A 57,671-nucleotide genomic window follows, 5' to 3' on the forward strand; every position below is an offset into this window, starting at 1 on the left:
ATCCCGAGGGTAGATTACCTATGTATTACTCACCCGTCTGCCGCTCTACTTGCCCCCGAGGGGACTTTCGCGCTCGACTTGCATGTGTTAGGCACGCCGCCAGCGTTCGTTCTGAGCCAGGATCAAACTCTCAAAACAAACCGATTAAATTTTGTTCAAAAACTATTGAACGAGGACCTACTATCTGGTTTTCAAAGATCAAGTAACCTTAAAAGCAGTACTAAAATATACTTATTTTGCAGTCATTGTCAAGGGATATAAATAATATCTTTTTCTGGAAGCCTGTATATCGATAATTTTCGGTAAGTGACTTGCCGCCTTTGTTGTGACTGGTTTATTTAAAGATCATGTAACCTTGAAGCAGCCCTAATTATACTTATTTTTTGCTCTATGTCAAGATATATAGATAAAAATATTTTAATAATAAAATAAGTCATTATATCCGCATAATTAGAGCTTGTTGTTATTGCTCCGTTCATTACCTTCTTTTACAGTTTCGAAGTATATATCAGCAATATTCTTCCTGCTTCTTGCCGCCGGTATCCTTTTCTCTTTCCGTATCAACATCAATTGTGCTTCAGATAAAACTTCAGATCCTTAAGCACACCCTTTTTAACCTTCCCTTCTATCTTCTCCAGAATGTCTATCTTCATATACCGTAGTTGGGTCAGCCAGATAGGATCGTCTACTTCGACAAAAAGTATGTTATTCCCTATCCTCGCAGGTTTGGTATGACATGCCGTCTTCTCTCCCACAATATCATTCCAGAGGTAGAATATTTTATGAGCGTCTATCTCCCCTTTGATATCATACTCTTTTAGTACATTTTCAAGCGCTTTTTTTATCGAAACAAAGGCCATATTATACACTCGTTACACTTCGTGGTCCTGCAAAAAGGGTCGAAACCACCAATGGCAGAAGGATCAGCAATCTTCATCAGCCTTCTATCCTTGGAAAAACAGGTTTAATTTTATCTATATATGAAATGTCTTCCGTAAAATAAAAAACTTTTTCTGCTTCAAATGATGCTTTCTCAATTTCCCTGCCGATACCAAGAGCATCCCATATGATTTGAGATTTTCCGGGCATAAAAGGATAAAGCAACATTGCCGCTATCCTTAAACCATTCCAGATATTATAGAGCACTGTCTTAATCCTCACATCGCCTTCTTTGGAAAGCTTCCATGGGGCTTCCGTATCAATATATTTATTTAGTATAGACATGATTTCAAAAACATCCTGGAGAGCCTTGTGATAGGCAAAGACTTCCATATCTCTCTGGTATTCCCCTACCAATCGTTCTACATTTTCTTCAACATACTCATCCATTCCGCCTTTCTTTTCAGGTTTCTCGATCTTACCCTGTAAAAATTTTCCTATCATTGTGACACTTCTGCTGGCAAGATTTCCGAAATCATTGGCAAGATCTCCGTTGATCCTGTGAACAAGTGCACTTTTTGAAAAATCACCGTCAAGGCCAAAAGGGACTTCCCTGAACAGAAAAAACCTGAATTCATCTACTCCATAAGTCTTCACGATCTCATGGGGATCTATAACATTACCAAGAGATTTGGACATTTTCTGTCCCTCTATAGTCCACCAGCCGTGTGCAAAAACCCTCTTCGGTGGTTCGATATTGACAGACATTAAAAAACTTGGCCAGTATACGGCATGAAACCGCAAGATATCTTTACCCATAAGCTGAGCATCACATGGCCAGAATTTATTGAAAGTATCCATATCGTCGGGAAAGCCTATGCCTGTTATGTAATTGGTAAGGGCATCAAACCAGACATAGACAATGTGCCTGGGGTCCATAGGAACCGGGATGCCCCAGTTAAAACTTGTCCTGCTTATGCTTAAGTCCCGTAAGCCGCCCTTTACAAAGCTTGCAACCTCATTATACCTGACCTCGGGCATAACAAAGTCCTTGTGCGCATCCATAAGTGCAAGTATCCGTTCCCCATATTTTGACAACCTGAAAAAATAGCTCTCTTCCTTCAATTTTTCCGGCTGCCTTAAACAATCAGGACATTTTCCGTCCTTCAGTTGCATCTCAGTAAAATAACTTTCGCATGGCACACAATACCAGTCTTCATACTCTCCAAGGTATATATCTCCGCTCTCATAGGCTTTCTGAAATATTTGTCTTACAACCTTTCTGTGCCTTTCTTCAGTGGTTCTGATAAAACCGGTGTTGGAGATATTGAGTACTTCCCATAGATCTGTAAACCTGGACACCATCCTATCAGCAAGTTCTTTAGGATGAATTCCCTGTTGCCCGGCTGCCTTTTCAACTTTCTGTCCGTGCTCATCCGTACCGGTCAGAAAAAAGACATCATATCCGCATATCCTTTTATAACGGGCCATAATATCAGCAGCAATGGTTGTGTATGCATGACCGATATGAGGAACATCGTTAATGTAATAGATAGGCGTTGTTATGTAATAATGCTTATTCATGTATATACTCCGTAATGCTTATTTTGTATGTTTAACTTTTTGTATTTACAATGAAAAATATCGAGTTCAATAATATTTGTCGCATATCGTGCACATAACTATCCGGCATTATTCTTCTTGATATCGCTCAGAGATACAGCAACCTCTTTACCGTCGCTAAGCTCAACGGTTATTGTAGAACACAGAGTATTATGTTTTACAACTTTACCTTCTCCTTGCTGGATAGTCACCTTTTTTCCGACCTTCGGGAAATCCTTTTTGCAATTCATATACATATCAAATTCATAAGCAAGACAGCACATGAGCCTTCCGCATATTCCCGAAATTTTCGCAGGGTTTAATGCAAGGCTCTGCTCCTTCACCATTTTTATGGAAACTATTGAAAAAGCGTTTAAGAACCTCCTGCAACAGCATACGTTTCCACAATTCCCGAGGCCTCCGACTATTTTAGCTTCATCTCTCACACCAACCTGTCTTAACTCTATCCGTATCTTGAATTCTTTCGCAAGTTCTTTCACTAATTCCCTGAAATCTACCCTGCTTTCAGAAACAAAATAGTACAGGAGTTTTGTGCCGCCGAACAGGTATTCCGCATACAGCAACTTCATCGGCAGATTCATCTCCAATATCTTTTTTTTACAATAATTAAAAGCATATATTTCTTTCTCTTTTAAAGAGAAGTGCTCCTGAACCTCGTTTTCGGTCGCCTTTCTGGTTGCTTTTTTCAGACCTTGCTTTGTTGTTTCCTGCGGTTCAGTTACAACCTCACACAGACATAAACCTTTTTCAATTTCACCGATAAGGTAATCCCCAATTTTAACATCTTCTGATACTTCCATTTCGATTACGCTTGTTAATACGTCTACTTTTATATAGCAACTCTTCATTTCTGCTCCATTATATCCAGTAACATCGTTTCAATAGCAAGAAGCTTGTTTATATTATACCTCATCATGCCAAAAGTTTCCTGAATTCTTCTGATAGAATTCTCTATCCATTTTGTATTCACGGATTCAGCATTAAGAAGCTCCTTCATATCCCTGTTGATCATCATAGATGCATCTCTGCATTCGCTCATAACTGACATGTCCCTGAAAAGGGAAAGCAGGAAAGACAAAAACATCGTCAAATCTCTATGACTTCTCACTATTCTTTCCGACATCAAGGTGGCATGCATAAAACTTCTGTTTTTTCCGACTATCAGTTCTGCAAGCTTATGCCGCAATAAAAGGTGATCTTGCTCCATCCAGAAAAAACCGCAACCAATACTCCCCTGAGAAACATAAGATAACAACTCGGCATTACTTTCATCCATGTTGGCGGTATCCATAAAGTACTGCTGCAGATGCTCCCTCGGGAGCGGGCTGAAACTAACTCTTGCGCAACGCGACCGTATGGTCAAAGGAACATCCCTTTCCGATGATGTAATAAGAAAAAATATGTTAAAAGGGGGAGGCTCTTCAAGTGTCTTCAGAAGAGCATTCGTAGCCTCATGAGTCATTGCATCGGCCCTGTCAATAAGGATTATTCTTTTATCACTTTCGTAAGGATACTCATATACCTCCCTGCCGATAGTTCTCGATTGGTCTATACCTATGGTATCTTCGTTGTCAAAAATTAAAACATCGGGATGTATACCACGTTCTACTTTATTACAAGGACGACATACCCCGCAGTTATTATGCCCTTCACACAGAATATACTTTGCAAATTCCTTTGCCGTCTTCTTTTTCCCTATGCCCTCCTGACCTGTGAATAAAAAAGCATGAGGTAATTTTTCCTTTTCCAGGGTAGACAAAAAAAACTGTTTCTGCTTCTCGTGACCAAAAATCTCATTAAATCCCATAACTTTTTAAAAGTTCTTCTACTTTATCCTTTATCTTTTTTTGTACCTCTTCAACCTTTGCATCACCTTTGACTACAAAAAATCTCTCAGGTTCTTTTTTTGATAGCTTTATATACGCTGCTTTAACTTTATTGTGGAAAGAAAGCGCTTCGTTTTCAAATCTGTCCATTAAAAAATCACGTTCCGCCTTTCTCCTGAATCCTTCCTCGGCCTCACAATCGAGAAGCACCGTAAGTTTTGGTCTTATCCCTTTTGTAACAAGTCTGTTTAATGTCTGAATAATCCCCTGATCCATGCCTCTTCCATACCCTTGATATGCATATGTTGCATCTGTAAACCTGTCGCATATAACAATCCTGCCATCCTGAAGAGCCGGACCGATCACTTCTTCTACGTGCTGAGCTCTCATAGCCATAAGCACAAGAAGCTCTGAAAGCGGAAATACATGGATATCAGGCTGCAGGATAGACTTTCGCAAGGCCTCACCGAAGGCAGTACCTCCAGGTTCCCGTGTTTTAACAGGTTTATATCCTTTATCCACAAGATAATTATATAAAAGCTCTACCTGGGTTGTCTTGCCGCTACCCTCTACCCCTTCAAATGTTATAAGCATGTGTTTCCTTTACAAAAGCTTACCGCAAGCCCTCTAAATAGAATGGTTTAAGCAGTTCAAACAGCTTGAATGATTTAGATGATTTATTTAACCCTTTCCATATATTGCCCACTTCTCGTATCTATCTTTACAACATCGCCTTCTTCCACAAAAAGCGGGACCTGGATGGTATAACCGGTTTCAAGCAACGCAGGTTTTGTTGCATTCTGCGCAGTATCCCCTTTGGCTCCCGGTTCTGTACTGGTTATCAAAAGGCTCACAAAGTTCTGAATCTCAACACCGATTGTTCTGCCTTGATATATCAGGACTTCAATGACCAGCCCCTCTTTGAGATAATTCTTCGCATCACCCAGTTGTTCCTCATCAATATATAATTGGTCATAGGTGTTAGTATCCATAAAATAGTATTTGTCGCCCTCTTTATACAGGAACTGCATATCCTTTTCTTCAAGTTCAGGCAACTCTACCTTATCTCCGGAACGGAAAGTCCTGTCAAGCACATTACCACTAACAAGGCTTTTTATCCGTGTTCTGACAAAAGCCCCTCCCTTGCCAGGCTTTACATGCTGAAACTCAACTATGACAAACGGCTCATTGTCCATAAGAATTCTTAATCCTTTTCTAAACTCTGCAGTTGAAACTATCATTCTATCCTCCCGTTAATGCAGTGAATAGTAGTTGGTAAATAAATATACATGTTCACTACTCACTAAATACTGATTTGCAGCATTTCCTTCCTGATATTTGTCAGTACCTTTGCTCCGTCATTTGTAATAAGCAGCATATCCTCCAGCCTGACACCGCCGAGTGTAGGCAAATAAATACCCGGCTCGATTGTAATCACCATGTTTTCTTCCAGTATCCCCTCTCCTGTGCTATTAATGGATGGGGCTTCATGAACAGCTATTCCCACACCATGTCCCACTCCGTGCCCGAAAAATCCTCCATATCCAGCATTATCTATAAAGCCCCTGACAATCATATCCAGTTCTTTTACGGACATTCCGGCTTTAGCTTTTTCAAGGGCAAGTTCCCGTGCATCATTTACTATCTTAAAAATCTCCTTAATTTTTCCATTAACTTCTCCTACGGATACCGTGCATGTCTCGTCGCTGCAATAACCATCTACACGTGAGCCAAAATCTATGATAATCGTTTCCCCATCCTTTATCTTCCTGTTTGTCGGAACAGCATGGGGAAGTGCCGCTCTCGGACCTGAAGCCACGATAGTATCAAAAGACGGGCAATCTGCTCCCATGCGCCTCATCGTGTATTCAAGTTCATCGGCAATTTCTTTTTCGGTTTTGTCCGGACAAATCTTTTCAAAAACTTCTACAAATGCATTCGTTGCAATATCAATGGCTTTCCTGATCGCATCAATTTCGCCAGAGTCTTTACATTTTCTTATTTCCTCGATTTCATTTTCCAGAGGAATAAACTCGGTACTTTGTACGGTATCTTTCCATGTATCATACATCTTATATGAAGTATGAAAGCTATCGAATCCCATACGTTTTATCACATATTGATCGCATATCTCTGAAAGTACGTTCTTCTTGCTCGTTAGCTCTACTATTCTTACATCCTTTGTTACTTCCTTTGCATAGGTAATGTACCTGAAATCCGTGATAAGCAACACATCGCCTTTCGTAATAACAAGAGTACCTTCAGAACCCTTAAACCCGGTAAGGTAAAATATATTGTCCATGCCTCTTATGATGCATGCATCTAAGCCTTCTTCGTGAATGATATTATTAATTTTTTCAATCCTGTTCTCTCTCATAACATAATTTACCAGAGCTTCTTTTTTAATATTCTCTTAAATCCCGGCAGGCTGTTACGCTCTTTAAACTCCCTTTTTAATGCAACGATGCGCTTTTTGTAAAAATCGTTTTCAGGCTCTCTTTTTGAAAGCCTTTCATATAACTCTATCGCTTTTTCAATATAACCCTGCTCAAGGTAAATATCCGCAAGGGTGGGAGATAATATCTTACTTTTGTTATCTATATCCATATGGGATAGTTAAATGAATCTCCTTATAAAAATCAAGCTAAATCGTATGCTTCATCACTGACGGTTTGTATCTCCTGAAAAACTTTCAGTTACAAGCCGCTACGGATTAAGAACTTCAATGCCATAAAATACATTAAATAAGGTGCTCGATATTGTCAGACGCCTGATACCTGTCCGGGCGATTATCTCTTTTCCTGTTTCAATTGCTTCTTTCCTTATGTTCAACGCATCATATTTATTAAGGACAATCATACACTTTTCAATATCAATACCTTTTAGAAGGGCGTCTTTGTCAAAGAGCCGCAGAAAAACATCCCGGGTAATCAGGGCATCATTGATTATCCCGGTTGCTTCACAAAAAAGCTTCCATCTGAATACTTTTTCATTAACCCTTCCGTAAAGTCCATCGAGTCCGCATATAACAATAACCTTTTCACAAAAAGGAGGTATGACAGGCTCATAGCTCGCCGGAAATTTAAGCGGCATGCTCTTCGCTCCATCTGCTTCAATAAGAACAACATCGTATATGCTGCCGAGCATCTCAATATCTTCAAAACTTACTGCAGTAAGTTTTCCCTTTTCGTTGTTCCTACCGACTCTGATAAAAGGACTACCTGCTTGAACATCAGGACCTTCGTCAAGTAAAAGATAAGGCTCTTTTACAAAAATCTTTGTTGTCGTTGTAATTGCTACAGTCCGGCCCAGTTTAAGAAATTCTCCGGCCAAATGCTCCATAAGGCTCGTTTTGCCTCCGGAACCGGTAAGGGCAATGTATTTATACGCCGATACAGCTTTTATGAAATCAATTTTTCGAAATTTCCACATTAAGATGGAAAACAAGGGGTAATCATTAATGTGTGTACATTTAAGATTACCCCGACATCATCAGTCTTTATTCATCTGTTTCAAATCATTTCCTTTGTGCATAGATCCTTTATCGGTTGAAGAAGCAGGACCTACCCATACTTCGACTTCGGCGTTGAAACTGTCTTTTACCATCTTTATGCTGCATGTTTTATCATCTTTCACAAAGTTCAGCGTTACATCTTTGAACTTGAAACTATTAACAAACTTCCAGCCGTTTTTAATCATATTTACCTTGAAATAATTTTCAAGTGATTGAAGCTCAACATTGCCGTTCAGATACATCACCCCTACTCTCAGATTAGCAGTTTCATAAATAAAGCTCTTTTCTCTTACAAAATTGAGTTCTTTCGGCAGAGGAATATCAGGAAACCCGTAAAAAGTCTGGTTTAAAGCATTTTGTCCGGATTGCGGAGTTTCATCTTTAACCGGTTTCTGAAAAAGTGTACACCCTGAGAAAACCAGCAATATTATGCAAAATGATAAGACAATCTTTCTCATATACTCCCTCCTTGGTTTTTTCTTTCAAGATAAGCATAGGCACTGTGGTTATGGATACTCTCAAAATTTTCCGCTTCAATGGAAAACCATGTAAAGTTCCCATCGTTCTCCAATAGTTGGGCAACACCCCTTACAACATCCTCCACAAATTTAGGATTGGCAAAGGCCCTTTCCGTTACATATTTCTCATCTTCCCTTTTGAGTATCGTATATATATCGCTGCTTGCGCATCTCTCAACAATACTTATCAAATCCTCCAGCCAGAAAAATTTTCTGAACTTTACTTCCGCCTTTACAATGCCCCTCTGGTTATGAGCTCCATATTCGCTTATTTCCTGTGAACAGGGGCAGAGCGTATTAACCGGAACCGAGGCTGAAACAATAAACTCCTTCATCTCGCCTGAACCGTTCATGTGTCCGACAAAACCACATTGATATTCAAGATAACCCTGAGTCTTTGAAACAGGCGCCTCTTTTTTAACAAAATAAGGAAATTTCACTACAAGATGTGCTGCTTCTGCATTCAGCCGGTCTTTCATCTCCTTTAATATACCGGGAAAATTTTTCATATTTATCATACTTTTATTTTCGTGCAGGATTTCAACAAACCTGCTCATGTGTGTACCTTTATAATTATGCGGAAGATTGACATACATGTCTATTGTAGCAATCGTATGCTGAAAACCGTTTGTCTTGTCAAGTACTACAATCGGGTATTTTACATTCTTTACACCGACTTTATCGATTTCGATCTGACGGAAATCGTACATATTCTGGACATCTATCATTTCATCTTTATTCAGAGTACGCTGCATATGTCTTCTCCGATTCCCACACTCTTACTTCTTTTAATGTTATATCTTTTTTCTTAAGCATTGTTTTTAATTCATTAAATATATACATTGATAAATACTCGGAAGAACCCGATCTCTCCACAAAAAAAGGTATTTCATTTATATACTTATGGTCAAGGGTATCCAGGATGCGTTTGAGGTGATTTTTCAGGATTTTAAAATCTACAAGCATCCCGCCTTTACCAAGATGTTCTCCCGCAAACAGCGCCTCAACCAGAAAATTATGACCATGCAACGCTTCACATTTCCCGTTGTAGTCTTTTATATTGTGAGCTGCAGAAAAAGTATCCTTCACGCAAAGGGTAAACATGGAGATAATTTATATTTTGAGATCTTTCTTGTCAATAAAAACCGATAAAGCAGCGCCCTGCAACTTCCGTTGCAGGGCGTTAATTACAAAACCTCATTTAAAAGATAATAGATGCCGAAGCAAGGCTTCAGCAATTCTTCCGATTAAGACTGTTTTGCTTTTTTTACCGCTTTCCTGATTATTAAGTATCCGTTAGTCGGTCCCGGAACAGCGCCTTCAATCATGAGAACATTCGTATCGCCCCTTACTTCCACGATCTTAAGGTTTTGAACAGTAACCTTTCTGTTTCCCATGTGCCCAGGCATTTTCATGCCCCTCATAGTTCTGCCAGGGGTCATGTTCTGTCCGATAGAGCCACCATGCCTGAAGTATTCATGTGTACCATGAGAAGCTGGTGCGCCGGCAAAACCATGTCTTTTCATTACACCTGCAAAACCTTTTCCTTTCGATGTCCCCGTAATATCCACATAATCACCATTTTCAAACATATCAACCATGATTTGCGAACCAGGATCGTTTGTTTCGCTCTCTTCCGCATTTATCCTGAATTCTCTGATAAACGACATGGGAGATACGTTAGCCTTGCCGAAATGACCTTTCAGAGGCTTTTTAACAAGCTTTTCCTTTTTAATTTCATCGAAGCCAACCTGAAGGGCATTATATCCTTCCTTATCTTCTGTCTTCTTCTGAATTATTACGCATGGTCCTGCTTTAATAACCGTGACAGGTACTACGCTGCCATCTTCAAGGAACATCTGCGACATTCCAATTTTTTTTCCGAGAAGTCCAATTCCCATATATACACCTCCAAAAATGCCTAAAAATATAGTAAATAACAGTCACAAAGTCAAGGCAAATATAAGATTTTATCCGCTAAACTTGCCCTTAATATCAATGATGTCCGGCGATATTGAAAAAAATCCAACCGGATAATGGTCAAACATTATACTGCCATTAATCCTAATCTCATTCAATGCTTCTTTATCTGGCCCGTATATTTTTATATGGACGCTCTGATGTAAGGCTGTTAAAAATATATCCGGGATTATTTTCCGGTATTTCCAATTAATTTTCAAATAAAACCCCGCTTTGCATGCGGGGCTCTTCACTTACTATATTGACGATGTTTATAAAACAGAAGGAATTATCCTGTTTTTTTGTTTTTTTCCATTGCAGCCTTTATGAGTTCCCCAAGACTGCCGAGGCTGCTGTCGGTTTTTTCATCTTTTACGATCTTGTCCCTGTATTTGTTAAGCTCTTCCTGCTCTAATTTCTCCGACACACCGCTTCTACTCAGTGTTATCCTGTTACGTGCACTATTTACTTCTTTTACAATCACCTGCATGGCTGTTCCAACAGGAAACATTTTGTTATGATTACTTCCGCGAGGAGTTCCCATCTCCGAGTTTGGTATAAAACCTGTCGCCCCATCGAGCAGTCTTACGATCACACCTGACGGCAGAGCCTTTTCAACTACACTGTCAAGTATATCGCTTACTTGAGGCATGTCAACGTTTTCACGTTTCAGCCTTGACTCCATTGAAAGTGATATTCTTTTATTCTTCGGATCAACATCATGTACATAAACATCCACAACCTGACCCTCTTCAACAACTTCTTTGGGATGTTTAATCCGCCTTCCTGCTCCAAGCCTCGAGATATGAATTAACCCATCTATCCCCGGTTCAAGATTCACAAAAGCACCGAAAGGCGTTAGCCGCACAATTGTACCATGAACCTGACTATCAACAGGATATTTCTCCGCTACACTTAAAAAAGGGTCCAACTGAGTCGCCTTCAGGCTTAAGGTAAGCCGGTTTTTTCCCCAGTCAATGCCTATGATTTTTACTGTTACTTTCTGTCCAACAGACAGCACATCTTCAGTGTTCTCGGTTCTGCCCCATCCGATCTCGCTTAACGGAATAAGCCCATCAATACCGCCAAGATCGATAAAAGCACCGAATTTTAGGATAGAGCGGATTGTTCCTTCAACTTCCATTCCTACTTCAAGTGTCTGCCTAACCTTTTCAAGTTCAATCTCCCGCTCTTCTTCTAAAAGGGCTCTTCTTGAAAGTATGATATTGCGGCCATCCTCTCCGTACTCTACAACTTTAAAAGAAAAAACCTGTCCAAGATAAGCTTCTTTTTCTCGGCTTCCCTTCAGATCCATTTGAGAGAAAGGGCAAAAACATCGTGCCTTTCCGATATGTACCTCAAAACCTCCCTTTAACTCACCGGTTACTTTTCCGCTTACAGGCAAATTGGCATCATATGCGTCGTGGATACCACCAAGATTGAGGATAGAAAGACCGTGCTTCATGGTTGTAAGCCTTTTCACACCGTTTTGAAAAGACGCAAAAAAAGCTTCGATCTCATCGCCTATTTGGATTGAATAATTCCCTTTTTCATCTTTGAACTCTTTCAGATCTATGGCGCCTTCGCTTTTCCCGTCCATATCAACATAAACAAAATCCCCCGAAATACTTACTACCTTCGATACAACCTTTTGACCGGGATCAAGACGTCCGGGAAGCTTGCTGGTTTTTTCAAATAACAAGGCAAAACTCTCTTCCTCTTCAGTATTCTCGATTGTATCCCCCTCTTTCTGAGGGTTCATTTCAATTTTTTCTTCCGACATAATCTTTACCTCTTTGTCAATCAATTGGCATCATTGCGTTTTTTGATTTCAGACTATTTGTGGTGTGTCATCATCATGATACAGACCAATATTATACCTTTTATTTCTTGTTATGTCCATCATCCTGTTAACCCTTGGTAAAATATTTCCAACTTTTTTAGTTTTACACCTGCTCGCAAAGCAAATAAAAACGCATATAAAAAAGCTATTAAATAGAAGCATGTGCAGACCATGTAAATTCGTCTATTGTAACATACTAATAATATTGTCATTTATTTTAGAGTTTCTCAATAAGAAGTCAGGTGCCGGGAGGTCCTGTTTCTTTGATTAACACTGTATATATTGGGTTTTTCACTTGCCTAATCAGTAATCAATTTAGTTATAATGTTTGGTATATCATCAGGTTGCAATCTGATTTCTACAACTTATAAACATGTTTTTCACATTTATTGTTGATAACTTAAGCAACTCATTAGATTTAATGAAGTTTGATGATTCATTAAATGTAAATGCAGTCATTGTGTGTTTTTTAATGGTGTTTGAATTTTATCTTTGAACCAACTCTGATATTACATTGATCAGCCTTTCCTGCATTAATTTCCAGCACATACATGGCCGGCGACCATGAGGTTACGGTCTTCTCATCAAGAGGTTTTGCGGATCGATATATGCCGGTCACCTCAAGTTTTGAATTTATAAACACCATATCGAGAGTTATATAAGTATTTTTCATCCAGAAAAACTGCACGCTGTCTTCTTTGAAAACAAACAACATACCTGCATCAGGGGCAAGTGATTTTCTATACATTAAGCCGCTTTCATGTTCTTCGGGCGTTACGGCAAGTTCAGCCCTGACACTGCATAGTCTTTGCATTCCTTTGGTATAAAAGGTGATAGTCCTATCGTCTGCCGATACGTAATTACACAAAAAAAATATTTCGAAAAAACCAAAAAAAATAAGGCTTATTATTGTTCTGTTGCTTGAACAACCCGGTACTTTATATACAATCCTGAACACTGTCTGCCTGTTATTACCTTTTTGCATACTTATGTTTCAATACCTCAACAACTCCAGGCATTATCGATATGATAATGATAGCAAGTATCACGAGACTGAAATTATTTCTCACAATGGCCAAATTGCCGAAATAATAACCTGCGAAAACACAAATGGCTATCCAGGCAATACCGCCTATGACATTGTAACTTATGAATTTCCAGTATGTCATATTGCCTATTCCTGCAACAAAAGGCGCAAAGGTTCTGATAATCGGAATAAATCTTGCTATGATGATTGTTTTACCACCGTACTTTTCGTAGAATTGATGCGTACGGTCAAGATATTCTTTTTTAAGAAAACGCACATGTTCCTTATGAAAAATCTTTGGCCCGATAAAATGACCTATCCAGTAGTTTACGGTATCTCCTCCAACTGCAGAAGCAGAACAAAGAAGGAACAGCCATAGCACATCCAGCGAGCCGATGGCGGCAAACGTTCCGGCAGCAAACAAAAGAGAATCTCCCGGCAATAATGGGGCAACTACCAATCCGGTTTCACAAAAAATTATAATGAAAAGGATCAGATATGTCCAAAGACCGTAATCTTTTATAATAGCACCAAGATGCACATCAATATGTAAAATAAATTCCACTATGTACTTAATCAATTCCATATGAGTTCCCTTTTTTATTTTCCAGATTCAATACTGTAAAATGGCTTCCAATATTAAAATTCCATAATCCAGGCATTAAGGTTTAATATCGCCTGTATACTACAATGATAACGGTCTGGAGTCAACACAATGCCGTTCATCGCAGCAATTACTTTGCACAATCTGAAGTCCGAAGAAAATTGCTGTCCGGATTCTAAAGACGTTGACGGAAATCTTAGTTCTTGGTATAAATGTACTGCACTGCTTCAACAACATGCCTTTTACATGGAGGTCTGCCTGACAAAGTACGGAGAAAAGGTAACTCTCAAGACATATCTTGATATGGCATATTTCTCCCTTGCCATGTCTTTTGTAGAAGAATCGGCAAAGGCCTTTGGACTTGGCGCTCCCGAAGTGATAAAGCTTGGACTTGCCTGTGAAGAGATTTTTGTATATCTCTCCGAATCGGATCAAAAGAATAGTGCTATTGCCATAGAAGCAGAAAACGGCGTCTATTATACGGGCATAAGGTTCCTTTTCGATGGCAGGAATTTTGACCCCCATGCCTTTAATCTCACTGCAAAAATATCCCTTGATTCCGAGGCAGACCTGAAGCAGATGGGCCTTATCATTGCCGCAAGATCGGTTGAGAGACTCTATATACTCCATGACACCAGGGAAGGTTTCGGCGTAGGACTTATTAAGGAAAAATCATATCCCGGTGTTACAGAACACATAGACGTTCCCGTAAAGCCGCTCACTAATTACCACATTGCTTCACCTGACAGCGAGTCTCTTAAGTTATTCGTCCGTCATACTCTTTCACACTACCCGAGCCGCCTTTTTCCTGCTGGTTTCTTTTACCCCGGCAAAATAGCAGATATGGTCACAAGCGGCCGTTATCATGTCCTTGTTGCCTCTGATGGTCAGGAAATTGCAGCTGGCGGAATAGTATGGCAGATTGCAGGCGCCGGCATGATAGAAATTTACGGACCCTACCTCTTCAACCAGCCTGAGGAATTCCATATGGCAGAAGCCCTGGTTGATCATCTTCTCATGGCCGTTGCAAAAATAGATGCAGTCTGCCTGGTGGATGTATTTGCAACACCTGAATTGCCGAAGGGCTACTTCGAATTATTGGGATCGCTGGAATTCTTTCTGCCTGACGGTAAAAAGCAATCATGGCCTTTCTACTATCGCCATCATAAGGAGGATCCAGGTTCACAGGTATGGGCACACCCTGATCTTTTACCTTTTCTGGACGAAACATACAAACGCCTCTTTTTTGCCCGTAATATACTGCAAACAAATTACGAAGGAGAGAAACGCCCTCCCCATGCTGTGCTTTTCCCACGTTTTGACAGGTCTCAGAATCTCGTCAGGCTTCGCGCTGTTTGGGACGGCACAGACTTTTCGGATATCCTTAGCCGGCACATACAGATATTCAAGACTGAGGGCATACTTAACATCCTATTCGAGATCGATCTTGGGCATGCGTGGCAGGCAAACCTGGCTCCAGTCTTGATGGAGCATAACTTTGTACCGAAAATGATTCTTCCTTATGCCGGTGCAGGAGACATGGTCGTCTTCCAGTATGCAGGCGAAGTATAGACCATGTTTGATGTTCCGTTAAACAGTCTTGTCCCTGCATACATCAAGGAATTTGAACCCTATATTCCGAGTAAACCCGATCAGGAACTGATGAAGCTCTATGGTTGCGACCATCTGTATCGCCTGAACAATAATGAAAATCCCTTGGGGCCGCCGGCTGCTTCTCAGGATATTATCAGGCGTTTCTGGCCTCCCAAGTCCGGTCTTTATCCCAGCGGCGATTCTTATTATATGCGGATGAAGCTTGCGGAAAAATATAACCTTAATCCTGATCAGTTTCTCTTCGGCAATGGGGCTAACGAAGTCATTGCTTTTGTCATCAAAGCCTTCTGCCAGGAAGGCGATAATATTATAACTGCCGACAAGACTTTTGCCGTCTATGAATGGGTAGCCACGTTTTCCGGTTTCGAAGCCCGTCTTGTACCTCTTAAAGATTTCGGATTTGACGACGAAGGTATGCTCGAAAGGATCGATGGGCGCACAAAGATACTTTTTGTCTGTAATCCTAACAATCCAACAGGGACTTACTGGAATGAATCTAAGCTGCGCCGCTTTCTTGATACAATAGCAGGCCGTCAGATTGTGGTTGTTGATGAGGCCTATTGTGAATTTGTTGAAAACCCGGATTTTCCCGATGGAATGAAACTGCTTAACGAATACCCGGACCTTGTAATCTTCCGTACCTTTTCAAAGATGTATGGTCTCGCCGGCCTGCGAATCGGTTATCTCGCAGGAAACATGGAAGTTGTGGATATTATAAGGCGTACATGCGTGGTCTATTCAGTGAATACGGTGGCACAGGATGCAGCCCTGGCAGCAGTTAACGATGACAACCATATCCGGGCTACACGCGACCTTGTAAGGATAGAGAAAAGCTACCTGAAAACGGCATTAGAGCCGTTAAATCTCCAGATTCAATCCGAAGAGGGGTGCTTCATGATGATTAAACTGCCCATGAGCGATACCCTTGCATACAGGAAGTTTATGTCGCAGGGTGTCATGATTCGCAGCATGACAGGCTTCAGATTCCCGAACTGGATACGCGTCAGCATCGGAAAACACGAAGCCATGGAAGCCTTTGTTACAGCCCTGAAACATATCCTTTCATAAGGTTGACACTATGACAAATAAGCAGGAATATCTTCAGATCGGCAAAACAACACCGAGAGCAGATGCCTTCACCAAGGTAACGGGGAAGGAAAAATATGCAGCCGACTACTACGGAGAAACATTCCTCTGGGCCGGTGTAAAAAGAGCCGGTGTTCCCCATGCAGTGCTGAAAAGCATCAATACTCAAAAGGCTCAAAACATCCCCGGCGTGGCTGCAGTCCTGACCTACAGGGATATCCCCGGCATAAATAGAATCGGGATAATCCGTAAAGACCAGCCTGTTCTTGCAGATATAAAAATATGCCATTGCGGCGAACCCTTAGCGCTTGTGCTTGCAGAAAACAAAGATGTCCTGATGCAGGCTATTCAGGACATCTCTTTTGACTATGAGTTACTGCCTGGAATATTTGACGCAGAGGAAGCTCTTGGCGGCAAGGCTCCCAGGGTACATGAAGACAACTCTGAAGGAAATTTAATAAAGGCTGTATCAGTGGAAACCGGGCTAGGGGCCGACGCCATAAAGGGGTGCGACGCAACAGTTGAAGGTATCTTCAATATGCCAATTCAGGAACATGCCTATCTGGAGACGGAGGCAGGCTGGGCATATCAGGGGGCTGACGGAGGAATCGTCATTGTCGCCTCAACTCAGACACCTTTCCGCGATCGTTTTGAAATTGCACCTGTTCTCGGCATTGATATGGAAAAGATTAGGGTCATAGCGCCTTATCTCGGCGGCGCCTTTGGCGGAAAGGACGGCATTACCGTACAATGTCTTCTGGGTCTTGCCATACTCCATTCACAGGGCAGGCCGGTAAAAATGTGGTGGAGTCGTGAAGAAAGCTTTCTGGCAGGCGTAAAACGCCTTTCAGCAAGGATGCATTACAGACTTGGCGCAAATTTTGCCGGTGAACTCCAGGCCCTTGAGTGCAGGCTTTATTACAACGGCGGTGCCTATGCCTCTCTCGGAGGTGAGATTATGACCCTCGGAGCAGAGCATGCAGGTTCAGCTTACCGCATACCCAATGTAAGCATTAAAGGCTGGTGCGTATATACAAATAATCCTGTCGGCGGACCTTTCCGAGGATTCGGTGTACCTCAGGTAACAGCGGCTATGGAACAGATGATGGACATACTTGCCGGAAAACTCAATATGGACCCTCTTGCGCTGCGCCTTAAAAATGTTGTGGCAAGGGGAGAAAGAAATTGTCTTGGCGTTACCCTTACCCATTCTGTGGGTGCGGCACAGTGTCTCGAAACCATACGACATCATCCTCTATGGAAGGATAAGCATCAATGGAAGAAAGACGCCGGGCCTCATAAAATAAGAGGGGTGGGTATTGCCTGTATGGGCCATGCCATGGGTTATCCGCCGGTTGTACCGGATCAGGCAACCGCGAAGATTGAGATTACCGACAACGGCAAGATAAGGGTCTATGCAGGTGTCGCAGACATGGGGCAGGGTAACGCAAGCACCTATGTACAGATTGCAGGTCACATCCTGAGACAGGACCCGTCCGTGATGGAACTGGTTCTGCCGGATACAGCCCGTACATTACCCTCGGGCTCCTCATCGGCAAGCCGCACCACCTATACATACGGCAATGCTCTTGTAGGAGCGGCACACACCTTAAAAAAACACATATCCCGACAGGCGTCAGCCCTGATTGAGGGGTCTACGGCAGATGAATTTATGCTTGAACCCGGGTGCATAATCCACATTCCATCAGAAAGAAGTATCCCTCTCATCGATATAGCCCGTCTTTTAGATGATTCGGAACGGGTTTGTACGGATTCTTTCAGGATGCCCGTTGCTCAGGAAAAACTCGACATCATATATATGGGTCCTCATTTAATATATTCCTACGGAGCCCATCTCGCATACGTGGAAATTGATACATTGACAGGCAGCATTGAAGTTAAAACATATCTTGCCGCCACAGATGCAGGCAAGGTGCTTAATCCCCAGGCATATGAGCAACAGATTCAGGGCGCCATTGCCCAGGGCATAGGCTACGCGCTGACTGAGGCTTTTCAAATCCGGGACGGCCTGATTATGACTGAAAATCTTGCAACATACACCATCCCAACATCAATGGATGTACCTGAAATTATATCCATCCCTGTGGAAATAGAAGAAGAATCAGGGCCTTTCGGCATGAAAGGGGTTGGCGAGATAGCTATGAGCGGCCCTGTACCTGTCATAGCAAATGCCATAGCGGACGGATGCGGGATAAGGATCTTCAGCGCACCCTTCACAGGTGAAAAGATCCTGACCATGCTGATTGATAATAAAAACAACAGGTGCTCCCATTGAAGATATCTTTTATCCTCAACAATCAAAATATTGCAATTGAGGCAGACCCGCGGACAAGGGTAATAGATATTCTGCGTGAAGACGTGCATATGACAGGCACAAAAGAGGGATGCGGTGCAGGAGATTGCGGGGCATGTACGATCCTTGTGGACGGTAAAAACATGCTCGCCTGCCTAATGCTTGCTCCGCAGCTTGAGGGTCGGCATATTATAACCATAGAAGGAATGGGAACACAGGAGAACATGCACCCCCTGCAGAAGGCATTTATAGAATACGGCGCCGTACAGTGCGGATTCTGCACCCCAGGTATGGTCATGGCAGCAGCAGGTCTTCTTACAACAAATCCGCAGCCTGATAGAACAGAAATACAGGAGTCCTTAAGCGGCAATCTTTGCCGTTGTACCGGTTACCTCAAGATTGTGGAAGCCGTAGAAGAAGCAGCACGAAAAATTAATACCCGGGGACAAGATTCGGTACAGGGAATTTCATTTGAACCGCTCAATCAGCTCAAACCGTTTGAAGTGGAGAAGGGTAAGTGTCAAACCGATGCAACAGCGTTTCTGCCCGAAACATACGATGAGGTCTGGCACATGCTTGAAGGTAAGCCGGATGCACTTCTATATGCCGGCGGCACAGACCTCCTTGTAAAATTAAGAGCTTCTCATACATTGCACAATACTGCCCTTGTATGTCTGGAGCGAATAGAAGAGCTTAAGAACGTATATGAAAGCGCAGGCCAATTATTTATCGGGGCTTGCTGCACACACAGTCAGCTGCTTTTAAACCCCATTATTCAACAAAAGTTCCCCGTACTCATAAAGGCTTTAAAATCATTGGGTTCGCCTCCAATTAGAAACATGGGTACAATTGGCGGCAATATCTGCACAGCTTCCCCGGCAGGCGATACCCTGCCGCCGTTATACGTACTGGATGCTGAAGTGGAAATACGCTCTGAAAGTCAATCCCGTCGCATCCCGATAAAGGATTTTATCATCGGTCCCGGAAAAACAGCACTGAAAAAAGGTGAGATATTATACGGTCTATGGCTGGAAAGCAACAACAACTATAACATTCATCACTATGAAAAGGTAGGGCAACGCCGGTCTCTCGCAATATCTATTGCAAGCCTTGCAGCTCTTTTAAAGACTAATGAAACAGGAATTGTGAAAAAAGCCAGATTTGCCTGGGGAAGTGTAGGCCCCACAGTTGTAACATCTGAAGATGCAGAAGCATCCCTTATTGGGAAGCCTTTAACTGAAGAGACGCTGAAGGCTTTAATACCCTTTATTGAAAAGGCTCTCACCCCGATTGACGATATACGGGCAAGCGCAGCATACAGGCGGGTTGTTGCAGGAAATCTGCTGCTCCGCATCTCCGGATAAAGAATGGAGCAAAAACAAGGACTATTTACAAAAGAGTTCATTGCTTTAAATACCATTTTCCTGTTCGCTGCTGCTGTGATGGCCGTATTTTTTCAGTTTCAGAACTATCTTCAGTCATTAGGCATTGCCTTTGCCTGGTTCGGATTTATCATGGGAGCAGATTCTCTGGCAAGTTTTGTTCTCCAGCCTTTTCTCTCTGTATATCTGAACGCTAAAAATTCCAGGAAATGGCTGTTTATAAGCATATCCGGAATGGCTGTTATGCTGTTTTCCTACAAATTTGCTTTAGACCTTCCGTCGCTCATTGCAGTCCGCATACTGCACGGCGCTGCCTTTGTATGCCTTATGTCTGCAATCGTGGCAATGATGGTCAACTATATACCTTCAGAAAAAAGCGGACAGGCCTTCGGGCTCGTATCCGTCGTAAGGCTCGTTCCTTACTCGATAGTACCGCCTCTATTAACAGCAACAAATAAAACACCGGCAGATTTTCAGGCAACCTTGATATACAGCTCAATCCTCATGATCTTTTCCTTATCTCTTGCGTATCAGATTAAACCTTCTCAGTCAGTCGGTCAGGACTGCCACAGCGATCAACATGGCATAAACATGAAGAGATTGTTCGACAATATAAAAGATAGAAAAATTGCTGTTCTATTTGCTGTTAATCTTTTATTGTACAGTGCATATACGATTATCTTTTTTTTCATAAAAGAATACGGTCACAGAAAAGGCATAGAAAACCCCGGTTATTTCTTCACAATTGCAACAGTTGTTATGATAGGAATCAGACTGATTGGCGGGACATTTTTTGACAGGCTTAATAAAGCAACCATTACAGGACTCTCTATGGCCGGACTTGCAGTCTGTTATGCACTGGTTGCTCATATATTCAGCGAAGGCATGTTTTATGTCCTTGCCTTTTTCATCGGCCTCGGATGGGGTATAGTAATGCCTCTTCTTAACGCATTGATCTTTGATTTTTCCCCTCCTGCCTTCAGAGCAACTAATCTTAATCTCTCCCTTGTAGTAATGCAGGGCGGATTTTTTATCGGACCCTTCATCGGGGGCATTATAATAGGCCGTTGGGGCTACAATACTATTTTCTACCTCTGTGCTTTGCTGAGCTTTTTTGCTGCTGCACTTATGCATATAACCATGAAAAGGAGATCCTTATGACACAGGAGGGACTTCAAATTGACCTGATAGAATCCAACCAGTCTTTTATGATCGACGCCTTCCGGCCCGAAGACGCCCCTGGTGTGGCAAGGCTTTTCAGGGCAGTCTATGGCGAAGGGTATCCGGTGAAACTCGTATATAATCCGGACTTGCTCATCAATGCCTTTAATACCCTTGAAAATATACCTGTCGTGGCCCGGACATCGAAGGGCGATCTGGTGGCATATGAAGCAATTTACCGCTCCTGCCCAAACCCGCTAGTCTATGAAGCCGGCCAGGGTCTGGTGCTGCCTGCATACCGGCAACACAATATTATTAACAAAATAAATCAATATGTTTGTGAAGTTATGGCCCCGGGGATGGATATTGATGCTGTTTTCGGGGAAGCTGTCTGCAATAACATTTATATGCAGAAGTCATGGCAGGTCTTTGCTAACATTACAACTGCCCTTGAAGTTGACCTTATGCCCGCCGAGACATATGTGAAAGAACACAGTGCGTCCGGAAGGGTTGCCTGTCTGCTTATGTTCAGGAATTATCGTTCCAGGCCCCAAACTGTTTATGTACCGACTGTGTATAAAGATGCGCTGGAATACATATACACACAGATAGATGATAAACGAACCCTTATGACCGCACCAGAAAAACCGGGAGGAGGATTGTCTACAGAGATTAAAAAACAGGTTTTCGACTCTGCAAAAGTAGTACGTCTGACAGTGCATGAAGCTGGTGAAGATTTCCCAGAGGCATTCGACAAAGAGCTAATTGACATAACAGATCAGGGCATCGTTGTTGTACAGGTCTGGCTAAAGCTCTCCTGGCCATGGGTCGGCGGCATTGTAGAACACCTTAGAACAAGAGGCTATTTCCTCGGAGGTGTATTGCCCGGATGGTTCGGTACAGATGGCCTTCTCATGCAGAAGATTATGGGAAAACCCAATTGGGAAGGCATCCAGCTTTACAGTGAACATGCAAAGGAAATTATGAGAATCGTAAAGGACGACTGGTCTTCTCAAACAATTAATAAATGAAAGGGGTAAGCATTGAAAAGTTACAGAAAAGAATTGTGGTTCAACATTCCTGAAAGGCGGGGCTTCATAAACATTACCGGGCAAGTAGCAGAGTGTATCCGGGAAAGCGGGATAACAGAAGGATTAATACTCATAAATGCGATGCATATTACAGCCTCTGTTTTTATTAATGACGATGAATCCGGCCTCCATCACGACCTTGATCGCTGGCTTGAAGGATTGGCTCCACATGAGCCGGTCTCTCAGTACCGGCATAACGTTGGTGAAGATAATGCCGATGCCCACCTTAAGCGGTCGGTTATGGGAAGAGAGACAGTTGTGGCCGTCACGAAAGGAAAATTGGACTTCGGACCCTGGGAACAGATTTTTTATGGTGAGTTTGATGGAAGACGGAAAAAACGTGTCCTCATCAAGATTATAGGAGAGTAAAAACGGCAGGCAGCTTTATAGGGGTAGTCGGCCAGTATTTCTTCAATGGTGTAGCCTGCCCCGATCTGCCCCACAATCATACCGACGGTGACACGCATTCCGAGGATGCACGCCTTGCCTCCCATCATATCCGGCTGCTGGGTGATATGATCCAGTGTTACCATTACACCCTCCTTTATTAAAACTCATTGAAATTGTAGACGAATAAGAATATTATTTCAGGAACTATCATGGTTGTTGTTCAGCCCTGTTGTAAACTTTCAACAAGGACCCCGATGTCTTTTTCGGAAGATATGAATATTCTTTTTTCCAGAGCAAACTGTCTGGCCTCTTTTGTAAAACCGGCTTTCGAAACATACCAGTATGTATCTGCCAGAGGTAAAGCCTTTTTTAAGAATCTTTCTATTTCTTTCAGCCCAGCAGCCTTGCCTTTCCATTTTACCTCAACTGCCCATTTGCCCTTTTTAGTGATGGCAAGTATATCGATCTCTATTTTCCCATCTGTCGAGATGTATCGCTTGAGCTTTGTAAAACCCGGCAGGATGATCCTTTCTGTTAAACCAAACAATGCCCCATCTATTTCCTGCCCTGAGAATTGCTTCATAATATTCATTACGGATTCTTCCTTCATTCTTCCAAGCTCTTCCGATACGCGCTGATATTTTTTATCCAACTCTTCTATTATCGACATAAGGTCTTTCTCTTTAGGAAAATCAGAAACCTCGACGCCGTTCTGCACATAGGCAACCCAGTATTTCAGTATAGGATCAAAGTAATAATATTTTCGTTCCTTTTCAAAGAGAAGTCCGATATCCTGGAGTGCTTTCAGATTGATTCGTATGGGCCCCTGGCTCATCTTCAATGCTCTTGCCAGTTCTGACTGCGTCATGGGGGTATCGTTTGTCGCTACAATATCCAGTAACGATTTTAATACTCCATATCCCCTCGCCCTCTGGAGAGAAACGTTATAAAGGTACGTGCAGTATGAGTGAATAAGGCCGCCCGGTGAAAGCACCTCCGAGATAAAGGCACGTTTAACAAGCATATCTGACAGAACCTCCCCTCTATCCAGAAAAAGGATAGCCTTCCTGAGTATCCGGACGAGGTAGAAGGGATTACCTGTACTGTAATAATGGAAGAGACCTGTGAGCCTGTTATCAACATCGGGAATGAATTTATTGATAAGTTCGCCGGATTCTTCCCGTGTATACGGTTTTATGGGAAGATGAGAGAACTGATTGAACAATGGGCTTGCACTGTCCCTTGTGATATTCTCCATCTCTGAAATAATCGAACCGCTGATACAATAAGTAACGTGGTCTACCCTGTCCTTTACACTGCGAAAGATTTTCAAGATGTTTTTCATCTGATCGAAGTTGGTAAGATTTACTATTTCCTGGAACTCGTCGAGAGAAACGATAACTCTCTTCCCGGTAAAGCGGGCAAGTGTGCCTGAGAAGTTGAAACATTCCTGGAGGAGTCTCTGTCTGTCCGGTTTGGCCTTTTCAAGTTCAGCAGTTACGGGCATGAGGGCATCCCTTAATTCCTTGTCCTGTATCTCGAAGATAAGGGAAGGCAGGTGAAGGTATGTAACGGGGAGCCTGCTGCCCTTGGTGTAATACCAGTAAACGTGCCATCCGATGAATTTAAGGGCAAAGTCCTCCGGTGTCTCCGATATTTCTTCTAGGTTAATATAAACAGGGAGAACACCTTCGTCATCCATATGCCTTTTCATGAACTCTTTGATGAGCATGGTTTTCCCGATACGTCTCAGCCCCGATATATGGACATCAACGGGTTTACCGGAAAAAAGGTGCTCGTCCATCAGGGAAAGCTCGTTCTTTCTCCCTGAAAATATTTCCTGATCATCTTTCCTGTAAAAATATTCAAGCATATATCACCCATTTAGGATTAATGTCATATGGGTTAATTTAATATATATTAATGAAGTTTGTCAATAAAGAAAAAAACAGGTTCTTTTCCGGTATTATCCCCAAAAAACCACTCATAACCCTAATTGATCGCTTATGCCTTTCATGGCATTTACGCAAATCTCCACAAATTCATCCAGCGGTATTCCGATTTTTTCACATTCCATAATATTGTCCCTGTTAACAGATGCTGCGAAAGCTTTTTCCTTCATCCTTTTTGTTACGGATTTAGGTTTTACACTTGTAATCTTCTTGTCCGGATACACGAGGGTTGTCGCAATAATAAGGCCTGTGAGGGTTTCTCCTGCTGCAAGGGCATGCTGTAATTCCGTGTGCCGTTCTTTACCCGTCAGCGCTTCGTTATGCATCACTATGGCTTCTACGATTTCAGGATCAATACCTTTTTCATTAAGGATTTTTTCAGTTTCGATACCATGGACACTTAAATCACCATTGACAAGCTCTATATCAAGGTCATGCAGCAGTCCCGCAAGACCCCATTTTTCTTCATCTCTGCCCAATCTATTTGCCAGCGCCCTCATCACCGCCTCAGAGGCATAACTGTGGCTCAGCATCTTTTCATTTTTTACATATTTATTGAGTAACTCAATTGCCTCATTTCTTGACATAGTCATATTTATTCCTCCAATGCGGTATTTTTATTTTTTATAAATTGCACTTTCTATTAATTATAATATGAAGATAAAGCTTTGACCTTACCGGCCCACCCCGATATCGGTGTTATAAACGCTCAGGTGCAAACATTTTCTTCAATTTCTTATGCACCAAGCGCCTTTAACGCCTTCGGTATTGTATCCGCCGGGCTGATTTTGTAAAAAGCTTCAATAATAAGCCCTTTTTCATCAATGAGAAAAGATGAGCGAATAATACCGTATGACTTTTTGCCGTACATATTCTTCTCGCCCCAGATGCCGTATGCCTCGGCAACCTCATGGTCTGGATCTGAAAGAAGGTCATATTCCAGCCCGTTCTTTTCTGCGAACCGTTTCTGTGCTGATGGTAAATCAGGGCTGATCCCTAAGGGCACAACGTTTATTTCCGACAGACGCATCCCGGCGTCTCTTACGCTCGCGGCCTGGACAGTTCAGCCAGAAGTACCTGCTTTAGGATAAAAGAATATGAGCACCTTCCTGCCTGAAAAATCCGACAGTTTTCTTATGATATTGTCCTGGTTCGGCAATTCAATAAATGGGGCCTTATCGCCTGCTTTAAGTTTTATCATGGATTTCCTCCTATCAGTATAAAAGGTTAGCGTTTAAGCCTTGTTTCTCTATACATTTTTCTCTGTTTCCGGCAGCTTTCCTACCGCAGCCATATAAATGACCGTTTCCTCAATACCGTCAAGTCCCAGAAATCCGTTCACTTCATCATCAAAGAATGCGCCGACGGCACAAACACCAAAACCAAGGGCTTCCCCGGCAAGATAAAGATTCTGGGCAATATGTCCTGCGTCAAGATAGATATAACGGTATGCCCTCTCCCGGTATTTCCATTTTGCCCTGGCGAGTACAGCAGACCATATAAATGTAACCTGTGCGCCGGCAACCATGTCCTGCCCGAGGGCCGCCTCGGCAAGCCCCTTTGAAAAATTACCCTTTCTGATTAGTTCAAGATCGAATTCGGCAGGTCTGAAGTGGTATATACCTGATTCAAGGCGATCCGCAGAACGGACATTAAGGTATGTCTCTACAGGAAAAAGTCCGCCTGCAGATGGGGCAGCTCTGAAAAGCGTATCTCCCCAACGGGTGGTAATGCCCTGAGTTGCCCATAGAAGGACGGCAAGAGCCTCGAGGTCTAATACATCCCGTGAATTATAATCTCTTCTCGACCTTCTTCGGGCAATAAGTTTCCATATGTCTTTCTCACCCTTTGTGACCGGTTTTGGCAGAACAATTCTTGCAAGGGGATTATCATAGTGTTTGTAAGTATCCGGTACCGCATTCCAGTCGAGTGTGTGGCCCTTCAAACTCTCCCGGGTATACTTCGTTTCCTCCTGGAATCTGGCCCCTATACCCACTATTTTTTCTTTCGGATCTGTTCCGTTCATATTTTATATCCATATACGATGATAAAATCCATCCACGGCTGCAAATGTTTTTAATGCCATCGGGCGTATTCCTTCAATTAAAAGTAATTATATATTATTCAAAGGAATTTCAACAGTTTTTGATGGAGATTGGCGGGGCTGTTCTTTCAGGTTTTAAAAGTATTGAAATATTGAAGGATATCCCGCAATCCTACCCTTGAAGTTCTTTATGTCCATTTCCCAAAGCCGCGGTCCTGCAAATAACATTCCCTCTTATTTGCAGTTGGAAGCTAAATTTTATGGCAGCTTTCGGGATATCGGAAGCGGCGGATTTTCTCCCTTTCGAAATTCAAAAATCAAGGGCTTGGGGTCATAAGGATTTGAGCCCATTGACACAATATATGTTTTTATTTTAAGACAGCAAATATTTTGCCGCAACAGTTGCGGCAATTTTTTAAATCTTTGTAAAGCCAATACAGATAAGGGATTGATAAAATGTACCTTCGAGATAGTTTTTTATAATAATTGCTAAAAGTGATAAAAACTGGGATCAAAGTTTTTGTCAGAATTGATTTTTATGATCCTGTTGCTTGCAGAGGGTTAGGTATATTATGTCTACGAGTCATTAAATTAATCAAAGCATTGTCATATTAAAAGCCCAGGTCTTTTTTAAGCTTTCGTGACCTGTCCGGATTTTGTTTTTCCTTTTTGCTGCCAATGTGGACAGATAATCCTTGCGGTCCTGCTCAATTTCTTTGAGATGTGTTGGTTTTACTCCCCGTACCCTCATTTATGTTGTGGTTGTCTATAAAATTACCCTGGACAATTACATTGAGTTCGGTATTATGGATAACACCGGAAAGGGTAAGATTTGAAGACCCGACCCCGGAGATTCCTTTTTCATGGCACTCAACTGGTTTACCACTTTCATCGAAAACCTTCCCATAATCAAATATGTGTGCCTTTGCGTGGAGCCTTCCTTTTGTATAAACCTTTACTTTAAGCTTTTTGTCTTCAATCATACGGACGAGCGTCTTAACAAGCATCTCTCCATCATCCGTTTGATCCATGAGTTCCACGCTTGCGCGGATATTTTTGGCGGTCTCTGCCGCCATGCGCTTTGTCTCCGTCCGCTTTGGATATCTTTCGGCATCAACAGCCTCAGTGACAAGTTCAAGCCTTCGGTAGCCTTCTGCAAGCTGTTCAAGGTTTTCCCTGTTTGTGGTATTCCCGATAAGCAGGCGTAATACTCTCACCCTGTCAAGCTTTTCTACAATACTTGTCAGACCTGAAAGAAAGAAATACCCTACTGCAAACCATGCCGATTCGGTGGATAAGAGGATGCGGTTGATATGATTAGCTAATTTCTCATGACGATTGTCGATAATGTCGTGGGCAGGCATATTTTATTCCTTGAAGAGTTCCGGATAATTTTCCTTCAGCCAATCTTCAATATCTTCATGGAGTCTTTTTGCCAATACGAGCATCTCGCTTGCCTCCTGGTCTGAGACAGCCAATGCACGCTCGTAACCACCAATGTTTCGTTTTTTCCGAAACTTGTCAAATTGAGCAATGAGAGAATTATCTGCCTTAATTGTATAGCGAAGCGACTGAATGACTCTGTAATGGTGGGCTTCACGGGCTGATCGGTATCCGCTTGCTGCAAGCGCTGCAGTGGCCATTTGTAGGGCTGCATTATATGCTATTGCCAGTTTCCAATGGGAACTTAGTCCTTCTGTTTTGCAATCTTCCAGGTCACGGTCAGCAACCCCAAAAAGATCATTTATCTCGTCAGGGCTTGTCTTATGGGCAACTACCCAGCCTTTATTGAGCCAATCTTTCAAGCTCATTCTTATCTCCAATCAAAAATATCATTGGACCATTCAATACCGATTTTAAGAAATGCTTATTCTCTGCAATTTTAGACCGGATTTCGCCTACAGGATACACAGTAGGATTTATCTCCCTGCCGATAACATTTTGTGCCTCTTGAAAGGCATTCACAACCTCTCCAAATGTCACACCACCGATAATAAGGACATCAACATCGCTTCCTCCTTTCTCTTTACCGTCTGCAAAAGAACCATAGATAAAGGCAACGGGAATACGATCAGCAATAGGGGCCAGGGCGCTCCGGAGAGCGTCTCCAATACCAACGGTTTTTATGACTATACTTTTCAGTTCGTTGAAGACAGGACATTCTCTGTTTGCCTGAAAATAGACTTGCCTGCCCTGTGCTTTTCGTAGGATAATCCCGGCATCGGAAAGCTGTTTTAATTCTCGTTGTATAGGACCTAAGCCAATCCCTGTTAATTGAACAATTTGACGTAAATAAAACGTTTCTTCAGGACGGCTGAAAAACAACGAGAGAATCCCCCGCCTTGCTTTGCCGAATAACACAGATGATAAGCGATTGTTTTTTATCATTGTAATCATATCGGTTACAATTGTAACCTTTTCGGGTACAGCTTGCAATATATTTTGTTTTGACTTCTCATTAATAACTCATCATTTTTCATTCTTAACTGCTTTTATACACTCCCTGCCTTTTTCAGCCGGTATTCGACAAGGTTGATAACCGCTTCATAAACTGAGCTTCAATGTTGGGTCTGACTATGTATCACGGGAAACGGTGGAAACAGTTTCCACCACCAATCAAATCTCTGAAAATCCAGTACTGACGATGCTTCACACGATATAACTTTAAAACTTCCTCATGAGATACAGGCTGCCATACGGGAGGGAAAAGTAACCTGTGGGAGCTGAAGGGTTCAAACTATTTTTTATTTGTTCTTAATAGTAGTAGAGCACCTAATCCGAAAAGCTAATTATAGATGATAAAAGATTTAAACACAGTTTCACCTCAAAGGTCTTCAATTGCAAAGTCAAGTTTGCGGGACAGCAATGTGCTGAATGGCTTCTATCTTGGTTTTGCGGCGGTTTGAGGATTTGCGGACACAGTGTCCGCAAATTATCTGAGGAGGGTTTTAGTGGACACAGAAAGTATAAGATTTTTACATACTCTTACCTCTTATTTGTCCGGAACATACAATTGACTTGCGCTTCGCTTAAGGGCCTTGTTTTCATAATTCTTTGTTTGTTCCTTCTTGTCCGCAAAGCATTGTCTGTATTGGTTTTACGGCGATTTGAGGATTTGCTGTAACTGTTACAGCAAATTGCCTGAAGGGGTTTTTAAGGTGGCGGGAAGTCCTAACTTTTTTGTCGGAATTCAAAATTCAAGGGCAGACCCCGTTATTTCTTTTCTAGACATCAGACTATTTACTTTTGTCTGTTTTTTCAACACGTGCTTTCTCTATCCCAAACAATTACATTGTAATCCGTTTATCATCATATCGAGTTGTTTCCAGATTGCCGGGTTTTCCTTGCATAGACTTATCGGCATTTCAGCATTCTGTTGCCTGATTCTATTGATTATGGTCTGGAAAGCAGCAACACGTTTCTTTTCCGGATACCGAAGTTTGGTCCCATCGCTTACAAGCCCATCATTAATTCGTAATAAAGTAGATTCCGGAAAGCGCGATCCAATATGGTTGACCAGGCCCTTGGACGGTCTGTATTCCCCTATAGTAATACGTGTCGGCTGCACATATTGGAAGATGGTATCCACAAGACCGATGTAGTCCTCCTGCCACCCTTCGTAAATGATTATCGGGTCAATACGCAAACGTATCTCGTATCCTGCCTTCTGTAATCGTTGCGCTGCCAACAAACGTGCTTCAGGCGGCGCTGTTCGATGTTCAAGGTGACGATAAACCTTATCGGTATTGACACTGAAGGACATAATGGATTTTCCGCCGTGAGGTAATCGAAGCAATCCTTCAACGTTATTGCCCTTGGTGAGAAAGAGCAGTCTTGTTCGTGCGGTGTGTTCAGCTACAAACGGTATAAGTCTTTCAGCAAATCCGGTAATATCCTCCACCGCCAAGGGATCACAGAGTTCGCCAAGATTGAGTACCCGCAAGGTTTCTGGTATATCGCTTTTATCAAAGGCCACTGTCTCTTTGAATATTTTTTCATAATTCACGAAATGGGTCGAAATAGGATTCGTACGGAACGTCAAATAAAGATAACAATACTCGCACCAGAAATTGCAGTTGTTGTATGCTGTCAGCTTGTAGAACTTTGCACACCGTCCAATAGGGTGTTGAAATTGCTCGATAAAAGGACTGGTCCGATTGCGAAGCAGGAGCACCCCTCTTTCGGCCAAGAGTTTTTCGATACCCTTCTCCCCGTTGGGAGACGGTGCTTTATCAATCCACCTGAGCGGAATATGTGACCGTTCGGCAATTTCTTCAGCCCTTTTCTTATCGCATTTGTCACGGAGAGCCCAGAGCTGAGAAACCAGCGAGGTTTTGTCGTGATTATGCAAAAGGCTTTGCTGAGAGTAATTCATTATCATTAATCCTTGTCTTCCTGGAGCGGCTGTAAAGCTTCATTCCTTCAAAACCTTTAAGCAGCTTCTCAACGGTCTTTGAATAATCGCTGTTATTATAGCAGCAAAAGAACTCCTTCATGGCTGTTAACTTCAGATTCTTTCTGGATATATGCCCATTTTCTGCTGTTATGTCATAGAGCCGCTTTGTAAACAACACCATGTCTTTTGATGCTTCGAGGGGTCGTGTGTCGAAAAGGAATCCTTCGGCAAATTCATGCTTCAAAAACCGCTCCCTTGCTTTATACATAGTCTCATTCATAAGCAGAATACCGTCTTCATGCCTTGTTCCATAGATAAGCCTGTACTTTGGCAAGTGTCCATATTTCTGTCGAACCGGATAATTGCAGACCATCAGAAAATATTCGTTCATTTGTTTCATGTAAGATTCCACAATTTTCTGTTCTTTTTCAGCAAATGAAAAGCTCGAATCGGACACTATGTCTTTCCAGTAATCTCCACCGGCTATTACATCCATTTGTTCTACTGACATGCCTTCCGCGCCACAAAAATTTTCTTCGTCGTGACCTTCCTCGGAATCAAAGCTTTGCGTGTCCATTTTGAGAGCCACTAGACCGCACCTGATGAATGCTGTACTATTGAAATTCAACAACACCTCAACGCTCGTATTATGTTCGGCAATTGCTCTGTAAATCTCGGAAAGTTCTGAAAATGGTAGTTCTTTTATGCCATACGGGTCAACATACAGAAAGATTGTGCTTGATCTTGCCATTGACCTGATGTCATCAAGATAGTTCCTGAAATCAATCTGTTTTGCCTCAGCAAAGGCGCTGAATGGTTCCAGATTCTTTTGAAGTTTGGCGAAAAGTTTCTTTTGTTTTTCCAGAAACAGACCTTTGATATCAACACGCTTGTTGTACAAACCTTCCATATGTCCGGCAATAATCAGCGGTGAACCGTCCGAGCCATCCTCGAACCTTCCTGGACCGGCGCAGCAGTCTATGATACGAATCGGTTTATGCAGAAATTTGACTTTTTCGAGATAAGGCGTCAAGTAATTGCCAAGAATAAAATCTTTGTATTTTGACCATGCTCGTTTTTGTTTAAAAAAATCATCAGACATGATCGTTCCCCCCTTCACTATCATCCTTTTCTGTGGAACGGTTATATAATGCAGAAACGAGGGTATCAACTTGGGCTTCGAGGACCGAGACGTCCGTAGCGTGATCAGCTTTCTTTGCCTCCAAGATGCAGTCTACAAGTTTAATAATAGGTGCCTGTTCTTCGGGCATCGCGATAGGGACGGGAAGTTTCTTCCAGTCGTCTGGGTAGAGTTGAACATTGTTGCGGCGGTTAATACGCAGAAAATTTTGAGCCATGCTCGAATTCAGCACGCCAAGCAGATACTTAATGGGGAATGCACGGCTTGTTAGTTCCAATTTCTCACGTCCAGGCAAGTCTGATCGTACTGGCTTTTCGTCATCATAGCGTGCCGTTTTTTTCAACGAATTATTACGAATGCCCTCCAAGAGATGCCAAGGCAAACAAACAAATATTCCGTGGTTACAGTATAGTCTTTGGCAATCCAGAGCCGCACGAATGTCTCCAACCATCGGCAACATTATTTTCTCAGTATGCTCATATAGCTCTACGAATGTTTTTCTTCGAAACATTTGCGGAGCCCGAACCGTATCCCACTCTAAGAACTTATGTTTTCCAAGAAACCACCGGTTAAGGTCTTTTCCTTCAACAAAGGGTTTGAGATGTATATTATCTTTTTCATCGCTTAAGAGATCTGAAAGCTTGAAAGCGTTCTGTGCCACTTTCTCGTTGGCATTTACTACCATGCCAACACTAATATAGCAGATATTGGACAAGTTCATTGCTGGAGCATCGAAACGGGAGTTTCGCATGTCTTCTGGAAAAAACACCCGGTAATTCAGCTTGCTCTGCTCATCTGACGGAAGCATATTCACTGCACCAAATTCTGGATCATGAATCCGTCGTTCCGGCTTCCATTGCTCACCATTGGCCTTCTGGAAGAAATAGGTAAGATTATGAACACCAGCGTCAAAGACCTTTATTTTGCTCAGAAAATCAAGGCGAAGTATTCTGCTGTTTTTGAGGAACCATTCCTGGGACTTCTGCGCGTATTTTGAGTGGCAGTAGGCATCGGATACTATCAGTGAGGTTATTCCGCATGATTTAAGAAGTTTAAAACCTCGTTCCATAAAAGGAATGAAAAGGTCCCATTTCTCCCAGAGTGTATCGTACTGACCGCTCTTTGTGATTTGCTGCCGTATGGAGAGATGTTCTTCACCTGAATCGGCCCGGACATACGGCGGATTTCCTATCACTACATCAAACCCGTCCGTTATCCCGAACATCCATTCCGGGTCAAAAAAAGGCGCTGATGCATTCTGATCGTAGGGATCAAAACATACAATCAGTTGAGCAGTTGTTTTATCCAGTCCGTCATCAACAAGGAGTTTTGAAATTTCTTCTCGCAATGTCCTGTCTTTTTTCTGCCAGTTAATCTTGTCTCTCCGTGTCTTTGCGGAAAAATATTTATGGCGTATTGACTTAAGGTCCTTTTCCAGTTGTACAATTTTTTGATTTTTCAGCAAATTCTGGCCGAGTTTTTCCAGACCTATCAACGTATTTGCCGCCACGAACTTGGTCTCAAGGTTCGGCAAAGCCCTGATGCCGAGGTTTTCTTTGCCAGGCTGTTTCTTTTGGTCTATAACAAGTGAGATAAAAAAGCGAAGTTTCGCGATCTGTACGGCTATAGGCTGGATGTCAACGCCATAGATGCAGTTCTCTATTAGGTACAACTTCCTGCCGTAATCAAGTTCATTGCTCCCGAAAGCGTCTTCAATATCTTGCCTATTCTGTTCAAGCCCGGCAATAACCTGCTCCCGCGCAGCAGTATCGGTAATTCCCTGGGCTTCTTCTATCAGTTTGTCTACCTTGTAAATCTGCCTTTGTTCCCACTGCTTATTGCTCGGGTCGAGCTTGTGGAGAATATGAACCATTTTGTGGAGCACGCCCATAGGAAAAGCCCCTGAACCGCAGGCGGGGTCGAGGATTTTGCATTTGTCGATAGTATCAATGAGTGTCTTTGTGTCAGCTTCATTAAAAACATGCTCTTTTTCGGTATATTCAAAGAGCAGATCTATGCTGGCCTGTAAATCTTCTTCCGTCATGGAAGATTCCTCTAAAAGGTGCCCTTTTAGATATGCCTTCAGTGATTCATCGACCATGTAGTTGACTATTTCTCGCGGCGTATAAAAAGAGCCGGTCTGTTTGCGGGCCGTGGTCTGAGTTTCAGGGTTATAGCTGGCAAGCAGGTTTTCAAAGACCTTTCCCAGAAGTTCGGGGTCAAGGGCGACCTCCTCTTCTATGGGCGTATTTTCTTCGACTGTAAACTTGTAGCCTGAGAGGATTTCAACAAGACCCTTTGTTGTGTATTTTTTGTTTTTTGTGCCGTATATTTCGTTTAAATCTGCTTCATGTTCTTCGGAAAAAAATAGAGTGTCGGGCACAATGGCCTGTTTCCGTGGGTTTCGTGAAAACCCATCGACATAAAGGATCTTGCCTTCATCATCCGGTTTGTCAAGACAGTCAAAAAGACCGCCGTTGAGAAACGGCACATCTTTAAAAAGGCTCAACGCCTCGGCTTCGTCCACCTTGAAAAGATCAACATAGCGGAAGAGGTTTTTAACACCATATTCGGACCTGTTTTGAGGAAAAGCCCCCTGTTTTGTAAAAGCGCGTTCATCCATTTTTTGGTTCAGCGTACCAAAGAAAAGGTTTTGGAGAATTGCCTGATAATAAGAGCATGATGTTTTGTTCTTGGCAAATTCCTTCAGGATTTTTTCAAGCTCGGTTTTATTGAAAATAGCCTCCGGCACCAATCCCTTTTCTTTAATGAACCAGATAAAGATTATTCGGGTGATAAGCCGGATCAGGCTTGTGGCATTGCGAATGTTTTCGTCCTTTTCCAGGTCATCAGGGAAAGAAACCTGTTTCATGGCATAGAAATACCAGTTTGAAAGTTCCCGATAGAAACTTTTGTTCAGCGTGGAAACATTGAATACTTTTTGCCAGTATTTGTACAGTCCTGAAAATGAAGTGATCGCGTCCTTACCTGAGCGGGCGATTTGCATATCGAGCAAAATCCTCATATGGCCGCTATGAGTTTTTTCAATGCTCACATCCTTGAGCATTGTTACCTTACCGACACTTTCGCCTTCTCTCCATTCCTGTTTGTATTTCATCCGCTCGCTGTTGGCAAAGGCGATGCAATTGCCGTATTTGAAGACTACAGTAACGGGGGTGTAGTGAAAGGTGCGGTTGAATGCCCGTGTTATTTCAGCTAACTGGCTTCTCGTAGGCAATAAATCACCGTCCCGTTGTTTGAGCGTAACACCGAAAATGACAAGGCCGTCGTAGTCTTTGTCAATTTTCTTCAGCATGGAAGTGGTCCACTCTTTTTTGAAAAGCTGATTTTGTCCTTCAAAGATAGCGTCATCCACCATGCCCAGTACATACACATCGTCTATGAGCTTGTGAGCATGGTTGTCAGGCTTGTATTTATCGCCGAGAATAGCCGCTGGGCTTGCCGGTTCGTCGGCAATATAGTTTACCGGTACCTGCAAATCCTCAAAAAGATTCTTGAGAGCCTGTATGAACGAATCTTCTTTGAATGTGCTCAGTCTTCTCATTTTAGCTCACAATAAACCAGGTTATTAAATCGACATTGTCTTTATCAAACTTTTGGGATTGATTACCCTCTGTTTTTATTTTCTGCACAGCTTCCTTACCACCTGATTTCAATTTATTGATCAGATCAAGGGCGGCCTGTCCCATTTTTTGTTTTACGCTGCCGTCCTCCTGCAATTCTTCTTCTACTGACTGTTTTTTCAACCACAGGCCCAGAGCGTCCGAAAGCCGTTGAATTGCTTCAGGTTCGCCGTGGTCAACGGCCTTGCTCACAAAACGGTCGTTTTCTTTGTGTTTTGCGATAGCATCCAGAACTTCTTTCTGATTAAGGAAAACTGCTTCGCCCTGATAATTAACATAAATCAGTTCATAGCCCCTATATTTGAAATTCTCAGCCCTGGGCGGTTTGCTCGGGTAGCCCATCAAGGCAATAAGCCCATCCTGGGGGCAGAATTCCTTTTGAGCCTGAAATCCGGTGTAAACTCCTTTAGGCATCTCCTTGAAGGCACGTTCATTTTTATTCAATTCTTCAAATAACTCTTGCCTGTAAGCTTCCAGCGACAGATCATCAAAACCCAATCCCTGTTTGTTTGCTTCAATATCATCCCATGTGGATTCCATCTGCTCCAGCATACGCGCTTTCTGCCTTTGTTCCAGATTCTCATCTTCAGCCATTCGCCTGAATGAATCTGAAAATTCGAGATGTACCTCAGAGCCTGCAAGTTTCATCTGTGCCATACGTTTTTCAATCCTTCCCTGCAGATTAAGGTAAGTATTTATGTTATTTGAAGGCCAGAAGTTAATGCAGAATATTTTTTCATTCGGAGAGCCAAGGCGGTCTATACGTCCGAAGCGCTGAATGACACGCACAGGATTCCAGTGGATATCGTAGTTCACTACAAAATCACAATCCTGTAGGTTCTGCCCTTCACTTAGCACATCGGTGGCAATAAGGATGTCAATCGGATTTTGAAGTTTGCTGTATGTTTTCTTATCATTATCGGCAATCCATTCCTGCCATTCATTAAATTGCTCAATAAGCGTCATATCCGGTCTGCCAGGTTCAAATGCCCATTCCTTTTCACGGAACAGTTTTGTGAAAGGCGCAAAACGTTCGAGTATAGGCTCAAATTGTTTTGTTTCCCCTTCTTCATCCCATACTCTGGATGCATCGCCGCTTACCACAGCAATTTTACTGAATCCTCGAGCCTTAAGCTGATCAAAAAGATAATAGGCGGTATCTTTGTACACCGTAAATATGAGTACCTTCTGATTGGCCTTGTTTTCCCCGTTTTTTTGCTTTCTGCTGATCCGGTCTATAAGTACTTCCAGCTTATCGTCTTCACTTAGATGATTTGAAGGTTTCTTAAGTTCTTTTTCAATCTTGCGTTCAAACTGAATCAGGTTGGATTGTAAGAGCTGCAAGGCTTCAATGTCGGCTTTCAGGTCCCGCTTGTATTTTTCAATATTGCCTGATTTGTCTATATCGGACAATCGAATCAGCCGCTTCTTTCCAAGAGTGAATTCCTCGACTTCTTCCGCAAGATCGTCATCATCAAAAAGCTTAAGCTGACCGTCATCCATTCCGGCATCTTTTTTAGTTTGTTCATACTGTTTGATTCTATCAAGGGCATTTTGATGATGTGCCAGAATTTTCTCTACTGTTGATTTAAAGGAATACCAGGATGACTCAAGCCGTTTAACAAGAAGAATGTACATCATTTTTACCAGGAAGTAATCGCGCTGCTTCTCGTCATGCAGAATCTCCACCTCTTCTTCCTGCTCAACATAGAAAGACGGCTGATAGCCTGAAAGCATCGGCGGAAAATGGTCAAACAACTCTTCAAAACTTTCAAAATTGCCTATCTGCTTTGGCGTAATAAATATATTTTCAGGTTTCGTCTTGGGAGGAAATTCCAGACCGTTCTGATGACCTTCGATCATCTTTCTGGTTCTCGCTACGGTAAGGGAATCTGTGAGTTTGAAGAAATTGGCAGGAAGTTTTCTGATAAATTCACCGATCCTGGGATTGACATCCTGAGCCCATTCATTGAAGGCTTTTTGCGCTGTTCTGAAAGTATAATCAAGATTCTTTATATCCAGCGTTTCTTCAAAACCTTTTACATCTCCCCCTGTAATTAGCTTGAACTGGTTTCTAATGTCTATTAACGAATTATTGATGGGTGTAGCAGAGAGCATCAATACTTTGGTGTCTTCGTTTCGGGAAAGGATTTCCTCCACAAGGAACTTGTATCGCTTGGATTTGTCGTTTCTTAAGTGATGGCTTTCATCGATGACAAAAAGCTTCGGTTTCTCATTAACAAATAATTTATCAGCCCTGTCATGATATTTATCCATTAGCTCTGGCGTAAGGTCGGTATGAAATCGTATGAAGTATTCAAAATGATCTTTTTCAAACCTGGAATTCTGATGTTTGAGATATGCCCGCCAGTTGTTCTGAAGTTTCTTAGGGCAGATCAAAACAATCTCATGTCCCTGTAACTGGTAGAATTTCATTACTGCCAAAGCGCTCCATGTCTTACCAAGACCGACGGCATCTGCAAGGATGGCTCCATTGAATTTTTGGAGCATTTTAATCAGGCTCAGAACACCTTTTTGCTGAAACTCATATAAGGACTTATACACAACAGTATTTTCAAGCCTGCCGATTTTCCGGTTAAATTCCGGATTATCCTTCTCCATCATAAGCTCTTCACCGAAAAGCTCGAAGAGCACCTTGAAATACAACTGTTTAGGCGTGTATTCCTTAAATATTTTCTTTATTTCATCAATAAGATATTCTTTGAAAGGAATTCTTTGAGTTTTGCCGCCCTCGGTAATTATGATTTTGTCGTTGTGTGCCTGCGGTTTTTTCCAGAGCAGATCAAACCATTCAATCAGTTCTTTGTATTGCAGGTCCGAACCGAAACCGGCAATGTTTAATTCTACATTGTTTGTCTTTTTCAGACCTGCACCTGCTTCTGTAAGATTTGAACTGCCGGAAATATAGTAATTCTTTTGAGGGTCTTTTACGTCGTTTTTGAATAAGTAAGCCTTAGCATGGCAGAAATTCGGCTCCAGTGTTTTTGCTGCCACTTTTTCCAATTCGAGAAAAGATACGGCTTCTTTAGCCAGTTGGCTCAATTTCAAGGAAGCTTCAATGTTTATGTTTTCGTTGAGCAGGTTTAAAGCTCTGTCTTTGTCAGAGTCAAAGTTAACAATATCGCCCAGGATGAAACGATATTCATTGATTTTATCTTTTGTGGTTCTTGAAAGAAAAGCCAATGCTGCAACAGTGAAGTATCCTGTAACAATAGATAGATTACCTGTTTGCGTATATTTGGCAATCCATTCATGGACCTTAGGATTATCGTTTTCGTTGTCTAATAACATGGTTTAATTTCCTTGTCTTTCGTCTTCAAAAACATGAATTATGGGGACGTAATTGCAAGTATGGTGTTCCTGTGAGTATTAACGAGATGTTATTCCCTGATTTCATAACTTCTAAATCCATCCATTCCCCCTAAAGTACAGATCATAAGCTACAGCGATCAGCAAATCTTGTATATTTAGCAGCTTTTCTTCACAACTTTTTTGCTGTATACAGAATGTTAACTCTTTAATTCCTTAAATACAAACAGTTTTTTTTAATTTCCACGGGGTGTTATTGGAATCCGGAAGAGTTATCGGAAAATCAACTTCAGCAAGTCGTTTACATTCTTTAGGAATCATCGCCTGAACCTATCATAATATTTGGCTTCCTTTTTTACCGTTTTCTTTCTCTGCGCTTTGCTCGGAGGGCAGGGTTTCTGCTATGGCCTTTCCATCTTCATCCTTGCCAGTAAAATCCCTTTGAACATCAGGAGCTATGATGGCATATATAGGGAAGAAGGCCTTATTCTGAAAGATATTTGCAAGGCCTTGTCTAATAATTCGTTGTTCTGTCTCGATATCAACGTAGCCTTTCGGGTAATAATGTCCTCTCTTGATATGCACCTTGTCAAAATTGTAACCCATGCGTATTGACATCTTATGTAATAATTCTGCAAGAAGATCTTCTTTTTTTGAAGTCCAATTTGTCCAACCTTCTTTATCCTCTGTCTTCAATGTTGCCGCTACATTGAGGTGATCTCCGTATTCCCTCTATGCTTCAAAAACAGCTTTTGTTTTTTTATCATCCTGTGAAAATTCGATATCAATTTTATTGAGAGCTTCAACGTGAATTGGGGATAAACCCGCTGCCCTTGTGGCCATTAAACTTCGAAAAACATCCAATTTTCTCTTTTCCAATTCACACTTTTTGTTGAGCCAGGAGCTGATCTGTAATGCAATTATTGGAGCAAGTAAAATGGCTAATATGTTTACCATTACCAGAAAAATATTCATTTTTTCACCTCAATAATGTTGTTCGTCTCACAAAGGATATTCGTTCGACTACATTATTATTACTCATGCTCCTTGCCTTCCTCATTCACACCGTCCTCCGAATCCCATATCTCACGGTAGGTGTTCACATACCCGACGGTGGCCTCGGGATTTATCTGGAAGTAATAACGGCAAACTTTTTTGTAGAGACTAAGTATAGCGGGATCGAAGCAGAAATCGAGGAGGCCATCAAGTAGATGTTCAATACGCTCATCTTCGAGGCATAGCCCTTCAACAACTGCATTGACTTCATCGGTATACTGCTGCTCGGCTTTGCGAGCAAGCCGATCACGTGTCGCCGCCAAATCTCTAATGGCTTGGAAGGTATCCTTCATAAACCTTCTTTACTTATTACCACGTTTATTACCACGTTTTCACCCTCTATTACCACGTTTTTCCCATAGAGCTTTTCGCCCTGTTCCTTTACATGCGAGCTTGCCTTCGTCACGTTGCCGGTTAAGCACCACGCGGATCATATCCCGGCTGATTGAAGGGCACGCACGCTCAACGTCGGCTATTCCGAAAGCACTCGGCATACGCTCTATTGCGTGCTCAATTAATGCCGTTTTCGCACCGCGGGCTTTCGTGGTGGCTCCAACCCGGTCCTCAAATTCACGGTAGGCCCTTATCAGGATGCTGAGAGAATACTCCCACCATGGTTTCAGGCGATGTCTTCCCTCGTGCCATCCCTCAGAAGAGGATCGAAGAATTTCATAATACGTTTCCTTCGACTCTTCAATTAATCGTTCTATGCTGATATAACGGCCTACCGTATAATCAGTCTGGTGCAAGAGAAGGACATTGAGAAGCCTTGAAACCCTTCCGTTGCCATCCATGAAAGGGTGGATACAGAGAAAATCGAGAACGAATGCCGGAATCAGCAGCAGGGGACTGATATGCCCTTGAGCGTAAAGACTGCTGAACCTCTCGCATAGTTCTTTCATATAAAGGGGCGTTTCACGAGCCTGGACCGGGATAAACCTCGTAATCCATCGGCCGTCGGGGAGCCTTTCTTCGATGGTATTGTCCCGCGTCTTATATACGCCGCCGGTGACAGCAGCCTGGGCATATATTTCCCGATGAAACAGCTTCACTGTTTCTTCACTCAATGGAAACCGTTCCGGATCAATATGAATCTGAGACAATATATTACGGTAACCCAGTATCTCCGCCTCAGAGCGATCCCTCGGCTGCACTGGATGGAGCATGATTTCTTTAAACCGAGATGGCGAGACACTCACGCCTTCTATGCGGTTCGACGATTCTGTGCTCTCTACTACGGCAACCTGGCGAAGCGACTCAAGTACTTGTGGGGTCTGATGACGATACAGGTCCTGTCTTCCCTTTAATTCTCCTAGAGTTTGTAAAAGCCCTCCCATTTCTATAGGTATTGCCTGCTGTTCCAGAAAAGAACGGTCAAGTGATCTCATGTCTCAAAACCCCCGTAAGGCTTTGCTGTTTCTTTCACTTCCATGGGCCCGGCCATTTTTCAGAATCTCTTCTTTGTGAAACATAACCCCACCCGAGTCCTTGCGGCGTGTCCGGCGGGGAGCAGATAAATTGTCAGAAATTTTGCCATCTCGTCCTATTCCCCTATGGTATCAAAAAAACCGTGGTACAATTTCCAGAATGGTATCATAGAAATAGCCGGGCTTATTGTCTGTTCAGTATCATAGGTGATGATGTATCCCTTCTCCATGTTCAGTTTCTTCATTGCAGTAATCAGTCCGCCTGTTTCCCGGTCCAGATTGGACTGTCCTATTTCGTATCCGACCTGAATCCCTGTCAGGGTTTTGCCGGTCTTGACAACAAAATCACATTCCTTGTTCTCGTGAAAGAAGAATATTTCACGGAAGCCATTCTTTACGAGCTCTGTATAAACAAGGTTTTCGAGAAGCTTGCCTTTATTGTCGGAGAACTTGAAGGAGACGGTATTCAAAAAGCTGTTGTCAACAGCATAAATTTTCTTCCTGGCCTTTGACTGGGCCTTCAGAGAAAAGGAAAGGCTCTTCACCTCATCCACAAGAAAGCTCTCTTCCAGATATCCCACGAATTCTCTGACCGTATTCTCGTTGCTCTGCACCGCTTTAGCAAGGCTGTTATAGGAATAAAGTCCCGATACATTCGATATGAGATAATGAGCCAGTTCCTTGAACGCCCGCGTATCCCGTATGCTGTGGTTGCCGAGGCAATCCTTCAGGATAATCGTTTCATAATAGCTCAAAAGAATTTCTCTCTTAAGCTCATGATTCGGCGTTTTGTATACCTCGGGAAAGGAGCCGTAAAGTAGGACATCGTCGAGAAGACTCAGCACTTTCGGCCTGTTGCCAAGAAGGTCTCTCAAGGAGACTATTCCGCTGTTGCTCAACATTTCCTGAAACGAAAAAGGGTAAACATAGTCTGTTATATACCTTCCTGACAGAAGCTTTGCATAATCACCCTTGAGCAAGAGCGAGTTGGAGCCTGTTATGAATATCTTTGTGAAGGCACCGGCATCATACTGGCTCTTTATGAACTTTTCCCACCCCTGAACATTCTGAATTTCATCAAGGAACAGACAGGAAACCTTCTCTCCTGTGATTTTCTCAGCCGTCTCTACAACCCTGTAAAGTTCCTTGGCATCTTTCCACGCCTCGGAATAGAAAGGGTCATCAAGATTGACATAAACGATGGATAACGGATCAATAGTCTCAGCAAGATGGTTAATGAGAAGTTTGAAAAGCGATGATTTGCCGCTCCTGCGCACGCCAAGGAGGATTTGGATTTCTTTGAGTTTCAGCTTGCTTAAAACAGAGGAAAGAACTTTCCTGTTTATAAGATCAGGATACGGCTCATTTTTCCAGTGTCTGTTTTGGAGTATTAGCGCCTTGTCCATTTACTATCCGTAATAAGTATTATTGTAATACTTTACTAACTTAAATTAGTAAAAGCAATATATTTTTCAAGGAAACGAGTAGCACCATACTAATCCTCATATGCCCTTGGGTTCTCCCGAACTTCCATCGGTTGAACGACAGCATTAACGCTGAGTGTGTAATGAGCAACTTTTACAACCTCATGCCAATTGAGCCGGGCCGGGTCTTGATCGGAAACCGTCTCCACCCGCATGGGCTCGTTGAAGAGCGGCCCAGTGAGAATCTGTCCTTCGCTAATTGTTTGAGTTCCGCTCACTATTAATTATTCTCCTGATCGTTGCCGTCGGTTTCCTCTCCAGGTTCGCCAAACTCCTTGTCCATATGCAGCTCACGTTTCTTCTTCATCCAGCCGTGCATAATAGCAGGACACAACTACTCAAAAAGGGGTGCCATTTTCTCCCAATCCACTGAAGAAGTTATCCATAGTTCGGCACCGCCATCCGGCCTCAGTTTCAATTTTGAACCGATTTTTTCCTTTTGTTGTATCCAAAATATTAGCTCTTTAATTACATAAATACAAACAGTTTTTTTAATTTCCACGGGGTTTTATGAGAATCCGGAAGAGTTGTCGTTTTCAATGGACGGTATCATTCAATATAGTATTTTTCATCACTTTAAAACATTCATGAAATTGTTGAACAATCTATCAATATCCTCTTTTCTCGCTATTACGTTTACCCATTCTTTCGGAATTGCTTCGACACCATAATAAATTCCAGCAAGACCGCCTGTGACTATTCCTGTGGTATCAGTGTCATCACCGAGGTTTACGGCTTTGAGAACTGCTTCGGTAAATGTGTGTGAATTCAAAAGGCACCAGATGCTTGCTTCAAGCGTGTGAATCACATATCCGCCTGATTGAATTTTCTCTTCCGGGAGTTGATGAATGTTCCCTGAGAGGATACGTTCAAAATGTGCAAGCTCACGGAAACACTGTGGTTGATTGTAGTACTCTTCTGTCTGCACTATGGCATAATGGTATGCTTCTTCCGGATCATTGCCTTTTAGTAGTGCCGATACCATAAGGCAATAGAAACCACAGGCTATTTGTGAGCGGACATGGCGATGGGTGAGAGAGGAGGCTCGATGGGCATATTCAAGGATCTCTGAAACGGGTGAATTGGCAAAATATAACCCGACAGGCAATATATGCATGAGTGACCCGTTCCCGTTATCACCGTCCGAGGTTCCTCCAGCTTCTTCCGGAGGTATCCCTCTCATCATCCGCTTGATGCCTGCATGCGTTGCCCCACCTACATCGAAGGTTTCACCCCAGGGTGTCCAGTACGCTTCATTGAGCCACTGGATAAAGAGTTGTCCCATACGGTTTGTATCAAAACCATCGAGGAGGCTTTCTGTGGTACAGAGCATAAGAGATGAATCATCGGACCATGATCCTGGAGGGAGGTTGAAGGTACCGTAACCTCTCATGCCGGTTACAGGGTCCATTTTTCTTACTTCTCTGCTTTTGAATTCTACTGGTACACCGAGAGCATCACCGATGACAGCGCCCCAGAGACCTCCGAGTATCCTTTCTTTAAAAGATATTTCTGTCATGCTTATTCTCCTTGTTTCCAATTCATCACCATATGCCGTTGGATCGGGCTTTCCGGCGATGGATGACGGGATTCAGGATCATTCCTGCGGAGGTGCTGAATAATCTCAAAAACCGTTGATTTGGAAGCAATTCCATGGCGCATGAGGTAGCATCCGACAACAGTGCCAGTGCGTCCCTTCCCTCCCAGGCAGTGAACATAGGCAGGTTTTTTGTTTTCTATGGCCAGGTCGATTTCATTGAGAATGGTCTCCATTTCTTCCTTAGAGGGGATGTCCATATCTTCGATGGGACGTCTCACACAGGTGATATCTACACCTTTTTCCTGTGCGTATTTATTGAGAAGAGGCTGGTAAGGAACGAAAAGACCTCTGTACCGGACATGCTCTGCCTCTTCCATAAGGTTGATAATATACCGGATACCAATGGATACAAGACCTCGTAATTTCTTCTCCATTTCAATAGGACTTATATCGCCGGGATAGTAACCGGCAAGGAATTTACCCGGTACTACCCAATAGGAACGGGCAAAGGGAACAGCAGGGGAGTCTTTGGTGTTTTTAGTCATGGTGTTTTTCCCTTCAGCATTTTAAGGGTTGAGGTAGTGTTTATTATCATATACTCCTTATTTTCGTGTCTCTATTCTCCGCTTCAGATTCCAGTTCATTTATTTTAAATGTATATTGCGGCATGATAACCCTCCCTTACAAATGAGTATATCATGTGTCAGTGACAACAGTATGTCACCAATGTAAAACCCAATAATAAAATCAGGCTTAGCCTAAACCTCCTGTGCTTGCTCTATGGCATAATGTATTTTACAAAAATCATATATACCTTAACAATTTACATTCATCATGATACAATTCTGTTATGAAGCCAATAAAAAAAGGAGCAAATCCTGCGGGTATTTCTGAAAAAGTTATTCGGCTTCTTGAGATTTATACCCTTATTGCCCAGAAGCAGTTTCCTTCTATAGATTTTCTGATGGAACGTTTTCAGGTTTCCAAGAGAACTGTGTTTCGTTACCTTGAGCTTATAAATATCATTGACCCGATTGAATATGACAAGGAAAGAAATGGCTATACATTTACTGAGGGAGACCGGATAAAGAAACTTATTCTTACCGATGAAGAGTTCCAGACCCTCCTTGTGGCGGGGGAATCGGTATCTCACCTCGGGGCAATCTTCAAAGAGAATTTTCAGAAACTCGTCATGAGGATGTTTACTCACGGCGGCAAGGTACCTTTCAAAAAAGATAAACCGGCGATCATCGTAAAGTCCCCGGATGCCTTATTCAGCGCCAAAATCGGAAGCATTCTGGGAGCACTTCTACCATGCATTGAAGAAAAAAGGGCAGTTGACATCAGCTATAAGGCCCGGCTCTCAAAAGAGGTAACGAAGCGCACAGTTGACCCGTACGTTGTTGTTCTCTATGATGGCATCTGGATTCTTGTCGGTTTCTGCCACCTGAGAAAGACGATACGGAGTTTCGCCCTTGACAGGATAATAGATATACAGGAGCGTAATCTCTATTTTACCTCTCAGCCGGATTTTGATCTTAAGGCACATCTCTCCAGTCCCTGGGGAATCATAGACGGCAAAGAAGCGACAGTAACAGTCAGGTTCAAGAGAGAGATAGCAGATTATATTCTCAGGAAAGACAAGTGGCATTCTTCAGAAAAGAGAACGATTCTCCCTGACGGTGCTGTAGAACTCTCATTTACCGTTGCAGGTGTGGACGAAATTAAACGGTGGATTTACTCCTGGCTTCCCCATGTCGAGGTCATCAAACCGGTTTGGTTCAGAAAACAGATTCAGAAAGAACTTTCCGCCTCGGTAAAAGATCACCTTATGTAGCCTTTCTATTTGCATTCTTGTTTTAACAAAAAACCTACGATTTAAAATTAATAACCCTTTAACTTAATGCTGAAAGACTGGATCTAAAATATCCTTTTAAATTTAGCGGCTTTTTATGAAATTAATCAGCACCTTATCCTACCGGCTTTCCTGCGATGGAAGCCTCCTGGTGGAAGGGCCAAACTTTACTTAATATTTCCATACTCGATCATCGAGTGCAAAAGGTCTCGGATCACCGACGGTGATTTTTACAAAATCAGGATGCTTAACATTGATGACAAAATTGTGCTCTCCGGGGATAACCGCTGAAGGTACGCGGAGCAAGGCCGAGGCATTACTTTCTGCCCATTTTGTTCCAATGTCTCTTGTGAAATCCGGGGGAGGGGAAGTGTTCCATCCCGTCGCCAGATCGTCAATATATATTTCTATTGCCTTTATGGCATCAGGAATCAGGACAGATATCGCCATAAGGGACTTGCTGATTGTGATATCGCGCCTCGTAAAATGGATAAATAATTCCAGAACCGCTAAAGAGAGGGTCTCGCTTGCGTAAACAACCGGTATCCCCACATGATTCCAGCGCCCGCCCCCCAAACGTGCGCCGTCTCCTGAAAGGGCATTTGGAAGGTGCTTCTTTTTTATTACACGCCAGGCCTGAATCAAGAAATGATACCGTACTCTATACGGGTCAACAGTTCTTCAACTTCACGGGTCCCCGCATCGGTCTGGAGCATTTCGAAAGGGACTACCCCGCCAAGGCCATGCTGTGCACTGTTTAACCATTCCAAGGCGTCTCCCTTGTTCTCAAACACCTCTTCTGCCAAGGCTATAATACGGGCAAAACGATAAAGTCTATCGCTTTCTACAGGGGAAAGCCTTCCTTTTGAGATTATATTTTCTGAGGCTTTTCGCTTTCTCGCAATCGTACGGAGGCTTGTCCCAATGATAAGTGCAAGAGTTTCATCTGTAAGATTGAACTCTTTCTTTATATGATACATTACCCTCGAAGGCATTCCTTTTTTTATCAAGGCATCGAAGTCGATAGGGTTCTGGATCTTCTCCCCTAATTCCTTTTCCCCTCCAAGAATCGCTGCTACTGTTCCCATAACTACCTCCTTGTCATCTGACATATATTATACATGTCAATTGGCATATTGTCAAAGATATTTTGGAAATTGACTTCTATCGGAAAATACACGGCGCCAAATATATCATCTACCTTTTATCATATCCGGGAACCTAAAAATCAGAATATCTCTAAATATCAAGTATTATTGAATGCGGGTCGGAAAGAGTCATCAAAAACAAGAACGTTGAAGAGATATTATGGAAATAAGACCCAGTTTTTCAGTATTAACCCGACTTTTTTATTTCCCGATGACATATTGTTGTCACCACTAACCTTTATAATATAACAGTAAGAAACATAGTAAAGGGGGTTCGTATGGAAGGATATGTAAAAGATTTTGTAATGAACATTAAACCGGGTGAGATGCAGGTACATGAGAATCTTGCCATAGTGCCGTTATGTATGAAAGGAAACGGAGGCCCGTCATACATCACCTTAAAGGAAGGACTTGAGAAAGGCACTCTCATTGTTACCGAGGTTACCGAAGGCGGCTCTGTCCCGGAATTAAAAGTTATCAACAAAGGTGACATACCAGTCCTTTTACTCGATGGCGAAGAACTGTCCGGGGCCAAACAGAACAGAGTACTCAATACGACAGTTCTCATTGACGGCAACAGTGAAACAGTCATCCCGGTAAGTTGTACCGAACACGGCAGGTGGTCTTATACCTCACATGAATTCAGGGACTCTGATGTGATGATGGCATATAATATAAAGAGGAAGAAGGCCGGGTCCATTATCAGAAATCTCCGCGAATCCGGACAATTCAGATCAAACCAGGGTGAAGTCTGGGATGACATTCAGGATATGGCTGTCAATGCGAAAGTTCATTCACCTACCGGGGCTATGAAGGATGTCTTCGAATCAAAAGAACGCGAACTTGATGATTACCTCAAAGCCGTCACTCTCATGCCTGACCAGAAAGGGATGATGGTCATGATCAACGGTGCCTTGATGGGGTTTGACATCCTCTCTCTCGGCTCCGCTTACAAATTGCTCCATCCGAAACTTCTCAAGAGCTTTGCCATAGAGGCACTTCTCGACAGGAGGAAAAGGGCAATAGTGCCACTCGTTGCCATCGCAAATGGATTCCTCCAGGATGTCCTGTCCTGCTCAGATACGAAACATAAATCAGTCGGTCTCGGATGGGATTACCGGTTCGAAGGTAAAGAGAAGGTCGGTTCTGCTCTCGTCCATGAAGACAAGGTTATACACATGGCCTTTTTCACCCTTGCAGAAAGCGAGAAAATAGAAAGCATGTCCGGATTTAAACAGAGAAGAAGCTACAGAACAAAATGACACAACGCATAGTAACAATTCCTATATTATAAGCATCATGCGGCGTTGCTGAGGATGGCGCCATCTTTGACAGGGGTGGCGCCATCAAGGGGCGGGTTCACGGAAGCAAGTAAAGATACAACTCAAGAGGATAAAAAGGGGATTAATATATGCCAAAAGCACCATCTTGCAATGTTATGGAAGATTATAATGAGGATGAAGTGGAAGAATCCATACAACACCCAAATTATGCAGCTCCGCCATCACGCCGATTAATTGTTAAACGCAATGGCCACAGTATTACCCGACAGATTCCCAAACCGGTTGTATTGATTGACACTCGCGAGAAATCACCTTTCGATTTCAGCAGGTTTCATAACTGGATCAGGGAAGAGAGAAGACAGAGACTTAATATAGGTGATTATAGTATAGAAGGAATGGAAAACCTGGTTGCCCTGGAACGCAAATCTCTCAGTGATCTGATAACAACTTTAATACAGCAGCGGCCAAGGTTTTTCAAGATGTGCGAACAGTTGGCACGATATCGCTGGCGTGCGCTATTGGTCGAAGCAAGTTACGAGGATATCAAGTCGCCCTACAGTGCGGAGTATTGTACACTGGCCCACCCCAACGCTATTTCAGGTACTCTTGATGCCTTAGAATCCCGCTTTGGCATCCCGATTATTTATACCTCTCTGTACCGGCCGCTGGCTGAAGAAAAAGCAGCAAGCTGGTTATCAAAACACTTCACATACTGGTATTTAGAAGAAAACGGATTTGGTCGGGTTCTGCAGGAAGGAGACTTGTAGCAGCCTGATGATATTTTGTTGGTTATCAAATCATCTATTTTACAAATTCTTCAATAAAAGCAGTGTATAAAAAGGTTTTTTCAACCGGAATTAGGCACATAGAATCAATACGCCTCTCCTCTAGGGACGATGCTGACTACAGCAATGATATGCTGCTCCGGCAGAATACTGAATATGATCCGGTAGTCGCCAACCCTCAAACGATAAAAGCCACGAAGCTGTCCCGTCAGAGGCTTAACCTGGCTGTGTTCAACAGGGTGATTCTTCTCTGAAAGCTCCAGCAATCCTGCTTTAATCCGGTCTCTTAAACTCTTGTCCAGATGTTCGTAATACCGTTGTGCCTTTGAAGATAACTTAACTGTCCAGTTCAAGAATCCCCTTGCCTCCCCCAGACTTAATCTCTTCCAGTCCCTCCCTGCATTCTTCGATAAATCCCGGTAATTTTAACAGCTCAAGAGTTTCTTTGTGACGTGTAATATATTCGTCTGCCATCTCCGTAAATATATCTGCGAGAGAAATATTTTCATATCCTGCAATTGCACGGATCAGTCTTATACGTTCTTCCGGTATGCGAATGGTTGTTGCTGTTTTTGCCATATATGCACCTCCTCTTTTGATATGTATTATATAATCATGATAGCATAATATCAATACATTATGGTGTTATGGTGCTTTTATGCCAGCCAAAGCAAATTAATGCGAATAAAAAAGTAATATGGAAACGGAGCAAATCACAAACTGCCTTCTCCGATGGGTAACTTGCTTTCGGGCTTCATCTATCCGCGTCCTTGCGTCCGCAAGACTTATTTCCGGGTATGTACCCAAGGCAAACAATTTTTCTTTACCGTCAAAACGATACTTCAAACGCCATAGCTTACCGCCCCGAGGAGTTATCAAAAGAAAAAGGCCATTACCGTCAAATAACCTATAAACCTTGTCTGTGGGCTGTGCAGCATTGATATTCTTTCCAGATAAGGGGCTAATCCTTTTAGGAATTGGCTTTTACCTCCTTTCTTGGGGTAACTGTTTTTTATGCTTGGGGTAACAGTGAAAAAGTTATCCCGCATATAAGCCGGATTTCTATTGTTCTTACAGCACTTCTTTAAACTAACATCAACAAAAAACCCGCTATTTCTAACGGGTTTTTGTACTTCCTTGAATTGTGTTTGATTCTTAAATGGTGGAGGCGGCGGGAATCGAACCCGCGTCCAAAAAAGAAGGCACCAGAGAGCCTACATGCTTAGTCAGTGTTCTAAGTCTCAGATGATGAAACACCCGCTGACAGGTTTTTCATCATCCCAGCCTATTAATTTCGCCACCCCGCATAGGCATCCAGAGAGACTATCCTGCTTGTATCACACCATACACGGACTTGAAGCAGGCAGAAAGTCCGGATGATGTAGCCGCTCTAAGCGGCTAGTGCGTACTCAAAAGAGTCTGCAGTTGTGTTTAGTTTCCGCTTATTTGCGGGTAAGCAGTAACCCGGCATGCCTCTATGATCCTCACTTCCCTGTCGAAGCCAATCGCCCCCTTTATATATTGTTCATAAATCAATAGCCGGGGTCCAGAGCAACCGAACATTCTTAATCCGAAATAGAAAATCATCTCGACCTCAGTTCCCTTTCAGCGACCCTTTTTTCGTCTTTCCTCTTTATGCTTTCCCTCTTGTCGTATAAGGTTTTACCCTTAGCAAGTGCAAGCTCCAACTTTACCATATTCCTGTTGTTAAAATACATGGACAAAGGCACCAGCGTAAAGCCCCTCTCCTTTACTTTCCCGAAAAGCTTCGAGATTTCCCTCTTGTGCAGCAGCAGCTTCCGTTCTCTTTTCGGTTCATGGTTGTATATGTTCCCGCATGAATATGGACTTATATGGGCATTTACCAGAAAAAGCTCACCATCTTTTATCTTTGCATAACTGTCCTTCAGGTTCGCCTTACCCTCGCGCAGAGATTTTACTTCTGTTCCTGTCAGAACAAGGCCTGTCTCAAATTTGTCCTCAATATGGAACTCATGGTAAGCTTTTCTATTAGTACATATTGTCTTCATGCATGTAAGTATAGCACAGATTGGTCTGATTTTGTAGGTACTATATAAGTCAAACACATTTATGACAATAATCTCTTAATTTCCTTAGAGAATAAATGCTAAACACATTGACAAGCAGTTTTCCTTTGCTATACTTCATAGCATATTAAATGTACCGGAAGGAGGTCAATGGTATGGATCCCGTTGAACCTGTTAAGTTAAGGATCTTAACGTTGAGAGATCTTGATGAAGTGTCAAAGATTGACTACTCCCTGCTTGGTATAAAAAGAATAGAATACTGGGAACAGAAACTCGAAAGAGCAGAGACCTCAGGTGTACCCTCGCTGGCAGCAGAGATTGACGGCAATTTAGTCGGTTTTATTTCGGGAAAAGTAAGCACATGGGAATGTGGAACACCGGATAATACAGCGTGGATAGATGCTTTCGGTGTAGCAAAGAAATATCAGAAAAGGGGGATTGCCCAGCTTCTTTTTAAAGAAATGTTTTCTATATTCAAGAAGGTAGGGGTAAACAATATATATATTTTTGTCAGTTGGAAAGATTGGGATTTACTTAAATTCTTTGAAAAGATGAAATTCCGCATGGGAGATATGATAAACCTGGAGTTAAAGCTTTAGCGTAAGCCAGCCAATCTATTATAAATAAAGTGTTTATAACTTTTTAGAACCTGTATTGGTTATAGCAGAAAAAGTAATGCTCAAATCATCAAGGAATCACCGGCTATAATATATTATCCCATATTTTCCATTAAGATTAAGTATCGGCGTCGTGTTTATCCCCGGCAAACACGCTCATTGCGCTTAAGACGGCAAAATTTGCTCGCATCCGGGATCATGGACTACCGGCATCCTGCTTTCTCGTACAATATCAACACCTTCAATAATACTTTTCCACAAATCATGTTCATAACATGTTTAAAAGTTACGTAAACCTGCCTGTAACATCTTAGAATGATTCGATGTTATACCATACCTCCCTATGTTGCCTGTTGTAGAAATATCCTTGAAATTACAGGCTTTATAATTTTGTCATACAAAATAAACCCCCTTGTACCCATAGTGGTATTTGTTTTGAAATATCGCAAAGTTATAGATAATCTAATTTTCACAAAGCGCACAATAGCATCAGGTAAGGCTTTACAGGATGGCAAAAGAAAGGGGCTAAATAAAGATTTATTTTATAAGGACATGACAAACTCTTTTCCGGGACTCACGTCGCTAAATACTTCACATTTGTCTGAAAAGATGCAGGTAGTTGCGGCTGACAGTAAGAAGTTCGGGTCTTTCTTTGAGCTTCAGCATACCCCGTCCTGTAATTGAACGGCTCACTTTGTCTATTCTTGCAACATTTACAATAGTTCCCCGGTGTATCTGCCAGAATTGACCGGGATCGAGTTCCTGTACCAGCTCTTTAATGCTTTTTTTAATAAGGGATTCCCCTTCTTTCGTCATTACCAGTGTATATTTATCCTCGGCACTGAAATAGTCCACCTCATCCACCGGTATGAGACGGATTGTATCTTTATGCTGCGTTCTGATCCAGCGCAGAAATTCCATGCCCCTTCTGTCCGGCAGCCTTGAGATAATTTGCTCAACAACGTCGGCAAGCCCATCCGGTGGTTCAACGGAGGCATTCAGTTGATTCTTGAGGCGCTCAACGGTCTGAACCAGCCTGTCCTTTGACACAGGCTTAAGGAGATAATCAACAGCCTCCCGCTCAAACGCTTCTACTGCATACTGGTCATAGGCAGTTACAAATACAATGCGGCAGATGTTTGCGATCTTTTTTGCCACCTCCATGCCTGAAAGACCCGGCATTTTGATATCAAGGAAGGCGATCTGTGGTTTCATTGATTCCACCAAAGCAAGGGTTTCATTGCCGTTTTTGGCCTCGCCGCAGATCACAAGCTCAGGCCAAACCTCCGATAATATCGATCTGAGATATACCCTCAACTCTTTTTCATCATCGGCAATGATAGCTTTATACGTCATGCTTCGGCACCTCGATGATAGCCTTTACGCCATTCGGTTTGTTCTCTTCTAATATTAAACGACCTGCCTGGCCATAAAGCAGCCTGATGCGCTCACTCACATTTCTGATGCCTACCCCGGCTTCATTTCCGGATGAAAACCCGGCTCCTGTGTCCAGTACCTCTATCCTTATCAGGTTATTTTCTTCCACAGCTTTAATCGATATTTTTCCGCCCTCAATGCTCGGTTCAAGGCCGTGCTTTATTGCATTCTCAACCAGAGGCTGAAGCAGCATAGGGGGCAAGGGATATTCTCTGATTTCATCGGGAACATCAATCACAAAACTCAGCCTCTCACCCATCCTGATTTGCTGGATATTTAGATAGGCCTTAATACTGCTTATTTCCTGATCCAGCGTAGTTGTCTCAGGCAGCGTCCTTGATAGAGATGTGCGAAGATAACTGATTAGGTCCATCAGCATGGACTTACCCTTGGCCGGCTCTGTATCTATAAGGCTTAAAACATTGGAAAGGGTGTTGAAGAGGAAATGTGGCTCAATCTGTGCCTGGAGCAGCTTCAGGTTGTACTCAAGAACCGCCTTTTCGCTTGCGAGACGATTGAACTTTTCTTTTTCCACAGCTTCCCTGATGGATTTTAACCGCGCACTGGAATAAAAGAAATAGCAGGCTGTGCCACCAAAAAAAAGGGCCATGACAAAGGTCTTGAGAACATGGGTGTCGTCCGTACTTATCATGAAAGGGAAAAAGCGTCGGAGTATAAAATGACCCACATAGGAACCTACTATCATTCCACCGACAACACTGGCTATTAGTATGAGAATTATTGATAAGGCCTTGTCCAGTTCCGGATTGATGAGCCTGAACAGCAAAACGGCGAGAGTGCAGATTGATATCCCAAAGGACAGGGACATGACAAGATTAACAAGAAACGGTTTTGAGATGCCGATTATGCTGAGAAATGCAGCGATCACAAGGGATATGATGATTGTATAAAGATAATCCAGGAGTATGTGCCTGACATCATGACGGTCTTTAATGCGGGGTGCCGTTAGATCAATATTTGGCTTGGTGATCATTCCTTCCTCAAAACGTATACTTTATCCCCATCATCAACTGATAATCGAGGATACTTCCGAACTCCGTATTTTTACCGCCTCCATTTATGGAGCCCACAGAAAAAAGTTCCATATGATTACCAAGATAGTATGTCACAAGCGTGGTAAATTGACAAGAGGCATCGTCGAGGTTTTGAGTCCACCGCAAAGTCAAGTCAATAACGTTTTTGATATTGTTCTGAACATACTGGAACAGGAGGTAATTCCTTCGCAGAAACTTAAGTCCCGTATTGGCTGTTTGACCAAGTGTCATTTGCGAGAGTCCTGTCATCATGTTGCCTGAACCCAGAGAATTTCCCGCACTGCGTCTCAAGGCGTAATAGGTGTCCGCCTGAGCATCGTTGTATCCCTGGCCGTTGTATGCATATTCAAGCGTCAGGGTTCCCTTTGAGTCAAAGGTGTAGGAACCTCCTGCAAGGAGGACCGGTTTTAGAGCAATGCTGTCCTTATAGATCTGCTGCATGGACGATCCAAAGAAAGAGCGGTCTCTTTCCGGATAGAGGGACCTGCTGCCCTCAGTTATCGCGCCCTCTGCATAAAGAAGAACAGCATCCGTTAATGTCCATCCACCCATAAAGCCTATCGTACTCCCGGTATGTTCCTTATGAGAGAGGATCAGAGAGGCATAATTTTCCCTGCCTGTATAGTCGATCTTTGCAGCATAAATTTTTTCAAAGGGGTCGGGGCCTACAGGCTTGTTGCGTCCCTCTTCAATATTGGCAATAAAGGAGAATGTCCAGGAGCTCTCGGGAATCCAGACAAACCGGGCAAAATCAGAACCCGGCACTTCGAGATAGGGGTTGCGGCGGCCATTGTCAGGAAAGAATGGATTCGAGGGAGAAAAAAGAAAAGAGGGTCCCCACTGAAGATTTTCCCGTCCATAGGAGACGAAGAGGTTTTCCCGGACCTTCACCCGGGCCAGCCACTCATTGACATACCAGTCGTCATCCCACTTCGATCCCTGCTCACGCATACCGGCGCCTGTCCAGGCGCTGTATTCAAGCCTCATTCTCGGTTTGGCCATAAGCTCCAGAGAATCCCTGTTGAACCTCAGATCGGGCCTCAGTTCCATATCACCAAGATAACGGGGCAACTGCAGGAAGTTATTCCCCGGATTTTGTGTAGAATAGGAAGGCTCCTGGATAATTCCATATGTGAGAATTCTGAATTCCAAGGCAAATTGTTCGGCAAAGGTTTTCCCGGTTTTGGCAGATTCTGTATCTGCATCGGCGAATCCTGACCCCGGCCATATCAAAACTGCCATTAATACTAAGGCTACCGTAAGAAAATGCGTCTTATTTGATATATGAAGTCTCATCCTGTCAGTCCTATTTCACCAGAAGGTTCAGATTGAACATCGAGTCAGGAATTTTTTTGAAAGAAACTTTCCGAAAGCTCATGGTGGTTACATCCTCCTTTATAATGGCGCTCGTAATTACCATTCTGGAGATAAAGGGGCGAGCCTCGCCCTCGATGCTGATGCTGTTGTTGTATTCAAAGGCAGCGGTCTTGAACATCTTCCCTGATACGGTATAGAATTCAGCCTTTACTCCAACAAGACGTTCTTTGGATATCCAGTATTTGATGCTGTCATAAGTGGCCTTTTTATCGATTGCCGTAAGGTCAAAGAGATAGCATGGTTCCTTGTTTACCGTGCCCTCCGAGGTATGACTGATCTTGTAGTCACCGGCATAATTCGTTGAAGCTATATCACCATTAGCAGCACCACCCAGGAGTTTCTGTCTCGGAGAGATGGGGACAGCTTTCGAGAGACCAGGTTTTGCAAACCACATATTGCGATCCACCATAAGCATCTTCTGCCCTTTTACATTCGCCGGGGCGAGAAATTCTGCCAGAGAATTGAAGCTGCGGGCACTGACCCTGATGGTTCTTTGCTGCTCACGACCGGATTCTATGGAATTCATGGCAATCTCCCACTCTATACCGTCTGCATTGCCGCGGGCCTCATCGGATTTTTTGAGTATCTCCTCAGGGGTCATGGCATATGTTGCTGGAAAGCCAAAACCTAAGGAAATTGCTAAGACACATGCCAAAATTACCACGTATTTTCTAACCTGTTTACAATTCATCTTTATTCTTTTCATCCTGCCTCCTCTTGTTTTACCTTCATATATCTTAAGTGTGTCCCAGTGCGTTTACAATGTTCTGCCGGGCTGCACGTCTCACCGGAACAATGGCGGCGATGAGGGAAAGAATAACAAGACAGATCGCAAGCAAAACCAGGGTTTGAGGCACAAAACTCACCGTCAACGGTACAGGCGTGGAAACACCAGGTGGTGTATAGGTGGGGCCTATGGCCCGAATAATTGTCCACACACCGGTATGCAGCACAGCCCCTATGAGGCTGCCAAGGATGCCCAACAGACACCCTTCAAGTGCAAAAAGCATTGATATACCCCTTCGTTTAAGCCCCAAAGCTCTTAAAGTCCCGATCTCTCTTGTTCTCTCCAGAACCGCCATGCCCATGGTATTGACTGTGCTCATCACCACAATGACGAGGACGATACAGAATATGAAGAGGAACATCATATCGATCATCCCTCTTACCTTGGAATAGAAAAGGGATAGTTCATTCCATGTCTTTATCTCACATGCAATG

57 protein-coding genes, 1 rRNA gene, 1 other RNA gene and 1 pseudogene (1 of these 60 running past the window's edge) are annotated in these 57,671 nt (G+C 42.8%); 11 read left to right on the forward strand and 49 right to left on the reverse strand.

Annotated features, from left to right (window positions below; genetic code table 11):
* The 17 genes from NT010_05940 to NT010_06020 form a co-directional block, all read right to left on the reverse strand.
* Positions 1-138: ribosomal RNA gene (locus NT010_05940) — 16S ribosomal RNA — on the reverse strand; the annotation flags it as partial.
* Between the two features lie 428 nt (positions 139-566).
* Positions 567-860 (reverse strand): DUF721 domain-containing protein, encoded by a 294-nt coding sequence (locus NT010_05945; GenBank protein MCX5805597.1) that lies wholly within the window; start codon positions 858-860, stop codon positions 567-569.
* A 76-nt stretch (positions 861-936) separates the two neighbouring features.
* Positions 937-2,463, reverse strand: coding sequence for a methionine--tRNA ligase (gene metG / locus NT010_05950; GenBank protein ID MCX5805598.1), 1,527 nt, complete (start codon positions 2,461-2,463; stop codon positions 937-939).
* A 98-nt stretch (positions 2,464-2,561) separates the two neighbouring features.
* Positions 2,562-3,350: a regulatory iron-sulfur-containing complex subunit RicT gene (ricT, locus tag NT010_05955; protein ID MCX5805599.1), complete on the reverse strand. Its 789-nt coding sequence runs from the start codon at positions 3,348-3,350 to the stop codon at positions 2,562-2,564.
* A complete protein-coding gene (holB, locus tag NT010_05960) occupies positions 3,347-4,309 on the reverse strand; it encodes a DNA polymerase III subunit delta' (protein ID MCX5805600.1) in 963 nt (320 codons plus the stop codon). The genes ricT and holB overlap by 4 nt, the downstream gene beginning before the upstream one ends.
* On the reverse strand, positions 4,299-4,922 hold the full coding sequence (gene tmk, locus NT010_05965; protein ID MCX5805601.1) for a dTMP kinase: 624 nt from the start codon (positions 4,920-4,922) through the stop codon (positions 4,299-4,301). The genes holB and tmk overlap by 11 nt, the downstream gene beginning before the upstream one ends.
* 83 nt (positions 4,923-5,005) lie before the next feature.
* Positions 5,006-5,569 (reverse strand): elongation factor P, encoded by a 564-nt coding sequence (gene efp, locus NT010_05970; GenBank protein MCX5805602.1) that lies wholly within the window; start codon positions 5,567-5,569, stop codon positions 5,006-5,008.
* 62 nt (positions 5,570-5,631) lie between these two features.
* Positions 5,632-6,705 carry a Xaa-Pro peptidase family protein gene (locus tag NT010_05975; GenBank protein MCX5805603.1) on the reverse strand — a complete coding sequence of 358 codons (1,074 nt, stop codon included), beginning with the start codon at positions 6,703-6,705 and terminating at the stop codon, positions 5,632-5,634.
* 8 nt (positions 6,706-6,713) lie between these two features.
* Positions 6,714-6,935 (reverse strand): hypothetical protein, encoded by a 222-nt coding sequence (locus NT010_05980; protein ID MCX5805604.1) that lies wholly within the window; start codon positions 6,933-6,935, stop codon positions 6,714-6,716.
* A gap of 99 nt (positions 6,936-7,034) precedes the next feature.
* Entirely contained in the window at positions 7,035-7,760 is a 726-nt protein-coding gene (gene yqeC / locus NT010_05985; GenBank protein ID MCX5805605.1) for a selenium cofactor biosynthesis protein YqeC, read from the reverse strand.
* Positions 7,761-7,820: 60 nt separating this feature from the next.
* Positions 7,821-8,300, reverse strand: coding sequence for a hypothetical protein (locus tag NT010_05990; protein MCX5805606.1), 480 nt, complete (start codon positions 8,298-8,300; stop codon positions 7,821-7,823).
* On the reverse strand, positions 8,297-9,115 hold the full coding sequence (gene folE2, locus NT010_05995) for a GTP cyclohydrolase FolE2 (GenBank protein ID MCX5805607.1): 819 nt from the start codon (positions 9,113-9,115) through the stop codon (positions 8,297-8,299). The genes NT010_05990 and folE2 overlap by 4 nt, the downstream gene beginning before the upstream one ends.
* Positions 9,096-9,449 (reverse strand): 6-carboxytetrahydropterin synthase, encoded by a 354-nt coding sequence (locus NT010_06000; protein ID MCX5805608.1) that lies wholly within the window; start codon positions 9,447-9,449, stop codon positions 9,096-9,098. Before NT010_06000 ends, folE2 begins: the two co-directional genes overlap by 20 nt.
* Positions 9,450-9,607: 158 nt before the next feature.
* Positions 9,608-10,261, reverse strand: coding sequence for a 50S ribosomal protein L3 (rplC, locus tag NT010_06005; protein MCX5805609.1), 654 nt, complete (start codon positions 10,259-10,261; stop codon positions 9,608-9,610).
* Positions 10,262-10,608: 347 nt separating this feature from the next.
* Positions 10,609-12,102, reverse strand: a complete 1,494-nt coding sequence (locus NT010_06010; GenBank protein MCX5805610.1) for a S1 RNA-binding domain-containing protein — start codon at positions 12,100-12,102, stop codon at positions 10,609-10,611.
* Positions 12,103-12,631: 529 nt separating this feature from the next.
* Positions 12,632-13,147, reverse strand: a complete 516-nt coding sequence (locus NT010_06015) for a DUF192 domain-containing protein (GenBank protein ID MCX5805611.1) — start codon at positions 13,145-13,147, stop codon at positions 12,632-12,634.
* Positions 13,134-13,775, reverse strand: a complete 642-nt coding sequence (locus tag NT010_06020) for a DedA family protein (GenBank protein MCX5805612.1) — start codon at positions 13,773-13,775, stop codon at positions 13,134-13,136. Before NT010_06020 ends, NT010_06015 begins: the two co-directional genes overlap by 14 nt.
* 129 nt (positions 13,776-13,904) lie before the next feature.
* Here NT010_06020 and NT010_06025 point away from each other — a divergent pair, with 129 nt between their 5' ends.
* The 7 genes from NT010_06025 to NT010_06055 are packed head-to-tail and all read left to right on the forward strand — an operon-like array spanning position 13,905 to position 22,810.
* Positions 13,905-15,365, forward strand: coding sequence for a hypothetical protein (locus NT010_06025; protein ID MCX5805613.1), 1,461 nt, complete (start codon positions 13,905-13,907; stop codon positions 15,363-15,365).
* A 3-nt stretch (positions 15,366-15,368) separates the two neighbouring features.
* Complete coding sequence (gene hisC, locus NT010_06030) at positions 15,369-16,475, forward strand: histidinol-phosphate transaminase (GenBank protein ID MCX5805614.1); 1,107 nt, start codon at positions 15,369-15,371, stop codon at positions 16,473-16,475.
* A 10-nt stretch (positions 16,476-16,485) separates the two neighbouring features.
* Positions 16,486-18,789: a xanthine dehydrogenase family protein molybdopterin-binding subunit gene (locus NT010_06035; GenBank protein ID MCX5805615.1), complete on the forward strand. Its 2,304-nt coding sequence runs from the start codon at positions 16,486-16,488 to the stop codon at positions 18,787-18,789.
* Complete coding sequence (locus tag NT010_06040; GenBank protein ID MCX5805616.1) at positions 18,786-20,171, forward strand: FAD binding domain-containing protein; 1,386 nt, start codon at positions 18,786-18,788, stop codon at positions 20,169-20,171. The genes NT010_06035 and NT010_06040 overlap by 4 nt, the downstream gene beginning before the upstream one ends.
* 3 nt (positions 20,172-20,174) lie before the next feature.
* Positions 20,175-21,350, forward strand: a complete 1,176-nt coding sequence (locus NT010_06045) for an MFS transporter (protein MCX5805617.1) — start codon at positions 20,175-20,177, stop codon at positions 21,348-21,350.
* Positions 21,347-22,381, forward strand: a complete 1,035-nt coding sequence (locus tag NT010_06050; GenBank protein MCX5805618.1) for a hypothetical protein — start codon at positions 21,347-21,349, stop codon at positions 22,379-22,381. The genes NT010_06045 and NT010_06050 overlap by 4 nt, the downstream gene beginning before the upstream one ends.
* Before the next feature lie 12 nt (positions 22,382-22,393).
* Positions 22,394-22,810, forward strand: a complete 417-nt coding sequence (locus NT010_06055) for a secondary thiamine-phosphate synthase enzyme YjbQ (protein ID MCX5805619.1) — start codon at positions 22,394-22,396, stop codon at positions 22,808-22,810.
* Here the strand turns inward: NT010_06055 and NT010_06060 are convergent.
* From NT010_06060 to NT010_06155, 20 genes are all read right to left on the reverse strand, one after another.
* Entirely contained in the window at positions 22,750-22,974 is a 225-nt protein-coding gene (locus NT010_06060) for a DUF433 domain-containing protein (protein MCX5805620.1), read from the reverse strand. The genes NT010_06055 and NT010_06060 overlap by 61 nt on opposite strands.
* A gap of 77 nt (positions 22,975-23,051) precedes the next feature.
* On the reverse strand, positions 23,052-24,704 hold the full coding sequence (locus tag NT010_06065; GenBank protein MCX5805621.1) for an ATP-binding protein: 1,653 nt from the start codon (positions 24,702-24,704) through the stop codon (positions 23,052-23,054).
* A 111-nt stretch (positions 24,705-24,815) separates the two neighbouring features.
* Positions 24,816-25,376: an HD domain-containing protein gene (locus NT010_06070; protein ID MCX5805622.1), complete on the reverse strand. Its 561-nt coding sequence runs from the start codon at positions 25,374-25,376 to the stop codon at positions 24,816-24,818.
* Between the two features lie 143 nt (positions 25,377-25,519).
* Positions 25,520-25,984, reverse strand: a complete 465-nt coding sequence (gene bcp / locus NT010_06075; protein MCX5805623.1) for a thioredoxin-dependent thiol peroxidase — start codon at positions 25,982-25,984, stop codon at positions 25,520-25,522.
* A gap of 48 nt (positions 25,985-26,032) precedes the next feature.
* Positions 26,033-26,809, reverse strand: a complete 777-nt coding sequence (locus tag NT010_06080; protein MCX5805624.1) for a SagB/ThcOx family dehydrogenase — start codon at positions 26,807-26,809, stop codon at positions 26,033-26,035.
* A 725-nt stretch (positions 26,810-27,534) separates the two neighbouring features.
* Complete coding sequence (locus tag NT010_06085) at positions 27,535-28,191, reverse strand: phospholipase D-like domain-containing protein (protein ID MCX5805625.1); 657 nt, start codon at positions 28,189-28,191, stop codon at positions 27,535-27,537.
* A 3-nt stretch (positions 28,192-28,194) separates the two neighbouring features.
* Positions 28,195-28,638, reverse strand: a complete 444-nt coding sequence (locus tag NT010_06090) for a hypothetical protein (protein MCX5805626.1) — start codon at positions 28,636-28,638, stop codon at positions 28,195-28,197.
* Complete coding sequence (locus tag NT010_06095) at positions 28,613-29,263, reverse strand: nucleotidyltransferase domain-containing protein (GenBank protein MCX5805627.1); 651 nt, start codon at positions 29,261-29,263, stop codon at positions 28,613-28,615. The genes NT010_06090 and NT010_06095 overlap by 26 nt, the downstream gene beginning before the upstream one ends.
* Positions 29,264-30,101: 838 nt before the next feature.
* Positions 30,102-31,202, reverse strand: a complete 1,101-nt coding sequence (locus tag NT010_06100) for a hypothetical protein (GenBank protein ID MCX5805628.1) — start codon at positions 31,200-31,202, stop codon at positions 30,102-30,104.
* Complete coding sequence (gene tcmP / locus NT010_06105; protein MCX5805629.1) at positions 31,171-32,325, reverse strand: three-Cys-motif partner protein TcmP; 1,155 nt, start codon at positions 32,323-32,325, stop codon at positions 31,171-31,173. The genes NT010_06100 and tcmP overlap by 32 nt, the downstream gene beginning before the upstream one ends.
* The gene (locus tag NT010_06110) at positions 32,318-35,929 is read right to left on the reverse strand and encodes an Eco57I restriction-modification methylase domain-containing protein (GenBank protein ID MCX5805630.1); all 3,612 of its coding nucleotides are present in this window, start codon (positions 35,927-35,929) and stop codon (positions 32,318-32,320) included. The genes tcmP and NT010_06110 overlap by 8 nt, the downstream gene beginning before the upstream one ends.
* Before the next feature lies 1 nt (position 35,930).
* Positions 35,931-39,320: a helicase-related protein gene (locus NT010_06115; GenBank protein MCX5805631.1), complete on the reverse strand. Its 3,390-nt coding sequence runs from the start codon at positions 39,318-39,320 to the stop codon at positions 35,931-35,933.
* 351 nt (positions 39,321-39,671) lie between these two features.
* Positions 39,672-40,034 (reverse strand): hypothetical protein, encoded by a 363-nt coding sequence (locus tag NT010_06120; protein ID MCX5805632.1) that lies wholly within the window; start codon positions 40,032-40,034, stop codon positions 39,672-39,674.
* A gap of 36 nt (positions 40,035-40,070) precedes the next feature.
* Positions 40,071-40,313: a hypothetical protein gene (locus NT010_06125; GenBank protein ID MCX5805633.1), complete on the reverse strand. Its 243-nt coding sequence runs from the start codon at positions 40,311-40,313 to the stop codon at positions 40,071-40,073.
* Between the two features lie 59 nt (positions 40,314-40,372).
* Positions 40,373-40,687, reverse strand: coding sequence for a hypothetical protein (locus tag NT010_06130; GenBank protein ID MCX5805634.1), 315 nt, complete (start codon positions 40,685-40,687; stop codon positions 40,373-40,375).
* Positions 40,688-40,726: 39 nt separating this feature from the next.
* Positions 40,727-41,782, reverse strand: a complete 1,056-nt coding sequence (locus NT010_06135; protein MCX5805635.1) for a Fic family protein — start codon at positions 41,780-41,782, stop codon at positions 40,727-40,729.
* A 155-nt stretch (positions 41,783-41,937) separates the two neighbouring features.
* Entirely contained in the window at positions 41,938-43,227 is a 1,290-nt protein-coding gene (locus NT010_06140) for an ATP-binding protein (protein ID MCX5805636.1), read from the reverse strand.
* Positions 43,228-43,639: 412 nt separating this feature from the next.
* A complete protein-coding gene (locus tag NT010_06145; GenBank protein MCX5805637.1) occupies positions 43,640-43,807 on the reverse strand; it encodes a hypothetical protein in 168 nt (55 codons plus the stop codon).
* 69 nt (positions 43,808-43,876) lie between these two features.
* A complete protein-coding gene (locus NT010_06150; GenBank protein MCX5805638.1) occupies positions 43,877-44,824 on the reverse strand; it encodes an ADP-ribosylglycohydrolase family protein in 948 nt (315 codons plus the stop codon).
* Positions 44,825-44,826: 2 nt separating this feature from the next.
* On the reverse strand, positions 44,827-45,390 hold the full coding sequence (locus tag NT010_06155) for a dual specificity protein phosphatase family protein (GenBank protein MCX5805639.1): 564 nt from the start codon (positions 45,388-45,390) through the stop codon (positions 44,827-44,829).
* Positions 45,391-45,695: 305 nt separating this feature from the next.
* On the opposite strand from NT010_06155, the gene NT010_06160 reads away from it, so the two are divergent.
* Positions 45,696-46,682, forward strand: coding sequence for a WYL domain-containing protein (locus NT010_06160; protein MCX5805640.1), 987 nt, complete (start codon positions 45,696-45,698; stop codon positions 46,680-46,682).
* A 189-nt stretch (positions 46,683-46,871) separates the two neighbouring features.
* On the opposite strand, the gene NT010_06165 is transcribed toward NT010_06160, so the two are convergent.
* Both NT010_06165 and NT010_06170 read right to left on the reverse strand, forming a co-directional pair.
* Positions 46,872-47,345 (reverse strand): RES family NAD+ phosphorylase, encoded by a 474-nt coding sequence (locus NT010_06165; protein ID MCX5805641.1) that lies wholly within the window; start codon positions 47,343-47,345, stop codon positions 46,872-46,874.
* Positions 47,342-47,788 carry a DUF2384 domain-containing protein gene (locus NT010_06170; protein ID MCX5805642.1) on the reverse strand — a complete coding sequence of 149 codons (447 nt, stop codon included), beginning with the start codon at positions 47,786-47,788 and terminating at the stop codon, positions 47,342-47,344. Before NT010_06170 ends, NT010_06165 begins: the two co-directional genes overlap by 4 nt.
* Positions 47,789-48,126: 338 nt before the next feature.
* Here NT010_06170 and NT010_06175 point away from each other — a divergent pair, with 338 nt between their 5' ends.
* Positions 48,127-49,110, forward strand: coding sequence for a hypothetical protein (locus NT010_06175; protein MCX5805643.1), 984 nt, complete (start codon positions 48,127-48,129; stop codon positions 49,108-49,110).
* Positions 49,111-49,259: 149 nt separating this feature from the next.
* Positions 49,260-49,898: a hypothetical protein gene (locus NT010_06180; protein ID MCX5805644.1), complete on the forward strand. Its 639-nt coding sequence runs from the start codon at positions 49,260-49,262 to the stop codon at positions 49,896-49,898.
* A 104-nt stretch (positions 49,899-50,002) separates the two neighbouring features.
* Here NT010_06180 and NT010_06185 read toward each other — a convergent pair whose 3' ends face one another.
* The 5 genes and pseudogenes from NT010_06185 to smpB all read right to left on the reverse strand — a co-directional run bounded on the left by NT010_06185 (position 50,003) and on the right by smpB (position 51,946).
* Entirely contained in the window at positions 50,003-50,269 is a 267-nt protein-coding gene (locus tag NT010_06185; GenBank protein ID MCX5805645.1) for a type II toxin-antitoxin system RelE/ParE family toxin, read from the reverse strand.
* The gene (locus tag NT010_06190; GenBank protein MCX5805646.1) at positions 50,253-50,495 is read right to left on the reverse strand and encodes a hypothetical protein; all 243 of its coding nucleotides are present in this window, start codon (positions 50,493-50,495) and stop codon (positions 50,253-50,255) included. Before NT010_06190 ends, NT010_06185 begins: the two co-directional genes overlap by 17 nt.
* 159 nt (positions 50,496-50,654) lie before the next feature.
* A pseudogene (locus NT010_06195) lies at positions 50,655-50,894 on the reverse strand (Arm DNA-binding domain-containing protein).
* A gap of 182 nt (positions 50,895-51,076) precedes the next feature.
* Positions 51,077-51,429, reverse strand: a transfer-messenger RNA (tmRNA) gene (gene ssrA / locus NT010_06200).
* 70 nt (positions 51,430-51,499) lie between these two features.
* A complete protein-coding gene (gene smpB / locus NT010_06205) occupies positions 51,500-51,946 on the reverse strand; it encodes an SsrA-binding protein SmpB (protein MCX5805647.1) in 447 nt (148 codons plus the stop codon).
* Between the two features lie 173 nt (positions 51,947-52,119).
* On the opposite strand from smpB, the gene NT010_06210 reads away from it, so the two are divergent.
* Positions 52,120-52,563, forward strand: coding sequence for a GNAT family N-acetyltransferase (locus tag NT010_06210; protein MCX5805648.1), 444 nt, complete (start codon positions 52,120-52,122; stop codon positions 52,561-52,563).
* 609 nt (positions 52,564-53,172) lie between these two features.
* Here NT010_06210 and NT010_06215 read toward each other — a convergent pair.
* The 5 genes in view from NT010_06215 to NT010_06235 are tightly spaced (at most 31 nt apart) and all read right to left on the reverse strand, a layout consistent with a single transcriptional unit that may run on beyond the window.
* Positions 53,173-53,937 (reverse strand): LytTR family DNA-binding domain-containing protein, encoded by a 765-nt coding sequence (locus tag NT010_06215; GenBank protein MCX5805649.1) that lies wholly within the window; start codon positions 53,935-53,937, stop codon positions 53,173-53,175.
* Positions 53,927-55,012, reverse strand: coding sequence for a histidine kinase (locus NT010_06220; GenBank protein MCX5805650.1), 1,086 nt, complete (start codon positions 55,010-55,012; stop codon positions 53,927-53,929). The genes NT010_06215 and NT010_06220 overlap by 11 nt, the downstream gene beginning before the upstream one ends.
* A 7-nt stretch (positions 55,013-55,019) precedes the next feature.
* Positions 55,020-56,369 (reverse strand): hypothetical protein, encoded by a 1,350-nt coding sequence (locus NT010_06225; protein MCX5805651.1) that lies wholly within the window; start codon positions 56,367-56,369, stop codon positions 55,020-55,022.
* Between the two features lie 10 nt (positions 56,370-56,379).
* Positions 56,380-57,156, reverse strand: a complete 777-nt coding sequence (locus NT010_06230) for an outer membrane lipoprotein-sorting protein (protein MCX5805652.1) — start codon at positions 57,154-57,156, stop codon at positions 56,380-56,382.
* Between the two features lie 31 nt (positions 57,157-57,187).
* On the reverse strand, positions 57,188-57,671 hold the end of the coding sequence (locus tag NT010_06235) for an FtsX-like permease family protein (protein ID MCX5805653.1). The gene runs 755 nt beyond the window's last position; 484 of the gene's 1,239 nt are visible here — the last part of the coding sequence; its start codon lies beyond the right edge, outside the window — the gene reads right to left on this strand; its stop codon occupies positions 57,188-57,190.

Source organism: Pseudomonadota bacterium (assembly GCA_026388275.1).
Taxonomy (GTDB): domain Bacteria; phylum Desulfobacterota; class Syntrophorhabdia; order Syntrophorhabdales; family Syntrophorhabdaceae; genus JAPLKB01.

Bases quoted from the DNA above. Each gene is read 5' to 3' on its own strand.
- NT010_06060 (MCX5805620.1), bottom strand. From the start codon at position 22,974: ATGGTAACACTGGATCATATCACCCAGCAGCCGGATATGATGGGAGGC.
- NT010_05990 (MCX5805606.1), bottom strand. From the start codon at position 8,300: ATGAGAAAGATTGTCTTATCATTTTGCATAATATTGCTGGTTTTCTCA.
- NT010_06100 (MCX5805628.1), bottom strand. From the start codon at position 31,202: ATGAATTACTCTCAGCAAAGCCTTTTGCATAATCACGACAAAACCTCG.
- NT010_06045 (MCX5805617.1), top strand. From the start codon at position 20,175: ATGGAGCAAAAACAAGGACTATTTACAAAAGAGTTCATTGCTTTAAAT.
- NT010_06155 (MCX5805639.1), bottom strand. From the start codon at position 45,390: ATGACTAAAAACACCAAAGACTCCCCTGCTGTTCCCTTTGCCCGTTCC.
- NT010_06050 (MCX5805618.1), top strand. From the start codon at position 21,347: ATGACACAGGAGGGACTTCAAATTGACCTGATAGAATCCAACCAGTCT.
- NT010_06090 (MCX5805626.1), bottom strand. From the start codon at position 28,638: ATGAGCTTGAAAGATTGGCTCAATAAAGGCTGGGTAGTTGCCCATAAG.
- NT010_06125 (MCX5805633.1), bottom strand. From the start codon at position 40,313: ATGAATATTTTTCTGGTAATGGTAAACATATTAGCCATTTTACTTGCT.
- tcmP (MCX5805629.1), bottom strand. From the start codon at position 32,325: ATGTCTGATGATTTTTTTAAACAAAAACGAGCATGGTCAAAATACAAA.
- NT010_06115 (MCX5805631.1), bottom strand. From the start codon at position 39,320: ATGTTATTAGACAACGAAAACGATAATCCTAAGGTCCATGAATGGATT.
- NT010_06025 (MCX5805613.1), top strand. From the start codon at position 13,905: ATGCCGTTCATCGCAGCAATTACTTTGCACAATCTGAAGTCCGAAGAA.
- NT010_06180 (MCX5805644.1), top strand. From the start codon at position 49,260: ATGCCAAAAGCACCATCTTGCAATGTTATGGAAGATTATAATGAGGAT.
- NT010_06215 (MCX5805649.1), bottom strand. From the start codon at position 53,937: ATGACGTATAAAGCTATCATTGCCGATGATGAAAAAGAGTTGAGGGTA.
- NT010_06190 (MCX5805646.1), bottom strand. From the start codon at position 50,495: ATGGCAAAAACAGCAACAACCATTCGCATACCGGAAGAACGTATAAGA.
- NT010_06065 (MCX5805621.1), bottom strand. From the start codon at position 24,704: ATGCTTGAATATTTTTACAGGAAAGATGATCAGGAAATATTTTCAGGG.
- rplC (MCX5805609.1), bottom strand. From the start codon at position 10,261: ATGGGAATTGGACTTCTCGGAAAAAAAATTGGAATGTCGCAGATGTTC.
- smpB (MCX5805647.1), bottom strand. From the start codon at position 51,946: ATGAAGACAATATGTACTAATAGAAAAGCTTACCATGAGTTCCATATT.
- NT010_06035 (MCX5805615.1), top strand. From the start codon at position 16,486: ATGACAAATAAGCAGGAATATCTTCAGATCGGCAAAACAACACCGAGA.
- NT010_05945 (MCX5805597.1), bottom strand. From the start codon at position 860: ATGGCCTTTGTTTCGATAAAAAAAGCGCTTGAAAATGTACTAAAAGAG.
- NT010_06175 (MCX5805643.1), top strand. From the start codon at position 48,127: ATGGAAGGATATGTAAAAGATTTTGTAATGAACATTAAACCGGGTGAG.
- NT010_06110 (MCX5805630.1), bottom strand. From the start codon at position 35,929: ATGAGAAGACTGAGCACATTCAAAGAAGATTCGTTCATACAGGCTCTC.
- holB (MCX5805600.1), bottom strand. From the start codon at position 4,309: ATGGGATTTAATGAGATTTTTGGTCACGAGAAGCAGAAACAGTTTTTT.
- NT010_06070 (MCX5805622.1), bottom strand. From the start codon at position 25,376: ATGACTATGTCAAGAAATGAGGCAATTGAGTTACTCAATAAATATGTA.
- ricT (MCX5805599.1), bottom strand. From the start codon at position 3,350: ATGAAGAGTTGCTATATAAAAGTAGACGTATTAACAAGCGTAATCGAA.
- yqeC (MCX5805605.1), bottom strand. From the start codon at position 7,760: ATGTGGAAATTTCGAAAAATTGATTTCATAAAAGCTGTATCGGCGTAT.
- NT010_06085 (MCX5805625.1), bottom strand. From the start codon at position 28,191: ATGCCTGCCCACGACATTATCGACAATCGTCATGAGAAATTAGCTAAT.
- NT010_05980 (MCX5805604.1), bottom strand. From the start codon at position 6,935: ATGGATATAGATAACAAAAGTAAGATATTATCTCCCACCCTTGCGGAT.
- NT010_06170 (MCX5805642.1), bottom strand. From the start codon at position 47,788: ATGGGAACAGTAGCAGCGATTCTTGGAGGGGAAAAGGAATTAGGGGAG.
- NT010_06015 (MCX5805611.1), bottom strand. From the start codon at position 13,147: ATGCAAAAAGGTAATAACAGGCAGACAGTGTTCAGGATTGTATATAAA.
- NT010_06140 (MCX5805636.1), bottom strand. From the start codon at position 43,227: ATGGACAAGGCGCTAATACTCCAAAACAGACACTGGAAAAATGAGCCG.
- NT010_05975 (MCX5805603.1), bottom strand. From the start codon at position 6,705: ATGAGAGAGAACAGGATTGAAAAAATTAATAATATCATTCACGAAGAA.
- metG (MCX5805598.1), bottom strand. From the start codon at position 2,463: ATGAATAAGCATTATTACATAACAACGCCTATCTATTACATTAACGAT.
- NT010_06225 (MCX5805651.1), bottom strand. From the start codon at position 56,369: ATGAGACTTCATATATCAAATAAGACGCATTTTCTTACGGTAGCCTTA.
- NT010_06130 (MCX5805634.1), bottom strand. From the start codon at position 40,687: ATGAAGGATACCTTCCAAGCCATTAGAGATTTGGCGGCGACACGTGAT.
- NT010_06080 (MCX5805624.1), bottom strand. From the start codon at position 26,809: ATGAACGGAACAGATCCGAAAGAAAAAATAGTGGGTATAGGGGCCAGA.
- hisC (MCX5805614.1), top strand. From the start codon at position 15,369: ATGTTTGATGTTCCGTTAAACAGTCTTGTCCCTGCATACATCAAGGAA.
- tmk (MCX5805601.1), bottom strand. From the start codon at position 4,922: ATGCTTATAACATTTGAAGGGGTAGAGGGTAGCGGCAAGACAACCCAG.
- NT010_06220 (MCX5805650.1), bottom strand. From the start codon at position 55,012: ATGATCACCAAGCCAAATATTGATCTAACGGCACCCCGCATTAAAGAC.
- NT010_06020 (MCX5805612.1), bottom strand. From the start codon at position 13,775: ATGGAATTGATTAAGTACATAGTGGAATTTATTTTACATATTGATGTG.
- NT010_06230 (MCX5805652.1), bottom strand. From the start codon at position 57,156: ATGAAAAGAATAAAGATGAATTGTAAACAGGTTAGAAAATACGTGGTA.
- NT010_06135 (MCX5805635.1), bottom strand. From the start codon at position 41,782: ATGAGATCACTTGACCGTTCTTTTCTGGAACAGCAGGCAATACCTATA.
- NT010_06150 (MCX5805638.1), bottom strand. From the start codon at position 44,824: ATGACAGAAATATCTTTTAAAGAAAGGATACTCGGAGGTCTCTGGGGC.
- folE2 (MCX5805607.1), bottom strand. From the start codon at position 9,115: ATGCAGCGTACTCTGAATAAAGATGAAATGATAGATGTCCAGAATATG.
- NT010_06210 (MCX5805648.1), top strand. From the start codon at position 52,120: ATGGATCCCGTTGAACCTGTTAAGTTAAGGATCTTAACGTTGAGAGAT.
- NT010_06160 (MCX5805640.1), top strand. From the start codon at position 45,696: ATGAAGCCAATAAAAAAAGGAGCAAATCCTGCGGGTATTTCTGAAAAA.
- efp (MCX5805602.1), bottom strand. From the start codon at position 5,569: ATGATAGTTTCAACTGCAGAGTTTAGAAAAGGATTAAGAATTCTTATG.
- NT010_06010 (MCX5805610.1), bottom strand. From the start codon at position 12,102: ATGTCGGAAGAAAAAATTGAAATGAACCCTCAGAAAGAGGGGGATACA.